Annotated in this window: 48 protein-coding genes (1 of these 48 running past the window's edge); 26 read left to right on the top strand and 22 right to left on the bottom strand. The window is 60.9% G+C overall.

All coding sequences use genetic code 11. The features are described 5' to 3' along the window. The 4 genes from AC09SL_RS26010 to AC09SL_RS25995 all read right to left on the bottom strand — a co-directional run. On the bottom strand, window positions 1-650 hold the 5' end (the start) of the coding sequence (locus AC09SL_RS26010) for a valine--tRNA ligase (RefSeq protein ID WP_058544105.1). Its footprint begins 2,197 nt before the window's first position; the window shows 650 of its 2,847 coding nt (coding positions 1-650); it begins with the start codon at window positions 648-650; the stop codon falls past the left edge of the window. A gap of 300 nt (window positions 651-950) precedes the next feature. After that, window positions 951-1,316, bottom strand: a complete 366-nt coding sequence (locus tag AC09SL_RS26005) for a hypothetical protein (protein ID WP_058544104.1) — start codon at window positions 1,314-1,316, stop codon at window positions 951-953. A gap of 8 nt (window positions 1,317-1,324) precedes the next feature. Next, a complete protein-coding gene (locus AC09SL_RS26000) occupies window positions 1,325-1,753 on the bottom strand; it encodes a DNA polymerase III subunit chi (RefSeq protein WP_058544103.1) in 429 nt (142 codons plus the stop codon). Window positions 1,754-1,813: 60 nt separating this feature from the next. Then, on the bottom strand, window positions 1,814-3,304 hold the full coding sequence (locus tag AC09SL_RS25995) for a leucyl aminopeptidase (protein WP_058544102.1): 1,491 nt from the start codon (window positions 3,302-3,304) through the stop codon (window positions 1,814-1,816). A 315-nt stretch (window positions 3,305-3,619) separates the two neighbouring features. On the opposite strand from AC09SL_RS25995, the gene lptF reads away from it, so the two are divergent. From lptF to pdxJ, 8 genes are all read left to right on the top strand, one after another. Beyond that, window positions 3,620-4,741 carry an LPS export ABC transporter permease LptF gene (gene lptF, locus AC09SL_RS25990; protein ID WP_058544101.1) on the top strand — a complete coding sequence of 374 codons (1,122 nt, stop codon included), beginning with the start codon at window positions 3,620-3,622 and terminating at the stop codon, window positions 4,739-4,741. Continuing rightward, window positions 4,734-5,795 (top strand): LPS export ABC transporter permease LptG, encoded by a 1,062-nt coding sequence (gene lptG / locus AC09SL_RS25985; RefSeq protein ID WP_058544100.1) that lies wholly within the window; start codon window positions 4,734-4,736, stop codon window positions 5,793-5,795. The genes lptF and lptG overlap by 8 nt, the downstream gene beginning before the upstream one ends. A 136-nt stretch (window positions 5,796-5,931) precedes the next feature. Then, window positions 5,932-7,731 (top strand): translation elongation factor 4, encoded by a 1,800-nt coding sequence (lepA, locus tag AC09SL_RS25980; protein ID WP_058544099.1) that lies wholly within the window; start codon window positions 5,932-5,934, stop codon window positions 7,729-7,731. A gap of 5 nt (window positions 7,732-7,736) precedes the next feature. Then, window positions 7,737-8,591 (top strand): signal peptidase I, encoded by an 855-nt coding sequence (gene lepB / locus AC09SL_RS25975; protein ID WP_058544098.1) that lies wholly within the window; start codon window positions 7,737-7,739, stop codon window positions 8,589-8,591. 184 nt (window positions 8,592-8,775) lie between these two features. After that, window positions 8,776-9,465 (top strand): ribonuclease III, encoded by a 690-nt coding sequence (gene rnc / locus AC09SL_RS25970; protein WP_057448995.1) that lies wholly within the window; start codon window positions 8,776-8,778, stop codon window positions 9,463-9,465. Then, a complete protein-coding gene (era, locus tag AC09SL_RS25965) occupies window positions 9,458-10,360 on the top strand; it encodes a GTPase Era (RefSeq protein ID WP_058544097.1) in 903 nt (300 codons plus the stop codon). Before rnc ends, era begins: the two co-directional genes overlap by 8 nt. Before the next feature lie 171 nt (window positions 10,361-10,531). Continuing rightward, window positions 10,532-11,221, top strand: coding sequence for a DNA repair protein RecO (gene recO / locus AC09SL_RS25960; protein WP_058544096.1), 690 nt, complete (start codon window positions 10,532-10,534; stop codon window positions 11,219-11,221). A 49-nt stretch (window positions 11,222-11,270) separates the two neighbouring features. After that, window positions 11,271-12,014 carry a pyridoxine 5'-phosphate synthase gene (gene pdxJ / locus AC09SL_RS25955; RefSeq protein ID WP_058544095.1) on the top strand — a complete coding sequence of 248 codons (744 nt, stop codon included), beginning with the start codon at window positions 11,271-11,273 and terminating at the stop codon, window positions 12,012-12,014. A 135-nt stretch (window positions 12,015-12,149) separates the two neighbouring features. Here pdxJ and mltF read toward each other — a convergent pair whose 3' ends face one another. Beyond that, on the bottom strand, window positions 12,150-13,610 hold the full coding sequence (mltF, locus tag AC09SL_RS25950) for a membrane-bound lytic murein transglycosylase MltF (RefSeq protein WP_081264466.1): 1,461 nt from the start codon (window positions 13,608-13,610) through the stop codon (window positions 12,150-12,152). Between the two features lie 289 nt (window positions 13,611-13,899). On the opposite strand from mltF, the gene purL reads away from it, so the two are divergent. The 3 genes from purL (at window position 13,900) to AC09SL_RS25935 (ending at window position 19,710) form a co-directional block, all read left to right on the top strand. Then, window positions 13,900-17,796, top strand: a complete 3,897-nt coding sequence (gene purL, locus AC09SL_RS25945) for a phosphoribosylformylglycinamidine synthase (protein ID WP_058544094.1) — start codon at window positions 13,900-13,902, stop codon at window positions 17,794-17,796. 4 nt (window positions 17,797-17,800) lie between these two features. Next, window positions 17,801-18,112, top strand: a complete 312-nt coding sequence (locus AC09SL_RS25940; protein WP_058544093.1) for a YqfO family protein — start codon at window positions 17,801-17,803, stop codon at window positions 18,110-18,112. Between the two features lie 1,238 nt (window positions 18,113-19,350). Then, window positions 19,351-19,710, top strand: a complete 360-nt coding sequence (locus AC09SL_RS25935; protein ID WP_058546718.1) for a DUF6124 family protein — start codon at window positions 19,351-19,353, stop codon at window positions 19,708-19,710. 201 nt (window positions 19,711-19,911) lie between these two features. Here AC09SL_RS25935 and AC09SL_RS25930 read toward each other — a convergent pair whose 3' ends face one another. Both AC09SL_RS25930 and AC09SL_RS25925 read right to left on the bottom strand, forming a co-directional pair. Then, on the bottom strand, window positions 19,912-20,418 hold the full coding sequence (locus AC09SL_RS25930; protein ID WP_058546719.1) for a L,D-transpeptidase family protein: 507 nt from the start codon (window positions 20,416-20,418) through the stop codon (window positions 19,912-19,914). 41 nt (window positions 20,419-20,459) lie between these two features. Beyond that, a complete protein-coding gene (locus AC09SL_RS25925) occupies window positions 20,460-21,011 on the bottom strand; it encodes an NUDIX hydrolase (protein WP_058546720.1) in 552 nt (183 codons plus the stop codon). Window positions 21,012-21,156: 145 nt separating this feature from the next. Here AC09SL_RS25925 and AC09SL_RS25920 point away from each other — a divergent pair, with 145 nt between their 5' ends. Genes AC09SL_RS25920 through AC09SL_RS25910 form a run of 3 tightly spaced genes read left to right on the top strand, consistent with a single transcriptional unit; the run spans window position 21,157 to window position 22,503 of the window. Continuing rightward, complete coding sequence (locus AC09SL_RS25920) at window positions 21,157-21,756, top strand: CoA pyrophosphatase (RefSeq protein WP_058546721.1); 600 nt, start codon at window positions 21,157-21,159, stop codon at window positions 21,754-21,756. A 16-nt stretch (window positions 21,757-21,772) separates the two neighbouring features. Then, entirely contained in the window at window positions 21,773-22,297 is a 525-nt protein-coding gene (locus tag AC09SL_RS25915; RefSeq protein WP_058546722.1) for a gamma carbonic anhydrase family protein, read from the top strand. Continuing rightward, the gene (locus tag AC09SL_RS25910) at window positions 22,294-22,503 is read left to right on the top strand and encodes a DUF1289 domain-containing protein (RefSeq protein ID WP_058546723.1); all 210 of its coding nucleotides are present in this window, start codon (window positions 22,294-22,296) and stop codon (window positions 22,501-22,503) included. The genes AC09SL_RS25915 and AC09SL_RS25910 overlap by 4 nt, the downstream gene beginning before the upstream one ends. Window positions 22,504-22,683: 180 nt before the next feature. Here AC09SL_RS25910 and AC09SL_RS25905 read toward each other — a convergent pair whose 3' ends face one another. Both AC09SL_RS25905 and AC09SL_RS25900 read right to left on the bottom strand, forming a co-directional pair. After that, on the bottom strand, window positions 22,684-23,322 hold the full coding sequence (locus AC09SL_RS25905) for a Pr6Pr family membrane protein (protein ID WP_058546724.1): 639 nt from the start codon (window positions 23,320-23,322) through the stop codon (window positions 22,684-22,686). 3 nt (window positions 23,323-23,325) lie between these two features. Continuing rightward, the gene (locus AC09SL_RS25900) at window positions 23,326-23,556 is read right to left on the bottom strand and encodes a VF530 family protein (RefSeq protein ID WP_003205228.1); all 231 of its coding nucleotides are present in this window, start codon (window positions 23,554-23,556) and stop codon (window positions 23,326-23,328) included. A 510-nt stretch (window positions 23,557-24,066) separates the two neighbouring features. Here AC09SL_RS25900 and AC09SL_RS25895 point away from each other — a divergent pair. After that, a complete protein-coding gene (locus AC09SL_RS25895) occupies window positions 24,067-26,481 on the top strand; it encodes a glucose/quinate/shikimate family membrane-bound PQQ-dependent dehydrogenase (RefSeq protein WP_058546725.1) in 2,415 nt (804 codons plus the stop codon). A 207-nt stretch (window positions 26,482-26,688) separates the two neighbouring features. Here the strand turns inward: AC09SL_RS25895 and purT are convergent, their stop codons facing one another. The 4 genes from purT to AC09SL_RS25875 all read right to left on the bottom strand — a co-directional run bounded on the left by purT (window position 26,689) and on the right by AC09SL_RS25875 (window position 29,982). Then, entirely contained in the window at window positions 26,689-27,870 is a 1,182-nt protein-coding gene (gene purT, locus AC09SL_RS25890; RefSeq protein ID WP_063324546.1) for a formate-dependent phosphoribosylglycinamide formyltransferase, read from the bottom strand. Between the two features lie 91 nt (window positions 27,871-27,961). Next, window positions 27,962-28,429 (bottom strand): preQ0 transporter, encoded by a 468-nt coding sequence (locus tag AC09SL_RS25885; protein ID WP_058545606.1) that lies wholly within the window; start codon window positions 28,427-28,429, stop codon window positions 27,962-27,964. A gap of 210 nt (window positions 28,430-28,639) precedes the next feature. Beyond that, window positions 28,640-29,425, bottom strand: coding sequence for a siderophore-interacting protein (locus AC09SL_RS25880; RefSeq protein ID WP_058545605.1), 786 nt, complete (start codon window positions 29,423-29,425; stop codon window positions 28,640-28,642). Then, window positions 29,422-29,982 (bottom strand): PadR family transcriptional regulator, encoded by a 561-nt coding sequence (locus tag AC09SL_RS25875; RefSeq protein WP_058545604.1) that lies wholly within the window; start codon window positions 29,980-29,982, stop codon window positions 29,422-29,424. The genes AC09SL_RS25880 and AC09SL_RS25875 overlap by 4 nt, the downstream gene beginning before the upstream one ends. Before the next feature lie 415 nt (window positions 29,983-30,397). On the opposite strand from AC09SL_RS25875, the gene AC09SL_RS25870 reads away from it, so the two are divergent. The 8 genes from AC09SL_RS25870 (at window position 30,398) to AC09SL_RS25835 (ending at window position 39,451) form a co-directional block, all read left to right on the top strand. Continuing rightward, window positions 30,398-30,883, top strand: coding sequence for a CS1 type fimbrial major subunit (locus AC09SL_RS25870; protein WP_058545603.1), 486 nt, complete (start codon window positions 30,398-30,400; stop codon window positions 30,881-30,883). Between the two features lie 126 nt (window positions 30,884-31,009). Beyond that, window positions 31,010-33,544, top strand: a complete 2,535-nt coding sequence (locus tag AC09SL_RS25865) for a CS1-pili formation C-terminal domain-containing protein (RefSeq protein ID WP_058545602.1) — start codon at window positions 31,010-31,012, stop codon at window positions 33,542-33,544. 149 nt (window positions 33,545-33,693) lie between these two features. Beyond that, entirely contained in the window at window positions 33,694-34,950 is a 1,257-nt protein-coding gene (locus tag AC09SL_RS25860; protein ID WP_058545601.1) for a hypothetical protein, read from the top strand. Between the two features lie 46 nt (window positions 34,951-34,996). Next, window positions 34,997-36,244, top strand: a complete 1,248-nt coding sequence (locus AC09SL_RS25855; protein WP_058545608.1) for a hypothetical protein — start codon at window positions 34,997-34,999, stop codon at window positions 36,242-36,244. 46 nt (window positions 36,245-36,290) lie between these two features. Beyond that, complete coding sequence (locus tag AC09SL_RS25850) at window positions 36,291-37,538, top strand: hypothetical protein (protein ID WP_058545600.1); 1,248 nt, start codon at window positions 36,291-36,293, stop codon at window positions 37,536-37,538. 59 nt (window positions 37,539-37,597) lie between these two features. Then, window positions 37,598-38,341 (top strand): hypothetical protein, encoded by a 744-nt coding sequence (locus AC09SL_RS25845; protein ID WP_058545599.1) that lies wholly within the window; start codon window positions 37,598-37,600, stop codon window positions 38,339-38,341. Window positions 38,342-38,385: 44 nt separating this feature from the next. Beyond that, window positions 38,386-38,868: a CS1 type fimbrial major subunit gene (locus AC09SL_RS25840; protein ID WP_058545607.1), complete on the top strand. Its 483-nt coding sequence runs from the start codon at window positions 38,386-38,388 to the stop codon at window positions 38,866-38,868. Window positions 38,869-38,962: 94 nt separating this feature from the next. Beyond that, a complete protein-coding gene (locus AC09SL_RS25835; protein WP_058545598.1) occupies window positions 38,963-39,451 on the top strand; it encodes a CS1 type fimbrial major subunit in 489 nt (162 codons plus the stop codon). Between the two features lie 21 nt (window positions 39,452-39,472). Here AC09SL_RS25835 and AC09SL_RS25830 read toward each other — a convergent pair whose 3' ends face one another. After that, the gene (locus AC09SL_RS25830; RefSeq protein WP_058545597.1) at window positions 39,473-42,580 is read right to left on the bottom strand and encodes a transglycosylase domain-containing protein; all 3,108 of its coding nucleotides are present in this window, start codon (window positions 42,578-42,580) and stop codon (window positions 39,473-39,475) included. 350 nt (window positions 42,581-42,930) lie between these two features. On the opposite strand from AC09SL_RS25830, the gene AC09SL_RS25825 reads away from it, so the two are divergent. Then, window positions 42,931-43,389: an REP-associated tyrosine transposase gene (locus tag AC09SL_RS25825; RefSeq protein ID WP_081264468.1), complete on the top strand. Its 459-nt coding sequence runs from the start codon at window positions 42,931-42,933 to the stop codon at window positions 43,387-43,389. Window positions 43,390-43,651: 262 nt separating this feature from the next. Here the strand turns inward: AC09SL_RS25825 and AC09SL_RS25820 are convergent, their stop codons facing one another. Further along, window positions 43,652-43,795, bottom strand: a complete 144-nt coding sequence (locus AC09SL_RS25820) for a hypothetical protein (RefSeq protein ID WP_153388842.1) — start codon at window positions 43,793-43,795, stop codon at window positions 43,652-43,654. A gap of 141 nt (window positions 43,796-43,936) precedes the next feature. On the opposite strand from AC09SL_RS25820, the gene AC09SL_RS25815 reads away from it, so the two are divergent. Then, window positions 43,937-45,358 (top strand): amino acid permease, encoded by a 1,422-nt coding sequence (locus AC09SL_RS25815; RefSeq protein ID WP_058545595.1) that lies wholly within the window; start codon window positions 43,937-43,939, stop codon window positions 45,356-45,358. On the opposite strand, the gene AC09SL_RS25810 is transcribed toward AC09SL_RS25815, so the two are convergent. The 7 genes from AC09SL_RS25810 to AC09SL_RS25780 form a co-directional block, all read right to left on the bottom strand. Beyond that, window positions 45,306-45,617 carry a fibronectin type III-like domain-contianing protein gene (locus AC09SL_RS25810; RefSeq protein WP_081264469.1) on the bottom strand — a complete coding sequence of 104 codons (312 nt, stop codon included), beginning with the start codon at window positions 45,615-45,617 and terminating at the stop codon, window positions 45,306-45,308. The two genes, AC09SL_RS25815 and AC09SL_RS25810, sit on opposite strands and share 53 nt — an antisense overlap. Further along, on the bottom strand, window positions 45,541-47,160 hold the full coding sequence (locus tag AC09SL_RS25805) for an FMN-binding glutamate synthase family protein (RefSeq protein ID WP_058545594.1): 1,620 nt from the start codon (window positions 47,158-47,160) through the stop codon (window positions 45,541-45,543). Before AC09SL_RS25805 ends, AC09SL_RS25810 begins: the two co-directional genes overlap by 77 nt. Before the next feature lie 330 nt (window positions 47,161-47,490). Further along, window positions 47,491-48,897 carry an ATP-binding protein gene (locus tag AC09SL_RS25800; RefSeq protein ID WP_058545593.1) on the bottom strand — a complete coding sequence of 469 codons (1,407 nt, stop codon included), beginning with the start codon at window positions 48,895-48,897 and terminating at the stop codon, window positions 47,491-47,493. After that, the gene (locus AC09SL_RS25795; protein ID WP_058545592.1) at window positions 48,894-50,696 is read right to left on the bottom strand and encodes a DAHL domain-containing protein; all 1,803 of its coding nucleotides are present in this window, start codon (window positions 50,694-50,696) and stop codon (window positions 48,894-48,896) included. Before AC09SL_RS25795 ends, AC09SL_RS25800 begins: the two co-directional genes overlap by 4 nt. After that, on the bottom strand, window positions 50,693-51,652 hold the full coding sequence (locus AC09SL_RS25790) for a cytochrome-c peroxidase (RefSeq protein ID WP_058545591.1): 960 nt from the start codon (window positions 51,650-51,652) through the stop codon (window positions 50,693-50,695). The genes AC09SL_RS25795 and AC09SL_RS25790 overlap by 4 nt, the downstream gene beginning before the upstream one ends. Window positions 51,653-51,694: 42 nt before the next feature. Next, window positions 51,695-53,569 carry an EAL domain-containing response regulator gene (locus AC09SL_RS25785; protein ID WP_058545590.1) on the bottom strand — a complete coding sequence of 625 codons (1,875 nt, stop codon included), beginning with the start codon at window positions 53,567-53,569 and terminating at the stop codon, window positions 51,695-51,697. Next, window positions 53,566-55,857, bottom strand: coding sequence for a GGDEF/EAL domain-containing response regulator (locus AC09SL_RS25780; protein WP_058545589.1), 2,292 nt, complete (start codon window positions 55,855-55,857; stop codon window positions 53,566-53,568). Before AC09SL_RS25780 ends, AC09SL_RS25785 begins: the two co-directional genes overlap by 4 nt. Before the next feature lie 227 nt (window positions 55,858-56,084). On the opposite strand from AC09SL_RS25780, the gene nosR reads away from it, so the two are divergent. Continuing rightward, complete coding sequence (nosR, locus tag AC09SL_RS25775; RefSeq protein WP_058545588.1) at window positions 56,085-57,452, top strand: response regulator c-di-GMP phosphodiesterase, NosR family; 1,368 nt, start codon at window positions 56,085-56,087, stop codon at window positions 57,450-57,452. The last annotated feature ends 219 nt before the right edge of the window (window positions 57,453-57,671 follow it).

The following is a 57,671-nucleotide window of genomic DNA, read 5'->3' as shown; positions in this document are numbered from 1 at the left end:
GCGACGATCAGGTAATCCTTGCCTTCGGCGGTCTTGGCGCCGTCGGCCAGCGGGTACTTCAGGTTCCACAGGAAACCTTTCTCGTCGTGGTTCTCCACTTCGAGGTCGGAAATGGCCGTGTGCAACTTGGTGTCCCAGTTGACCAGGCGCTTGCCGCGATAGATCAGCCCGTCTTCATGCAGGCGCACGAAGGCTTCCTTCACCGCTTCCGAAAGACCGTCGTCCATGGTGAAGCGCTCGCGACTCCAGTCCACGGACGAGCCGAGGCGACGGATCTGGCGGCTGATGTTGCCCCCGGACTCGTCTTTCCATTCCCAGACTTTCTCGAGGAATTTCTCGCGGCCCAGGTCATGGCGACTCTGGCCCTGGGCTTCGAGGCGGCGCTCCACCAGCATCTGCGTGGCGATACCGGCGTGGTCGGTGCCCGGCTGCCACAAGGTGTTGCGACCTTGCATGCGCCGGAAGCGGATCAGGGCATCCATGATCGCGTTGTTGAAACCGTGGCCCATGTGCAGGCTGCCGGTGACGTTCGGCGGCGGGATCATGATGGTGTAGGAATCGCCCGCGCCTTGCGGAGCGAAATAATTCTCGGACTCCCAGGTGTTGTACCAGGAAGTTTCAATGGCGTGCGGCTGGTAGGTCTTATCCATGCGCGGCGGGACCCTATTGGCATTTATTCAGGAAAAGCCGGGAAGTATAGCGGGGCGAAGGACGCAGGGCGAGCCGCAACAAGTCCCTGTGGCGAGGGCGCTTGCTCGCGCCAGGCACTGTAGGAGCTGCCGAAGGCTGCGATCTTTTGATCTTGATCTTGATCTTGATCTTGATCTTTTCGGTTTTCGCTTAGGACTCAATTGTCCGGGACAAGATCGCAGCCTCGTTGCACTCGACAGCTCCTACATCGTGTCCGGCGGGAGCAGGCGCCCGAGCCACTAAAACATATATGAACCGGGTTATTCGTACTGACTGAGCAGCCGCTCCATCCGCGCATCCAGCCGGCGTTTGATCTCGGTCTCGATGTGGGGGGCGAAGTCGTCGATGACGTCTTGCATGATCAACTGTGCGGCAGCGCGTAGTTCGCGGTCCAGGTGCAGCAGGGCGTCGGGGCCCTTGGCTTCGGTATTGGCGGCAGGCTTGGGTTCGGGCTGGCCGTTGATCGGCTCGAACAGCAGGGGGATCTGTTCGTCATGCACCGGCTCGTGCACGACCGTGTCGGTCAGCAGCGGCGGTTGCAGGTTGTCGTCGCCGAGCAGTTGGCGGATCGACTCGAGGTCGTCCAACAGGTGCGCGGGCTTTTGTGGCGGTTTTGGAGTGTCCATCGTAGGGCTCAGAGTCGCTGTAAACGGTGGTCTTGCAGAGGATAGCCCTGTTCGCGGTAGAAACGGAAACTCTCCCGCGCGGCTTGTCGGATGACCGGGTCTTCGACCACCACTTCCGCCACACGGGCGAAGCGCGGGGCAAAGGCCGGTACTTTCAGGTCGAGGTTGACCAGCAGATCCTGGTGCTGGCCGCAGTCGTCCCCCAGCCCCAGCACGATCAACCCTTCGGGTTCGTTTTCGGCCGGGCCGTGGGGCACGAAGCTCTCGCCCTTGAAAGCCCACAGGCGTGCGTCCAGGTCTTCACGCTGGGCGGCATCGCTGCAATGCAGGTAGATGCGGTGCCCCATGCGCCAGGCCTTTTCGACGAGCTTGCAGGCGAAATCCAGCCGCGCCGACGGATCGGCGCTGGGCAGGATATAGAAATCGACTTTGGTCATTGCGGTTCCTGAGCCGCCGATGACGCCACCCGAAGGCAACGCCAGCGACGGTCATTGGTGTCAGGCCTTGGCGCGGTCCAGCAGGTACTGGGTCAGCAGGGGCACCGGACGACCGGTGGCGCCCTTGTCCTTGCCGCCGCTGGTCCACGCCGTGCCGGCGATGTCCAGGTGCGCCCAGTTCAGGTTCTTGGTAAAGCGCGACAGGAAGCAGGCCGCGGTGATGGTCCCGGCTTTCGGGCCGCCGATGTTGGCGATGTCGGCGAACGGGCTGTCCAGTTGTTCCTGGTACTCGTCGAACAGTGGCAGCTGCCAGGCGCGGTCGTCGGCTTGCTGGCCGGCGCTGAGCAGTTGGCCGATCAGTTCGTCGTTGTTGCCCAGCAGGCCCGAGGTGTGGGAGCCGAGGGCGACGATGCAGGCACCGGTCAGGGTTGCGATGTCGATCACCGCTTGGGGCTTGAAACGCTCGGAGTAGGTGAGGGCATCACACAGCACCAGGCGGCCTTCGGCGTCGGTGTTGAGGATTTCCACGGTCTGGCCGCTCATGGTGGTGACGATGTCACCCGGCCGCGAGGCGTTACCGCTGGGCATGTTCTCGGCGCAGGCCAGGATGCACACCAGGTTGATCGGCAGTTGCAGTTCGAGCACGGCGCGCAGGGTGCCGAACACGCTCGCGGCGCCGCCCATGTCGTACTTCATCTCATCCATGCCGGCACCCGGCTTGAGGCTGATGCCGCCGGTGTCGAAGGTGATGCCCTTGCCGACCAGTGCGTACGGCTTCTCGGATTTCTTGCCTCCGTTGTACTGCATCACGATCAGGCGTGGTGGCTGGGCGCTGCCCTGGCCGACGGCATAGAACGAACCCATGCCCAGGTCCTTGATCTTCTTCTCGTCGAAGACTTCGACCTTCAGGCCCTTGAACTCCTTGCCCAATGCCTTGGCTTGTTCGCCGAGGAACGTCGGGTGGCAGATGTTCGGCGGCAGGTTGCCCAGGTTGCGTGTGAACGCCATGCCGTTGGCAATCGCGGTGGCGTGGGTCACGGCACGCTGGACTTCAGCCTGGGCGGCCTTGATGGTCAGCAGGGTGATTTTTTTCAGGGCGCGGGGCTCGGCTTTCTGGCTCTTGAACTGGTCGAACTGGTATTCGCCGTCCACCAGGGTTTCGGCCAGCAGGCGGTTCTTGCCGTAGCTGTCGCGGCCCTTGATCACCAACTCGTCCAACGCCAGGGCGGCATCAGCGCCGCCAAGGCCCTTGAGGGTGCCCAGCACGCCGGCAATGATTTTACGCAACGGACGGTCGCCCAGCTCAGCGTCCTTGCCCACGCCCACCAGCAGCACGCGCTCGGCCTTGAGGTTGGGCAGGTTGTGCAGCAACAGGCTCTGGCCGACTTTGCCGGCCAGGTCGCCGCGCTTGAGCACGGCACTGATGGCCCCACCGCTCAGGGTATCGAGCTGGGTGGCGACCACGCCGAGCTTGCGGTCTTCACCGACGGCAACTACCAGTGTGGCGGTTTTCAACGTTTCTGGGCTGACGCTTTTTACAACCAGTTCCATGTCCGGATCCCTGAGTCAATGGTCAAGAGGCCAGGCGCCGAGACAGTGGCGCGCTGAGCAGCTGTCTTCTATATAAGAGAAGCGCCGGTACGTGCCGACGACAAAGGCCGCAGTTTGAACCCCGGCGGCCGAGCCTGACAACCCTGGTAGCCGTTAACTTTTTGACCTTGTGAAGCGTGTGCTTAAAGCGTGCGCAGTGACAGGCGCCTCCAATCACAGGATAATGCGGCTCTTTTTTTGGCGGCTCGTTGCATGAGCTGGCTCGATACGTTTCTTGTTTGGCCGCCTTAGCCTGACAATCCTGGAGTGTCTGGTTTGATCGTCTTCCGTTATTTATCCCGTGAAGTCCTGCTGACCCTGAGCGCCGTCAGCGCCGTGCTGCTGGTCATCATCATGAGCGGGCGCTTCATCAAATACCTCGCCCAGGCGGCCTCCGGCGCCCTGGACCCGGGCTCGCTGTTCCTGATCATGGGGTTCCGCCTGCCGGGCTTCTTGCAATTGATCCTGCCGCTGGGGTTGTTCCTCGGCATCCTGCTGGCTTACGGGCGCTTGTACCTGGACAGCGAAATGACCGTGCTGTCGGCCACTGGCATGAGCCAGCAGCGCCTGTTTCGCATGACGCTGTTCCCGGCCACGTTGGTGGCACTGGTGGTGGCCTGGCTGAGCCTGAGCCTGGCACCCCAGGGCGCCACCCAGTTCCAACTGCTGATCAACCAGCAGGACGCCATGACCGAGTTCGACACCCTGGTGCCAGGGCGCTTCCAGGCCCTGCGCGACGGTACGCGCGTGACCTACACCGAACGGCTCTCGGACGATCGGATCGACCTGGGCGGCGTCTTCATTACACAAAAGAACCTGTCTTCGGATACCAAGAAAGACCGTGGCATTTCCGTGCTGGTGGCCGAGAAGGGCCGGCAGGAAATCAACCCCGACGGCAATCGCTACCTGATCCTGGAAAACGGCTATCGCTATGACGGCAAGCCGGGGCAGGCCGATTACCGGGCCATCAAGTACGACACCTATGGCGTGCTGTTGCCCAAGCCCGAGGTCAGCGACGAAGTCACTGACCGTGACGCGATGTCCACCGCCAGCCTGCTGGGCAACAAGGACATTCGTGCCCGTACCGAGCTGCAATGGCGCCTGTCCTTGCCGCTGCTGGTGTTCATCGTGACCCTCATGGCGGTCCCGCTGTCGCGGGTCAACCCGCGCCAGGGGCGTTTCCTCAAACTGCTGCCGGCGATTCTTCTGTATATGGCTTACCTGACCATCCTGATTTCCGCCCGCAGTGCGTTGGAGAAAGGCAAGATCCCGCCAGCCCTGGGCCTGTGGTGGGTGCACTCGATCTTCCTGGCCATCGGCCTGGGGCTGCTCTATTGGGAGCCGCTACGCCTGAAGCTGGCCAGTCGCCGCAGCGCGCTGGAGGTGGCCCGTGGTTAAGCTCGATCGCTACATCGGCAGCAGCGTGTTCATGGCGATCCTTGCGGTGCTGGGGATCATTCTCGGCCTGGCGACCCTGTTTGCCTTCATCGATGAAATGAGCGACGTCAGCGACACCTATACCTTGATGGACGTGGCGAGCTACGTGCTGCTGACCGCCCCCCGGCGTCTGTACGACATGCTGCCAATGGCCGCGTTGATCGGCTGCCTGATCGGCCTGGGCAGCCTGGCCAGCAACAGCGAACTGACCATCATGCGCGCCGCCGGCGTGTCCATTGGTCGGATCGTCTGGGCGGTGATGAAGCCCATGTTGGTGCTGATGCTGGTGGGTGTGTTGATCGGCGAATACATTGCCCCTGCCACCGAAAATACTGCCCAGGCCAACCGTTCCCTGGCCCAGGGCGGTGGCGATGCGCAAAGCGCCAAGCACGGCCTGTGGCACCGCCAGGGCGATGAATTCATCCATATCAACTCGGTCCAGCCCAACGGCATTCTCTACGGCGTGACCCGTTATCGCTTCGACGACCAGCGGCACATGCTCTCGTCGAGCTTCGCCAAGCGCGCCAAATTCGCCGAGGATCACTGGCAACTCAATGACGTCACCACCACTGTGTTCCATGACAAGCGTACCGAGGTGGTCGCCGCGCCACAGGAACGCTGGGATGTGTCGATCAGCCCGCAGCTGCTCAGCACTGTGGTGATGGCACCTGAATCCCTGTCGATTACCGGCTTGTGGGGGTATATCCACTACCTGGCGGACCAGGGCTTGAATAACGGCCGCTACTGGCTGGCGTTTTGGGTCAAGGTGTTGCAACCGTTGGTCACCGCCGCCTTGGTGTTGATGGCCATTTCCTTCATTTTCGGTCCGCTGCGTTCGGTGACCCTTGGCCAGCGGGTGTTTACCGGCGTGCTGGTGGGCTTCACTTTCCGCATTGCCCAGGATCTGCTGGGGCCGTCGAGCCTGGTGTTCGGCTTCTCGCCGCTGTTTGCGGTGCTGGTGCCGGCCGGTGTCTGCGCGTTGGCCGGGCTCTGGCTGTTGCGTCGGGCGGGTTGATCGCACCTGTCGCAAGGGGGCTGTGGGAGCAAGGCTGTGGGGGAGCAAGCTTTGCTCCCACTCGCGCGGTGTATCAGGTACAATTCCCGGCTATTTTTCGGCGGGCTATGCCTGCAGCCTTTTTGAGTGTTGATCCGTGAGTGATTTGAGTCATATCCGCAATTTCTCCATCATCGCCCACATTGACCATGGCAAGTCGACGCTGGCCGATCGCTTCATCCAGATGTGCGGCGGCCTGGCCGAGCGTGAAATGGAAGCCCAGGTACTGGACTCCATGGACCTGGAGCGTGAACGCGGGATCACCATCAAGGCCCACAGCGTTACCCTCTACTACAAGGCCCGCGACGGCATCACCTACCAGCTGAACTTCATCGATACCCCAGGGCACGTCGACTTCACCTATGAAGTCAGCCGGTCGCTGGCGGCCTGTGAAGGTGCGCTGCTGGTGGTCGACGCCGGCCAGGGTGTCGAAGCCCAGTCGGTTGCCAACTGCTACACGGCCATCGAGCAGGGCCTGGAAGTCATGCCGGTGCTGAACAAGATCGACCTGCCCCAGGCCGATCCGGACCGCGTGAAGGAAGAAATCGAGAAAATCATCGGCATTGACGCCACCGACGCGGTCACCTGCAGTGCCAAGACCGGCCTGGGCGTGGATGAAGTGCTCGAACGCCTGGTCACGACCATTCCCGCGCCGACCGGCAACATCGAAGATCCGCTGCAAGCGTTGATCATCGACTCCTGGTTCGACAACTACCTGGGCGTGGTGTCCCTGGTTCGCGTGCGCCATGGCCGCGTGAAGAAGGGCGACAAGATCCTGGTCAAGTCCACCGGCAAGATCCACCTGGTGGACAGCGTCGGTGTATTCAACCCGAAACACACCGCTACCGTAGACCTGAAGGCCGGTGAAGTGGGCTTCATCATCGCCGGCATCAAGGACATCCACGGGGCGCCGGTCGGCGACACCCTGACCTTGAGCTCCACCCCCGACGTCGATGTGCTGCCAGGTTTCAAACGTATCCAGCCGCAAGTCTATGCCGGCCTGTTCCCGGTCAGCTCGGACGACTTCGAGGATTTCCGCGAAGCCCTGCAAAAGCTGACCCTGAACGACTCGTCCCTGCAGTACACCCCGGAAAGCTCCGATGCCCTGGGCTTCGGCTTCCGTTGCGGGTTCCTGGGCATGTTGCACATGGAAATCATCCAGGAGCGCCTGGAGCGCGAGTACGACCTGGACCTGATCACCACGGCGCCGACGGTTATTTTCGAGCTGCTGCTCAAGAACGGCGAGACCCTCTACGTCGACAACCCGTCCAAGCTGCCGGACCTGTCGGCCATCGAGGATATGCGCGAACCGATCGTGCGGGCCAACATCCTTGTGCCTCAGGAGCACCTGGGTAACGTCATTACCCTGTGTATCGAGAAACGCGGTGTGCAGCACGACATGCTGTTCCTCGGCACGCAGGTCCAGGTGACCTACGACCTGCCGATGAACGAAGTGGTGCTGGACTTCTTCGACCGCCTTAAATCCACCAGTCGCGGCTATGCTTCGCTGGACTATCATTTCGATCGTTACCAATCGGCTAATCTGGTGAAGCTGGATGTGCTGATCAACGGTGAGAAAGTCGATGCCCTGGCCTTGATCGTGCACCGTGACAACGCGCACTACAAAGGTCGTGCATTGACCGAGAAGATGAAGGAACTGATTCCGCGGCAGATGTTCGATGTGGCAATCCAGGCCGCCATTGGCGGGCAGATTGTGGCGCGTACAACCGTCAAGGCGCTCAGAAAGAACGTATTGGCCAAATGCTACGGCGGCGACGTCAGCCGTAAGCGCAAGCTGTTGGAAAAGCAGAAGGCCGGTAAAAAACGCATGAAGCAGGTTGGTAACGTGGAAATTCCACAGGAAGCCTTCCTTGCGGTGCTCAGGTTGGATAGTTAGGTCCTATGTCGCTAAATTTCCCGCTGTTGCTGGTTATCGCCGTGTTTGTCTGCGGCCTGTTGGCGTTGCTTGATCTGTTGTTCCTGGCGCCTCGGCGCCGGGCGGCCATCGCCTCTTATCAGGGCAGCGTCAGCCAGCCTGATGGTGTGGTGGTCGAAAAGCTCAACAAGGAACCGCTGCTGGTCGAATACGGCAAGTCGTTCTTCCCGGTGCTGTTCATCGTGCTGGTACTGCGCTCGTTCCTGGTGGAGCCGTTCCAGATCCCGTCCGGCTCGATGAAGCCGACCCTGGACGTGGGCGATTTCATCCTGGTGAACAAGTTCTCCTACGGGATCCGCCTGCCGGTGATCGACAAGAAGGTCATCGAGGTGGGTGACCCGCAACGCGGCGATGTCATGGTGTTCCGCTTCCCGAGCGACCCGAGCGTCAACTACATCAAGCGTGTCGTTGGCCTGCCGGGCGACACGATCCGCTACTCCGCCGACAAGCGCCTGTTCGTCAATGGCGAATCGGTGGCCGAACAGCTGATCGGCTCCGAGCCGGGCACACTGGGCAGCGCCGAGCTCTACCAGGAAAAACTCGGCAAGGCCGAGCACCTGATCCGCAAGGAAATGAGCCGCTACCGCGCAGCACCGGACCATTCGTGGACCGTGCCGGCGGGCCACTACTTCATGATGGGCGACAACCGCGACAACTCCAACGACAGCCGGTACTGGGATGATCCGAACATTCCCAAGAACCTGCTGGGCATGGTCCCGGACCGCAACATCGTCGGCAAGGCCTTTGCGGTCTGGATGAGCTGGCCGGAACCCAAACTCAGTCACCTGCCGAATTTCTCGCGGGTTGGCCTGATCAAGTAATCACACACGGCGCTGTTGAACACAGCGCCGAATGCTTTTCTGGAGCCCGCACAAGGTTGCCCGAAGGCATGAAGCCAACGATAGTCAGGACGTCATTTTTGAACACAGCGTTAATTGTCCCAAGCCAACGGCGCCTTGCCGCCGTGGCGGTGGAATCCAGCCACGAACTCAGCGTGGGTAAACCGTGAGCGTTTCTCTAAGCCGTCTCGAGCGTCAGCTCGGCTACACCTTCAAGGACCAGGATCTGATGCTCCTGGCCCTCACTCACCGCAGTTTTGCCGGGCGCAACAACGAACGCCTCGAATTCCTCGGTGATGCCATCCTCAACTTCGTGGCCGGTGAGGCGCTTTTCGAGCGTTTCCCGTTGGCCCGCGAAGGCCAGTTGTCGCGTTTACGCGCGCGTTTGGTAAAAGGTGAGACCCTGGCCGTACTGGCCCGTGGTTTCGACCTGGGCGACTACCTGCGCCTGGGCTCCGGTGAGTTGAAAAGCGGTGGTTTCCGTCGCGAGTCGATCCTGGCCGATGCCCTGGAAGCGCTGATTGGCGCGATCTACCTGGATTCAGGCATGGAAATGGCGCGCGAACGCGTGCTGGCCTGGCTGACGTCCGAGATCGACAGCCTGACGCTGGTGGACACCAACAAAGACCCGAAGACCCGTTTGCAGGAATTCCTGCAATCGCGCAGTTGCGAGCTACCGCGCTACGAAGTCGTGGATATCCAGGGTGAGCCGCATTGCCGTACCTTCTTCGTCGAATGCGAAGTTGTCCTATTGAATGAAAAAAGCCGGGGTCAGGGTGTGAGCCGTCGCATTGCCGAACAGGTAGCGGCCGCCGCAGCACTGATTGCCCTGGGTGTGGAGAATGGCAATGACTGATACAACCGTCACCCGCTGCGGCTATGTCGCCATTGTCGGTCGGCCGAACGTGGGCAAGTCCACGCTGCTGAACCACATCCTGGGTCAAAAGCTGGCGATCACCTCGCGCAAGCCCCAGACCACCCGCCACAACATGCTGGGCATCAAGACCGAAGGCGCCGTGCAGGCGATCTACGTTGACACCCCAGGCATGCACAAGGGCGGCGAAAAGGCCCTGAATCGCTACATGAACAAGACCGCCTCGGCGGCGTTGAAAGACGTCGACGTGGTGATCTTCGTGGTCGACCGCACCAAGTGGACCGAAGAAGACCAGATGGTCCTCGAACGCGTCCAGTACGTGACAGGTCCCTTGATCGTGGCGCTGAACAAGACTGATCGCATCGAAGACAAGGCTGAACTGATGCCGCACCTGACCTGGTTGCAGGAACAGTTGCCGAATGCCCAGATCATCCCGATCTCTGCCCAGCACGGCCACAACCTCGAGGCGCTTGAGCGAGTGATTGCCGAACACCTGCCGGAAAACGATCATTTCTTCCCCGAAGACCAGATCACCGACCGCAGCAGCCGTTTCCTCGCCGCCGAGCTGGTGCGTGAAAAAATCATGCGTCAGATGGGCGCCGAGCTGCCTTACCAGATCACGGTCGAAATCGAAGAGTTCAAGCAACAGGGGAAGACCCTGCACATTCATGCATTGATCCTCGTCGAACGTGACGGCCAGAAGAAAATCATCATTGGCGACAAGGGCGAGCGCATCAAGCGCATCGGCACCGAGGCGCGCAAGGACATGGAGCTGCTGTTCGACTCCAAGATCATGCTCAACCTGTGGGTCAAGGTGAAGGGCGGCTGGTCCGACGACGAGCGGGCGTTGCGTTCGTTGGGCTACGGCGACCTCTGATTACCTGACTGGATGTACCAAGAAACATTGTGGGAGCGAGCTTGCTCGCGATGAGGGCCTGATATTCAACATGGATGTTGACTGACAGTCCGCCATCGCGAGCAAGCTCGCTCCCACATTGGTTTGGGGCTGTTTAAAAACTCTGCTCGTCCATTGAGAACTTTGATTTCCATGTCCCCCACCCAACCCATCGGCCAACCCGCCTACGTCCTCCACAGCCGCGCCTACCGCGAAAGCAGCGCCCTGGTGGACTTCCTCACGCCGCAAGGGCGGCTGCGGGCGGTGTTGCGTGGGGCGCGGGGCAAGGCAGGGACGCTGGCGCGGCCATTCGTGCCGCTGGAAGTCGAGTTCCGTGGCCGAGGCGAGTTGAAAAATGTCGGGCGCATGGAAAGCAATGGCGTCGCGGCGTGGCTCAACGGTGAGGCGCTGTTCAGCGGCTTGTACCTCAATGAACTGCTGATCCGCCTGCTGCCCGCCGAAGATCCCCACCCGGCTGTATTCGACCACTACGCCGCCACGCTGCTGGCCCTGGCTGAAGGCCGTCCGCTGGAGCCGCTGCTGCGCTCCTTCGAATGGCGGCTGCTGGATGACCTGGGCTATGGCTTCGCGCTGAACACCGATCTGCATGGCGAACCCATCGCGGCGGACGGTCTTTACCGCTTGCAGGTGGATGCCGGCCTGGAGCAGGTCTACCTGTTGCAACCAGGGTTGTTCAACGGTGCCGAGCTGCTGGCCATGGCCGAGGCCGACTGGAGTGCGCCAGGTGCCTTGTCGGCAGCCAAGCGGTTGATGCGCCAGGCCCTGGCTGTGCATCTGGGCGGGCGGCCACTGGTCAGTCGCGAGCTGTTTCGCAAGCCCTGATCAACCCGTATGCTGTGGGCCGACTATTCGTCCATTCAGGAGCCTTTTCGTGAGCACCAGCAATCGCATTCTTCTCGGCGTGAACATCGACCATGTCGCCACCCTGCGCCAGGCCCGCGGTACGCGTTACCCGGATCCGGTCAAGGCCGCACTGGACGCGGAGGAGGCGGGCGCCGACGGCATCACTGTGCACTTGCGTGAAGACCGTCGTCACATCCAGGAGCGCGACGTGCTGCTGCTCAAGGACGTGCTGCAAACCCGCATGAACTTCGAAATGGGCGTGACCGAAGAAATGATGGCGTTCGCCGAGCTCATCCGCCCGGCGCACATCTGCCTGGTGCCGGAGACGCGTCAGGAACTGACCACCGAAGGCGGCCTCGACGTAGCGGGGCAGGAGGCGCGGATCAGCTTGGCAGTGGAGCGCCTGTCGAAGATCGGCGCCGAGGTGTCGCTGTTCATTGATGCCGACGAACGGCAGATCGAGGCGTCCAAGCGGGTCGGCGCGCCCGCCATCGAACTGCACACGGGCCGTTACGCCGATGCCGAGACCCCCACGGATGTGGCCGATGAGCTGCAGCGCGTAGCTGACGGCGTTGCCTTCGGCCTGGCCAAGGGCCTGATCGTCAACGCCGGCCATGGCTTGCACTACCATAACGTCGAGGCTGTCGCGGCGATCAAGGGCATCAACGAACTGAACATCGGTCACGCGCTGGTGGCCCATGCGTTGTTCGTCGGGTTCAAGTCGGCTGTGGCGGAAATGAAAGCGCTGATCCTGGCTGCCGCTAAATCCTGACCCTACCACCACATCCTGCGGGAGCTAGCCTGTGGGAGCAAAGCTTGCTCGCGATAGCGGACTGACAGTCAAACCGTTATCGCGAGCAAGCTTTGCTCCCACAGACCCGTCCACATTAAGGGTTGTGTCTGGCTGTCAGAGCTGCGGGGACTCCTGGCTCGGCTTGCTCTTGTCGACACCCGGTACGTGCAGGTTGCCCTCGGCCACTTGGTTGCCTTCGAGCTGCGGCTGCGTCACCCAGGTCAGGATGTCGTAGTAGCGACGGATGTTCGCCACGAAATGCACCGGCTCGCCGCCCCGGGCGTAGCCATAGCGGGTCTTGCTGTACCACCGTTTCTGGGACAGGCGCGGCAGGATTTTCTTCACATCCAGCCACTTGTTCGGGTTCAGCCCTTCCTTGGCCGCCAGTTTGCGGGCGTCGTCCAGGTGGCCGCCGCCCACGTTATAGGCGGCAAGGGCGAACCAGGTGCGGTCGGGTTCCTCGATGCTTTCGTCCAACTGCTCCTTTACGTAGGCCAGGTACTTGGCACCGCCCATGATGCTTTGCTTGGGGTCCAGGCGGTTGGACACACCCATGGCCTGGGCGGTGTTCTGGGTCAGCATCATCAGGCCGCGCACGCCGGTCTTGGACGTGACCGTCGGTTGCCACAGCGATTCCTGATAGCCGATCGCGGCCAGCAGGCGCCAGTCGACTTTCTCTTTCTTGGCGTAGGCCTTGAAATGGTGTTCGTATTTGGGCAGTCGTTGCTGCAAGTGTTGGGCGAACGTGGTGGCGCCCATGTAGCCAAGGACGTCGACGTGCCCGTAATAACGGTCTTTGAGGCGCTGCAGGGTGCCGTTCTTCTGCACCTTGTCCAGGTAGCTGTTGATCTCGTTGAGCAGGCTGTTGTCTTCACCGGGGCCGACTGCCCAACTCTGGCTACGGGCATCGCCCAGGTCGAACGCCACGCGCACGTTGGGGAAGTACACCTGGTTCATCGCCACTTCGTTGGAGTCCACCAGCGTCAGGTCGATCTGGCCCTCGTCCACCATGCGCAGCAGGTCGACAACCTCGACTGCGTCGGACTCTTCGTATTCGATGCCCGGATACTGCTGTTTCAACTGTGCCAGTTGTTCCGCGTGAGTGCTGCCCTTGAGCACCATGATCTTCTTGCCCGCCAGGGCCGCCGCGTCGGTGGGGCGTGATTGGCCGTTGCGGTAGATGATTTGCGGGGTGACTTCCAGGTAGGAGCGGGAAAACCGCACTTGCTTCTTGCGCTGTTCGCTGCTGACCAGGCCCGCCGCCGCCAATACCGGACCATTGGGCTTGCCGATCTGGTTGAACAGATCGTCGAGGTTGTCGGCGGTCTCGATCTTCAGCTCCACGCCCAAATCGTCGGCGAAGCGCTTCACCAGCTCGTATTCGAAGCCGGTTTCACCATTGCGATCCTGAAAGTAGGTGGCGGGGCTGTTTCGGGTAACCACCCGCAGCACGCCATCCTCCTTTACGCGCTCCAGTGTGTTGGGTTTCTCAACACAACCACCGAGCACCAGGAAGAGTCCGGTTGCGATCAGCCATCTGGCATACCGCGGACGCAAAGCCGTTGGGGAAAACATCTGCGCAGTATACGCAAACGGCCCCTACCGCCATATCTCGACAGCAAAAGGCCAGTCTGCTAGCCATTGCAAAACATGTCCGCAACACCGGCCGGCCGGGGGGGCGCAGGGCTTTGCGTCGCTGAAAAATATCTCTTCGGGAGCATTGGCGCGGGTGTCCAATACCGCCGTGGGCGCAAAGACCGACATTCGGCCAGCACTGCGCGTACCGTTTCGGGTGCCGTTGCCGGCGGTTTAGGCTAGAATGCACGGCCTCAAAGCACACCCCCTTCCCGAGGCTGTCCCGAAGATGTTGATCCTGCGCGGCGCTCCTGCCCTTTCTGCCTTTCGCCACAGCAAACTCCTTGAGCAACTGAGCCAAAAGGTTCCGGCTGTCAGTGGCTTGTATGCTGAATTCGCTCACTTCGCCGAAGTCACCGGCGGTTTGACCGGCGACGAACAGCAGGTGCTCGCGCGCCTTCTGAAGTACGGTCCCAGTGTTCCTGTCCAGGAGCCGGCCGGTCGCCTGTTCCTGGTACTGCCGCGTTTCGGCACCATTTCGCCGTGGTCGAGCAAGGCCAGCGACATTGCCCGCAACTGTGGCCTGGCGAAAATCCAGCGCCTGGAGCGCGGTATTGCCTTTTATGTCGCCGGTGAGTTCAGCGAGGCCGAGGCCCAACTGATCGCTGACGGCCTGCATGACCGCATGACCCAGGTCGTGCTGGGCAACCTGGAGCAGGCCGCCGGCCTCTTCAGCCATGCCGAACCCAAGCCACTGACCGCCATCGACGTACTGGGCGGCGGCCGTGCCGCGCTGGAACAAGCCAACACCGAACTGGGCCTGGCCCTGGCCGAAGACGAGATCGACTACCTGGTCAACGCCTTCCAGGGCTTGAAGCGCAACCCCCACGACATCGAATTGATGATGTTCGCCCAGGCCAACTCCGAGCACTGCCGCCACAAGATCTTCAACGCCAGTTGGGACATTGATGGCCAGAGCCAGGAAAAAAGCCTGTTCGGCATGATCAAGAACACCTACCAGATGCACAACGAAGGTGTGTTGTCGGCCTACAAGGACAACGCGGCGGTGATCGTCGGCAACGTTGCCGGGCGTTTCTACCCGAACCCTGAGACCCGCCAGTACGGTGCGGTCCAGGAACCGGTGCACATCCTCATGAAGGTCGAGACCCACAACCACCCGACCGCGATTGCACCGTTCCCGGGCGCCTCCACCGGTTCCGGTGGCGAGATCCGCGACGAAGGCGCCACCGGCCGCGGTGCCAAGCCCAAGGCCGGCCTGACCGGCTTCACCGTGTCGAACCTGCAGATCCCGGGCTTCGAACAGCCGTGGGAAAAGCCTTACGGCAAGCCTGAGCGCATCGTCAACGCCCTGGACATCATGATCGAAGGTCCCCTGGGGGGCGCGGCGTTCAACAACGAATTCGGCCGTCCGGCCCTGACCGGCTACTTCCGTACCTTCGAACAGTCCATCACCACCCCGCGTGGTGAAGAAGTCCGTGGTTACCACAAGCCGATCATGCTCGCGGGCGGTATGGGCAACATCCGCGCCGAACACGTGCAGAAAGGCGAGATCCTGGTCGGCTCCAAGCTGATCGTCCTCGGTGGCCCGGCCATGCTGATCGGCCTGGGCGGCGGTGCCGCTTCCTCCATGGCCACCGGCACCAGCTCGGCGGACCTGGACTTTGCTTCGGTCCAGCGGGAAAACCCGGAAATGGAACGCCGTTGCCAGGAAGTCATCGACCGTTGCTGGCAGTTGGGTGAACACAACCCCATCAGCTTCATCCACGACGTCGGCGCGGGCGGCCTGTCCAACGCCTTCCCGGAACTGGTCAACGACGGTGGCCGCGGTGGCCGCTTCGAACTGCGCAACATTCCGAACGACGAGCCGGGCATGGCCCCGCACGAAATCTGGAGCAACGAATCCCAGGAGCGTTACGTCCTGGCGGTCGGACCGGCGGACTTCGAGCGCTTCAAGGCCATTTGCGAGCGCGAGCGTTGCCCGTTCGCCGTGGTGGGTGAAGCCACCGCCGAGCCGCAACTGACCGTCACCGACAGCCACTTCGGCAACAGCCCGGTGGACATGCCGCTGGAAGTGCTGCTGGGCAAGGCCCCGCGCATGCACCGCTCGGCCGTTCGCGAAGCGGAGCTGGGCGACGATTTCGATCCGTCGACCCTCGACCTCGCCGAGTCCATCGAGCGCGTGCTGCATCACCCGGCCGTGGCGAGCAAGAGCTTTCTGATCACCATCGGCGACCGCACCATCACCGGCCTTGTGGCCCGTGACCAGATGGTCGGCCCGTGGCAAGTGCCGGTGGCTGACGTGGCCGTGACCGCCACCAGCTTCGACGTCTACACCGGTGAAGCCATGGCGATGGGCGAGCGCACGCCGCTGGCACTGCTGGACGCCCCGGCGTCGGGCCGCATGGCGATCGGCGAGACCCTGACCAACATCGCGGCCTCGCGCATTGGCAAGATTTCCGACATCAAGCTGTCGGCCAACTGGATGTCCGCCGCCGGTCACCCGGGCGAAGACGCCCGTTTGTACGACACCGTCAAGGCTGTCGGCATGGAGTTGTGCCCTGAGCTGGGTATCACCATTCCGGTGGGCAAGGACTCCATGTCCATGGCCACGCGCTGGAACGACGAAGGCGTGGACAAGAGCGTGACCTCGCCACTGTCGCTGATCGTGACAGGCTTCGCCCCGGTCACCGACATCCGCCAGACCCTGACCCCGCAACTGCGCATGGACAAGGGCACCACCGACTTGATCCTGATCGACCTGGGCCGTGGCCAGAACCGCATGGGCGCCTCGATCCTGGCCCAGGTGCACGGCAAGCTCGGCTCGCAAGCACCAGACGTCGACGATGCCGAAGACCTGAAAGCGTTCTTCGCCGTCATCCAAGGCCTCAACGCCGACGGTCACCTGCTGGCCTACCACGACCGTTCCGACGGCGGTTTGCTGACCACCGTGATGGAAATGGCCTTCGCCGGCCACTGCGGCCTGAGCCTGACCCTCGACAGCGTTGCCGAGTCCAAGGCTGAAATCCCGGCCATCCTGTTCAACGAAGAGTTGGGTGCGGTGATCCAGGTTCGCCAGGACGCTACCCCGGATATCCTCGCCCAGTTCAGCGCCGCCGGCCTGGCTGACTGCGTCTCGGTGATCGGCCAGCCGATCAACAACGCCCACATCAACATCACCTTCAACGGCGACACCGTCTTCGAAGGCCAGCGCAGCCTGTTGCAGCGCCAGTGGGCGGAAACCAGCTACCAGATCCAGCGCCTGCGCGACAACGCCGACTGCGCCGAGCAGGAATTCGACGCGCTGCTGGAAGAAGACAACCCGGGCCTGAGCGCCAAGCTCAGCTACGACGTCAACCACGATGTCGCCGCGCCCTACATCAAGAAAGGCATTCGCCCACAAGTGGCGGTGCTGCGCGAGCAGGGCGTCAACGGCCAGGTGGAAATGGCGGCGGCGTTTGATCGCGCCGGTTTCAACGCGATCGACGTGCACATGAGCGATATTCTCGCCGGCCGTGTCGACCTGAACGACTTCAAGGGCATGGTCGCTTGTGGCGGTTTCTCCTACGGCGACGTACTCGGGGCCGGTGAAGGCTGGGCCAAGTCGGCGCTGTTCAACAGCCGTGCTCGCGATGCGTTCCAGGGTTTCTTCGAACGCACCGACAGCTTCACCCTCGGCGTGTGCAACGGTTGCCAGATGATGTCCAACCTGCACGAACTGATCCCGGGCAGCGAGTTCTGGCCGCACTTCGTGCGTAACCGTTCCGAGCAGTTCGAAGCGCGCGTGGCAATGGTCCAGGTCCAGGAGTCGAACTCGATCTTCCTGCAGGGCATGGCCGGTTCGCGCATGCCGATCGCCATCGCCCACGGCGAAGGCCATGCCGAATTCGAAAGCGAAGAAGCCTTGCTCGAAGCCGACTTGTCCGGTTGTGTGTCGCTGCGTTTCGTCGACAACCATGGCAAGGTCACCGAAACCTACCCGGCCAACCCGAACGGCTCGCCGCGCGGGATCACCGGCCTGACCAGCCGCGACGGTCGCGTCACGATCATGATGCCGCACCCGGAGCGTGTATTCCGCGCGGTGCAGAACTCGTGGCGTTCGGACGACTGGAACGAAGACGCGCCTTGGATGCGCATGTTCCGCAACGCGCGCGTCTGGGTGAACTAAGGCGGTGTACAAGCTCTGCTTCTTCGTTCCGGCCAGCCATCTGGACGTGGTCAAAAGCGCCGTATTCGCTGCCGGTGGCGGGCGAATCGGTGACTATGACCATTGCGCCTGGCAGGTGTTGGGCCTGGGCCAGTTTCGCCCTTTGGACGGCAGCCAGCCGTTCATTGGCGAGGCGGGGCAGGTCGAGCAGGTCGAGGAATGGAAGGTTGAGCTTGTTGTGGCCGATGAGTTGATGCGTGCGGTGGTGGTGGCTTTGAAACGCAGCCATCCCTATGAGACGCCGGCTTATGAGGTGTGGCGGTTGGAGGATTTTTGATCTTCCTGCGCTTGAATCGCTTAAATGAAAAACCCGCTGAGTGGATTGGCGGGTTTTTTATTGGGGGCGAGTTTTGGGTGTATATCCGTTTTTTGCGTAACGGCGGCTTATGGTTCCGCCCTTACGGCGGGTCACTTTTGAGAAGCCCGGAAGCCGGCCCAGTCAAAAGTAACCATACCCACTCCACAATGCCAGCGTTCGGCCAGCGTGGTTAACGGGGCGCCGAGATCAACGTCCACCGCGAGGCGGCCTAACAGCCGACCTGGCTCTCCTGGTCGTACACCCATCAGATCTGTGGGAGCAAAGCTTGCTCGCGATGGCAGTATTGCTGTCGACGAGGATATTGAATGTGCTGGCCTCTTCGCGGGCAAGCCCGCTCCCACAGTGGTTCTGTGTTGGACATGAATTTTGTGTTCACTGGAGATTGAGTGTGGGAGCAAAGCTTGCTCGCGATGGCGGTATTGCTGTCGACGAGGATATTGAATGTGCTGGCCTCTTCGCGGGCAAGCCCGCTCCCACAGTGGTTCTGTGTTGGACATGAATTTTGTGTTCACTGGAGATTGAGCGTGGGAGCAAAGCTTGCTCGCGATGGCGGTATTGCTGTCGACGAGGATATTGAATGTGCCGGCCTCATCGCGAGCAAGCTTTGCTCCCACGGGGAAACGCGGTTCCACCAAGAACCAGGTCGGCTGTTAGGCCGCCTCAATGCCGGAGTGAGGGCACACCGAGCCTAGGCGAGGTGCCGAGTGGTGGGGCATGAGCGTTTTGCTTACTTTTGACTGGGCCGGCTTCCGGGCTTCTCAAAAGTGAGCCGCCGTCAGGGCGGAACCCTAAGTCGCCGTTACCGCAGCAATGGATATGTACCCAATTCAATCAAAAAAAGCCTATCTGGAATTTTGTCTGAAACATCCATGATCAAGTGGACGGTCTGTCAGACGCACCGAAATTTCCGACATGTTTTTAAGGTTGTGCCTCGGAAGCGAGGGCTCTAGCCTTTGGATGTCGCTGCCAATTCAGCGACCGGATTTGACCGTCCGAGAAATCTAGACGCGCCAGAGTTTCCAAGACCTAGTTCAGGCGTTTTTCTTTCGTCTGAGGTATCGTGTCGCGGCAGCTGTGCGTGGGACGTCTTCGGACGTGCCGGTTTTGCCTTGATTCCCGGTCGGTCAACCCGCGTACAGCTGCCCTTTTTTGTTTGACCGCGAAGAATGGTGGCTCCATTGAATCAGGAGCTCTAAATGATCAAAGAAACCCCCAACCCGCCAAAACCCGCCTCCACCTTCCCCTACGGCGACTACGCCCCCGACATGCTGAAAGAAGCCGCCGACCGCGCGATGGACCATTACCTCAAACCCGACGGCAGCGAACCAGACCCCCAACCCTCGGTGCAGTTGTTCAGCGTATCGGACAACGTTGACACCGAAACCTTACTAGCCAACCTCAGCGAAACCCTGGCCTCGGCCAATGCGGTGCTTAGCGACCTCCTGTTTGACTTGGACGGTTCGCGGCGGCATGTGGCGTTGGGCGTGGCGCAGATGATCGAGCTGGGAACGTTGTTGGCAAACAAGGCCTTGGACCGGGTAGAGCTTCGGACTTGATGCCACGTAACCTGTGGTGAGGGAGCAATCTCGCGCGGGGCTCTGTAGGAGCTGGCGAAGCCTGCGATCTTTTGATCTTTCGCTTGAGACTCAAGTGCCTGGGGCAAGATCGCAGCCTCGTTGCACTCGACAGCTCCTACAGGCGCAGCCCAGCGGGGACTCCCTCGCCACAAGAAGCTCCTGCCGCAGGAGGGGGAGGCGCTACGGCCGGATTTCGATCATCGTGCCATCCGGCACCAGGTTCCAGACTTCACGCATGTCCACATTGCGCATGGCGATGCAGCCGTCGGTCCAATCCAGCGTATGGAACAGCTGCTCAGGGTTCTCCTGCGAGTCCGGCGTGCCGTGGATCATGATCATGCCCCCCGGCTCAACGCCTTCGCGGCGGGCGCGGGCGGCATCGCTGATGTTGGGGTAGGAAATGTGCATCGACAGGTAGAACCGGTCGCTGGTCTTGCGCCAGTCGATCCAGTAGAAACCTTCGGGGGTGCGCTTGTCGCCCTCGATCAGCTTGGGGCCTTTTCTGGCACCCCTGCCCAGGGAGATGCGATAGGTCTTGAGCGGCTTGCCGTCGTTGACCAATTGCAATTGATGGGCGGACTTGAGCACCAGCACTTTTTCGATGACCTTGCCGTTGTAGGTTCCCACCGCAGAGGCCTGGGACACAGCAGTGAACGACAAGCAGAACAGGACAAGCAACCAGCGCATTGAAACGATATCCCTAGAGGTGTCGCAGCTATATTGGATTTTCAAGTATTGGCTGGCTGGGCCAGCGGTGGGATCGACTCGGATCGCACGGGGTAATCTTCGGCCCGGCGGTCCGCGTAGAAATATTCCAGGGTGCGGCCCACCGTGCGGAAAGCCAGTTCGTCCCAGGGAATGTCCGCTTCTTCGAACAATTTCACCTCCAGGCTCTCGGGCCCGGCGGCAAAATCCTCATCCACCAGTTCGGCGCGAAAGAATACATGTACCTGGCTGATATGCGGTACGTCAATCAGCGTATAGATGCTCAAATTTCGCACCCGGGCGCAGGCTTCTTCGGCGGTTTCGCGCTCGGCGGCCTGTTCAATGGTTTCGCCGTTTTCCATGAAGCCTGCCGGCAGCGTCCAGTAACCGCGCCGCGGCTCGATGGCGCGCCGGCACAACAGGACTTTGCTGCCCCAGGTCGGTACGCAACCGGCCACGATGTTGGGGTTCTGATAATGGATGGTGTGGCAGGTGTCGCAAACGAAGCGCAGGCGCGAGTCGCCTTCGGGTATGCGCTGGGTCACCGGGTTACCGCACTGGCTGCAGAATTTCATGCTTGGGTTCCTGAATGCTGTGCCTATCTTGGCGGCGCGGGCCGGTGTCGGCAAGTTGTCGTTTCGCGACACGACGTGGTGCGGGGGTTGGGCCGCTTGAACGATTGGTGCATGATGCAAGGTAGCGAATAAATCGAGAAGTCTCATGCTGGACGAGCTACTGCATCGAGTAAGCAACCACACCCCGCACGATCTGCAGGCCGACCGACGTTTCCCTGAAGCCGCGGTGCTGGTGCCGATTACCCGCAGCGATGAACCGGAGCTGGTACTGACGCTGCGCGCCAGCGGGCTCTCGACCCATGGCGGCGAGGTGGCGTTCCCCGGCGGGCGTCGTGACCCGGAAGACCCGGACCTGATTTTCACCGCGCTGCGCGAAGCCGAGGAAGAAATCGGCCTGCCGCCCGGCCTGGTGGAAGTGATCGGCCCTCTCAGCCCGTTGATCTCGCTGCATGGCATCAAGGTCACGCCTTACGTCGGGGTAATTCCGGATTTTGTCGAATACCAGGCCAACGACGCCGAGATCGCCGCGGTGTTCAGCGTGCCGCTGGAGTTTTTCCGCAAGGATCCGCGTGAACACACGCACCGGATCGATTACCAGGGCCGCAGTTGGTACGTGCCCAGCTATCGGTTTGGCGAATTCAAGATATGGGGCCTGACGGCGATCATGGTCGTGGAGTTGGTCAACCTGCTGTACGACGCCGAAATCGACCTGCATAAACCGCCCAAGAGTTTCATCAATACCTGACGCCCCGAGGACTCTCATGAAATATCGTTTGGGCGATGCCCGTGTCGAAACCCACCCACAGAGCTGGGTCGCGCCCAACGCCACGCTGGTGGGCAAGGTCCGCCTCGAAGAAGGCGCCAATGTCTGGTTCAACGCCGTACTGCGTGGCGACAACGAACTGATCCTGATCGGCAAGAACAGCAATGTGCAGGACGGCACCGTGATGCACACCGACATGGGCTATCCGCTGACCATCGGCACCGGTGTGACCATCGGCCACAACGCCATGCTCCATGGCTGTACGGTGGGCGACTACAGCCTCATCGGCATCAACGCGGTGATCCTCAACGGCGCGAAGATTGGCAAGAATTGCATCATCGGCGCCAACTCGTTGATTGGCGAAGGCAAGGAAATTCCCGACGGTTCCCTGGTAATGGGTTCGCCTGGCAAAGTGGTGCGGGAGTTGACCGAGGCCCAGAAGAAAATGCTCGAAGCCAGCGCGGCCCACTACGTCCACAATTCACAGCGCTACGCCCGCGACCTGGCCGAGCAAGAGCAATGAACGCCCCCGAACGCCCGGTGCCGTCACCCTGCGTGAACATCTGTGCGCTGGACGATGACGACGTCTGCACCGGCTGCCAGCGCACCGTGGCGGAGATCACCCGTTGGAGCCGGATGGACAACGACGAGCGGCGCAGTGTGTTGGCGCTTTGTCATGAACGGGCCAAGGCCAGTGGGGTGGTGTGGATGTTGCCGGCAAGGGGCTGATGCACACCTGTGAACACAAAATCCCTATGGGACACAATCTGTGGAACACCTATCTGTGGGGGCAAAGCTTGCTCGCGATGCAGGCGCCCTGGCCTTCAGGTAAACCGCGTGATCGTTCATCGCGGGCAAGCCTTGCTCCCACAGGTTTGGCTTACACCGCTACGTGCTCTGCGCAGGCCTCTATTTCAACGATGCCCACCGATCCAACCCCACCACTCCCAACGCAATCGCGATAAACCCCAGCAATATCCCCCCGGCATTGATGAGCACTTGTGGATAACCCAGGTTCGCCACATCAATAAAAGGGTAGGGGTAGGCCGCCAGTAAATCCCCGCGCAGCAGCACATAGGCGAAATAGACCAGGGGGTAAATCATCCATAGCCCGATGTGGCCCAGGCGCAAGATGCCTTTGGGCACGTACAGCCACCAATAGGCGATGTACAGCAGCGGCATCACGTCGTGCAGCAATTCATCGGCCACGAACTGCCAGCCTTCGGGTTGCCAGAGATGGCGCAGCAGCAGGTTGTAGGCCAGGCCGACCAGGGCAATGCTCACGGCGATGCCGCTGCGCACGCTGGGCAGCAGGAACCAGTGCCGGGCCGCCGATCCGCGAGGGGTCAGTTCCCACGTCAGCACCACGGCCACCAGGGTGTTGGTCAACACCGTGAAGAAACTGAAGAAGTTCACCAATCCGCCCAGCAGGCTCGCGTCCAGTTCCCAGCGGCCCAACAGGATCAGGTACAACTGGACGCTCAAGCCCACCCAGCCCAGCAGTGCCGTCACCGACACGAAGCGCTGACGACCCTTATCGATCCCCATGTCTCAGACAGGCCGCTTGGTGCGCATCAACTTGATGTACAGGCGCTCGACTTTCTCCCGCGCCCAGGGCGTCTTGCGCAGGAAGGTCAGGCTCGACTTGATGCTCGGGTCGCTCTTGAAGCAACGGATATCGATGCGCTCGGCCAGGCCTGACCATTCGTAATGCTGCACGAGGGCGTTGAGGATCTGCTCCAGCGTCACACCGTGCAGCGGGTTGTTGTTGGGTTCGGTCATGGGAGGCCTTCGCACGAAAAAGATGTAAAGCCGCGCACCTTAGCCGAGGTGCCCTTGCGGTGGAAGCATAGCCTTCATCCTGGCCGTCAGCGCCAGGCGCACTGTTACCGAATCCGAGATGATTCATGTCAACAAAAGCCCTTTCTCTATTGAGAACAGGACATTATCCTTGCGCCACCTGCTGAAACGCTTCTTCTGTTGTTGCGAATGTTGTGCCGAAGCCTCTGCGTCCAGCTTGATCCTGCAGAAAGATCAAAGAATGCCCGTCTTCGAATTCTGAAAGACAGCGCTGTCTCAGTGAATTCCTGTGGGAGCGAGCTTGCTCGCGATAACGATTGCACATTCAACATTGAAGCCGCCTGACACGCCGCTTTCGCGAGCAAGCCCGCTCCCACAATGGTGCGCGGCAACCGAATTTGCCTTTTTTCAACTGAACCATGCCCCGTCAGGATCGTCATCTACAGTGACTACTTGCGCGGGACTCTTTAAAACGTCACGGAGAATCACACTATGAGCACTGAGGGTGCTTTGAGTCGAAGCCGTCTGCTACCGAGTTTGCTCGGCATTCTGCTTCTATTGATGGGGCTGGCCCTGTTGGCCGGTGGAGTCAAGCTGAGCATGCTTGGCGGCTCGCTGTATTACCTGCTGGCCGGTATCGGCCTGGCGTTGACCGGCGTATTGCTGATCATGGCTCGTCGCGCGGCCCTGGGCCTGTACGCGCTGGTGCTGTTCACCAGCACCGTGTGGGCGTTGTGGGAAGTGGGCCTGGACTGGTGGCAACTGGTGCCGCGCCTGGCGATGCTGTTTGCCCTGGGCATCGTCATGTTGCTGCCATGGTTCCGCCGCCCGCTGTTGACCGTCGATGCCCCGGCCACGGGAACTCGCGCATTGGGCGCCGCCGTGGTCATCGCCGGTATCGCCGCGCTCGCCAGCCAGTTCACCAACCCGGGTGAAATCAAGGGCCAACTGGACCGCGACAGTGTGCCGGGCATGACCAACACCGCACCGGCCATGCCCGACGGCGACTGGAACTCCTACGGCCGCAGTGCCCATGGCGACCGCTATTCGCCGCTGGCACAGATCACCCCCGAGAACGTCAGCAAACTGGTGCCGGCCTGGACCTATCGCACCGGCGACCTGCCAGGGCCGAACGACCCGGGTGAAACCACGGCCGAGAACACCCCGCTCAAGGTCAACGGCATGCTCTACGTGTGCACGCCTCACAGCCAGGTGATTGCTCTGGAGCCTGAAACCGGCAAGGAAATCTGGCGTTTCGATCCGAAGCTTTCCACGCAAAAAGCGGAAAACTTCAAGGGTTGGGCCCACATGACCTGTCGTGGCGTGACCTATCACGATGACGCGGTGTACGCCTCCGCCGAGCAAAGCCCCACTGGCACTGCCAGCACCACGCCGGCCAGCACCGTCTGCCCACGGCGGATCTTCCTGCCGACCGCCGATACCCGTCTGATCGCCCTCAACGCCGACACCGGCAAGATGTGCGAAGACTTCGGCGACAAGGGCCAGGTCGACCTGACCGCCAACATCGGCGGCTTCACGGCCGGCGGTTACTACTCCACGTCGCCACCGGCGGTCACCCAGAACCTGGTGGTGATCGGCGGCCACGTCACCGATAACGTCTCCACCGACGAGCCAAGCGGCGTCATCCGTGCCTACGACGTGCACACCGGCAAGCTGGTGTGGAACTGGGACAGCGGCAATCCGGACGACACCACGCCGATTGCCGAAGGCCAGACCTACACGCGTAATTCGCCGAACATGTGGTCCATGTTCAGTGTCGATGAAAAACTCGGCATGCTCTACCTGCCGATGGGCAACCAGACCCCCGACCAGTTCGGTGGCATGCGCACCCCGGAATCGGAAAAATACGCCGCCGGCCTGACTGCGCTGGATATCGCCACCGGCAAGGTGCGCTGGTACTTCCAGTTCACTCACCATGACCTGTGGGACATGGACGTCGGTGGTCAACCGACCCTGATGGACCTCAAGACCGCCGATGGCGTGAAACCGGCCGTCCTGGCGTCGACCAAGCAAGGCAGCATCTACGTGCTGGACCGCAGCAATGGCCAGCCGATCGTGCCGATCAAGGAGATCCCGGTGCCCCAGGGCGCGGTGGAAGGCGACCACACCTCGCCGACCCAACCGATGTCCGACCTGAACTTCGTGCCGCCGGTCCTCAAGGAAAGCGACATGTGGGGCGTGACCCCGTTCGACCAGATGCTCTGCCGGATCGACTTCAAGTCGCTGCGTTATGACGGCATGTTCACGCCGCCGTCGTTGCAAGGCTCGATCGTCTACCCGGGTAACTTCGGCGTGTTCGACTGGGGCGGCATTTCGGTGGACCCGGTGCGCCAGATCGCCTTCGTCAACCCGAGCTACATGGCGTTCAAGTCGAAACTGGTGCCCGCGGCCGAAGTGGCCGGTGGCCCAGGGCGCAAGAGCGAAACCGAAGGCGTACAGCCGAACAAAGGCGCGCCGTATGGCGTGATCCTCGAAGCGCTGCTTTCGCCGATGGGCCTGCCTTGCCAGGCGCCTGCGTGGGGTTATGTGGCGGCCGTGGACCTGACCAACAACAAAACCCTGTGGAAGCACAAGAACGGCACCGTGCGTGACAGCTCGCCGGTACCGATCCCGCTGAGCATGGGCGTTCCGAGCCTGGGCGGCACGTTCACCACCGCCAGCGGCCTGGCGTTCCTGAGCGGCACCCTCGACCAGTACCTGCGTGCCTATGACGTGAAAAACGGCAAGCAACTGTGGGAAGGCCGCCTGCCCGCCGGCGCCCAGACCACGCCGATGACCTACACCGGCAAGGACGGCAAGCAATATGTGCTGGTCGTTGCCGGTGGTCATGGCTCCCTGGGCACCAAGCAGGGCGATTATGTGATCGCCTACAAACTGCCGGATTAAGCCCGACCTGCGCCCATGAAAAAGGCGACACCCTTGCGGGTGTCGCCTTTTTCTTTAGCCCTGGACTTTTTTGAGCTGTCGAGCGAAGCGAGGCTGCGATCTTTTGATCTTTCGCTTGAGATTCAAGCGTCTTTGGAAAGATCGCAGCCTCGTTGCACTCGACAGCTCCTACAGGGCGCAACCCAGCGGGAGCAAGCTACTCAGGTTTTACAACTCGATCTTGACCGCCTGGGAAGCCCGGGTCGCCTTGGCGCGGGCGGCTTCGATGGATTCGTCGCGGGCCAGGGCCACGCCCAGGCGGCGCTGGCCGTTGACTTCCGGTTTGCCGAACAGGCGCAGGGCGGTGTCCGGTTCGCTCAGGGCCGCGCCCAGGTTGGCGAAAGCAGTCTGGGTCGACTGACCTTCCACCAGGATCACCGCCGAGGCCGAAGGGCCGAACTGACGGATCAGCGGGATCGGCAGGCCGAGAATGGCGCGAGCATGCAGGGCGAACTGCGACAGGTCCTGGGAGATCAGCGTTACCAGGCCGGTGTCGTGTGGGCGCGGCGAGACTTCGCTGAACCACACCTGGTCACCCTTGATGAACAGCTCGACGCCAAACAGGCCGCGGCCGCCCAGGGCCTCGGTCACTGCCTTGGCCACGCGCTCGGATTCGGCCAGGGCCACCGGGCTCATGGCTTGTGGCTGCCAGGATTCCTGGTAGTCGCCCTTTTCCTGACGGTGGCCGACCGGCGCGCAGAAGGTGGTGCCGCCGACGTGACGCACGGTGAGCAGGGTGATTTCGTAGTCGAAATCGATGAACCCTTCGATGATCACCCGACCCTTGCCGGCACGGCCGCCTTCCTGGGCGTAGTCCCAGGCTTTTTGCACGTCATCGGCACTGCGCAGCAGGCTCTGGCCCTTGCCCGAGGAACTCATCACCGGCTTGACCACGCAGGGGAAACCCAGGGTTTCCACGGCCTTGCGGTAGTCTTCCACGGTGTCGGCGAAGAAGTATGGCGATGTGGGCAGGCCCAGCTCTTCGGCGGCCAGGCGACGAATGCCTTCACGGTTCATGGTCAACTGCGCGGCGCGGGCGGTGGGGATCACGGTGAAGCCTTCGGCCTCCAGTTCCACCAGGGTGGCGGTGGCGATGGCTTCGATTTCCGGCACGATGAAGTGCGGCTTCTCGGCCTCGATCACCGCACGCAGGGCAGCGCCGTCGAGCATGTTGATCACATGGCTGCGGTGGGCCACTTGCATGGCCGGCGCGTTGGCGTAGCGATCCACGGCGATCACCTCGACGCCCAGGCGCTGCAGTTCGATTACCACTTCCTTGCCCAGCTCACCGCTGCCACACAACAAAACGCGGGTCGCGGTGGGCGACAATGGGGTTCCGATACGGGTCATCTGAAGGTCCTCAAACAGGAGCGGATCATCGCGGGTTGCGCGCCGGGCGAGCTTCCCATGGGAGAAAGCGCGGCATTTTACATGAACAGCGTCAGCCCGTGACGGGCTGTTTGCGTAGACGCCAGGCCATGATCAGCCAGACGGCCGTGACCCCGGCGAATTTCGAGAGCAGGGCGGTGATCACCACGGCGGGCGTCAGGGCGTCGATCAGGCCGAAGAAGATGAACGTGTCCAGGGGAATGCTCAAGGCCGAACTGATCCACAACCGGTCATGCAGTGGGCGCCGGGTGACGGTGAACACCAGCCAGTCGATGCACTCGGACACGGCAAACGCCGTGGCGCTGGCCAGGGCGATGGTCGGGTCGGAGGTGACATAGGACAACACCAGCGCCACCAGCATCGCCACGATGGCGCCGTGGCCGAAGCGGGTCTGCACCATGTCCCGCAGGATGAACACCAGCCCGCCCCAGGCCGACCAGATGATGTCCAGGTGCGGTGCGGCGGAAAACGCGAAGTTGATCAGCACGACGCTGCTGATGTAAGCGAGCAGGAAAAGCATGGGGCGTGGTACCTGGTGATGACGGATAAGGTATTAGAGGACAGCGATAATCCCTGTGGCGAGGAAGCTTACACCCGCTGGGCTCTGTAGGAGCTGGCGAAGGCTCGGGCCGCGTTCGGAGGATCTTTTGATCCTGAGCTTTTGCTTGCGACTCAACTGTCTGGGACAAGATCGCAGCCTCGTTGCGCTCGACAGCTCAGCCCCAGCACCTCAATCTTCGTCGCTGGCATCCGCTTTCCAATACCCTACCGCCTTCACGAAATCCTGGTGCAGGCCTTTCTCCTCCAGCAACACCTTGCGAATCTGCCGCGACACCTTGCTTTCGGTGGCGACCCAGGCATACAGCTTGCCGCGGGGCATTTCCAGCTGTTGCACGGTGCGCAGCAGGTTGTCCTGGCGGCCTTCGCGCAGCACCCAGATCACGTGCACCTGCGCCGGGCTTTGGAGCACTTGCTGCTCGGCGCCGTTTTCCACTTCCACCACCACCAGGGCACGTCGGTTGGGCGTCAGGCCTTCAAGGCGGCGGGCGATGGCGGGCAGGGCGGTTTCGTCGCCGATCAGCAAGTAACTGTCGAAGATGTCCGGCACGATCATCGAGCCCCGTGGCCCGGCGATGTGCAGGTACTGCCCGGGCGTTGCCTGGGCCGCCCAGGTCGCGGCAGGGCCGTCGCCGTGGAGCACGAAATCGATGTCCAGCTCCAGGGTGTCCAGGTCGTAGCGGCGCGGGGTGTAGTCGCGCATCTCGGGCATCGGGCCCTGTGCCTTGCCGGCACCGGGGTTGAAGTTTTCAAGGGCCGCGTGTTCCTCGGCGTTCTGCGGGAACAGCAGCTTCACGTGATCGTCGGTGCCCAGGCTGACGAACCCGGCCAGTTCCGGCCCGCCGACGGTGATACGGCGCATGCGTGGGGTCAGGTCCTGCACCCGCAACACTTGCAGGCGACGGCGTTTGATCTCGTGGGTGACGCGGTGAATGGTGTTTGGATCGACTTCGGTCATTGGCTTGACTCCGAGGCTGGGGGACGGTCGGGGCCGTCGATGATGGCTTTGGCGGTGTCGTTGAGCAGGTCGCGCACCCGCCGGATTTCTTCCGGGCTCCAGCGGCCAGGGTGCTTTTGCAGCGCATGGCGCAGGTTATACACCGCTTCATGGATTTCCGGGGGCCGATCGTGGCCGCGCAATGTGCGCTTGCTGATCTCAATGCGCGTGCGCACCTCATTCAGTGCTTCGGCCTGGTCCTCAAGTGATAGACGTCCGGCATCGGTCACGCTGTAGCATTTTTTTCCGTCTTCGACGCCACAGGTGACCATTGCGCTCATTTCCAGGAAGGACAGGGTCGGGTAGATCACCCCGGGGCTGGGGCTGTAGGCGCCGTCGAACATGCCCTCGATCCGGCGGATCAGGTCATAGCCGTGGCAGGGCTGTTCGGCAATCAGTGCCAACAACAGCAACTTCAGGTCACCGGCGGCGAAGACGCGTGGGGTTCGCCCGCCGCGTGTACGAGTGGCTGGGCGTTCGAAGTCATCGTAATGGATGGGGGGTATCGGGCCTGTCATCTATCTGCTCTCCGTTCTGCATAAGATAGAGCCGAGATATATCTTTGTGCTGAGATATATCTTTTCTTGCAGATCTATCTTTTTAAGATATATCTTTATTCTCGGTGGCTAAGTTTTCGCAATGAAACCTTACCTGAAGCCCTATATAGACGGGGCGCCTGGGCCGGGCGTCGATCTGTTTAATTGCTAAATAATTTCAATGTGGGCTGTTTCTTACAGCTGAACTTCTGTTTTTCAAAAAGTTGAGTCTTTTTCTTAGTTTCGTATGCTGGATTTACTACACGTCTATGGGAAAGTGCCTGCTTATTTTTAATTAAAGAGAGCCGATCATGCTCGGCGTTGAGGGACACGCCGGTTGTTAGTGACTTGCTGCCTCAATCTTTCTCTCTTTATTGCTACGAACAGGTGTAAAAACATGCTCAAACAATTCGTAACCGCTGCTTCCCTGACTGCAGCTGCCCTGGGTACTTCGCAGGTATTCGCGCTCGATGATGCGCGCTCCGCTATCCACATCACCGCGAACATCCCGACCCAGCAGTTCCACGTGCAGCCACGTGACCCGAACTTCGGTAAGGATGAAGTCATGAGCTACAACACGGTCAGCGGCACCTTGACTTCGTTGCGCCAGACCTTCGACGTGAAGAACACCGAGGGTTCGGTCCACGCCTACATCGAGGGTGGCCCGGCGGCGCTGTACAACGGCCGTGACTCCATTGCCCTGACCACTGCGTTCAATGGCATCACACTGACCGCCACGCCTCAGGAAGTGGTGGACGACGCAGCGTCGACTCCAGGTACCCAAGCCGACATGAGCATCGTCGCGGCCCGTCCTCTGGATACCCAGAATGGCCTGTACACCGCCGACATGACCGTGATCTTCGACGCCGTGCCGCGCCCGTGATCCGGTTCGATGCCCGGTGAGCTTCAGCTCATTGCACGGGCATCGCCGCAGGCCGTCCGGCGCTCCCCAGCCGGGCGGCCCGCACCTGAAACGCCCTGATCGCTCGCAGATTATGAGAATCCGTTGATGTTTCCGATGACACCCATCGCGGGTGCGCTCGCGCTATTGTTGTGCGCGAACGCATTGGCCGCGCCGACTGCCCCCGGTACCACACCGAGAAGCCTGCTGTCCCAGGCCAAGGGACTGCCGGCGGAGTTTGAATCGCACTTCTTCGATGTGCCTCTGGCGGTTCGTATTGAACTCAATCAACAGTACCTCGGTGAAGCCATGGTGGTCTTGTCGCGGGATGATCGTATAACCCTGCTCGAGTTCACCGACACGCAGGACAGCCCGATGACAACTGTCGAGCGCGAGCAATGGGAGCAGCATCTCAAACAGGGACAAGTGCTGGGCGCCTGTGAAGGTAGCTGTCCGTCAGGGCTGCTGGCCGTGCACTACAGTCTCGAAAATTCATTGGTATCGATCCTGACCCGGGATGTGGAACGATCGACCGAAACCAAGCGTTATTACGATCAACCGGAAGTTGGCAGCTTCGGCCTGATTTTCAACAACCAATTGAATCTCAACGGTGGCCAGGAACAGGACACGGGTGGCCGTTATGGGCTCAACGCCATTTCCAGCGTGGGCAACTGGAGCCAGTCGCTGGACCTTCAGCTTTCGCGTCTTGGCGGGCCGGACGACAAGCTCTACCACGCTGTCCATGAGCTCTACACCCAGCGGGAAATGGAAGGGACTTTTTTTCGCCTGGGTTATTTCACGCCCAGCTCCGATGGCTTGAACCGCCAGATCCGTTCGTTCGGTGCCAATCCGGACACCGCGCTCGGGGTGATGTACGGCAGTTCCGACAGCCTGGCGATCGACAATCCCAAACCCAGCGTCTACCCCATTTATGTCACCGCGAGCCGCCAGGCTTCGGTGGAGATTTATCGCAACGGCCTGCTGATCAACACCCAGGCAGTCAGCGCCGGTTTGCAGAGCCTGGATACCCGACCCTTGCCGGGGGGGATCTATGAAGTGGAAGTCCGGCTGGTCGAGGACGGACAAACCACCGCCACCAGCCAGGAGCTGGTCTACAAGCCCAACAATTGGAACAGTCCCGAAGACCGCTGGCGCTACAACGTGTTCGCCGGACGCGAAACCCGGCTGTGGAGCAATTGGGAAGACCAGCCTTCGGGTTTCACGACGGCGGGGCTCGGCCTCAACTACCTGCTGCATCCGCGGGTGATCCTGGGCGGCTCAGCACGCCAGGTGCAGGACAAGCTGCAAGTCGGCACTTCAGTGGACTGGACGCTGGGGACCAACACCAGCCTGTACGCCAACGTCTATCAGACCCAGCAATACGGCACCGGCATGGACCTGCAAGGCCTGTACAGCTACGGCCATGGCAGCGTGGTGGCCAGTCACAACCGCAGTTGGCTGGACACCCGCAACACCTATGAAACCCTGTCGGACGGCACCCGTGTTCGCCGGCGCAACGTATTCATTGGCCACACCAGCAACTCCTCGCTGTCGGTCAATCATCGCTTGAGCAACAAGGCCTCCATCAACGCCCGGCTGGCCTACAGCGAAGGCAATGTCCAGGGCACCGGCCTGGACCTGGGCTGGACCCAGCGCGGCAAGGTGCGTGGCAGCGATGCCAACTGGCGGTTGTCGGTATTCGACCGCCCCGGCACTTCCAGTACCGCCGAGCGGCGCAATCGCGGTATTGACCTGACCCTCAACGTCGCCCTGGGTGGGCCCGGCGAGTACTGGTCGGGCAGCATCGGCACCCGCACCTCGCGGGACGGTGATCGGGACCACAATGGCTCGCTGACCTATCGCCGGACCCTGGAAGATCATGTGCTGCAAAGCGTCTCCGCCACGGCGCTGGCCGACACCTATGGCGTGGGCCTGTCGGGTCTTGCCAGTTTCCAGACCGATTCACTGTATGGCGACGGTTTCGTCCAGCGTTCTTCCTACAACGACAACCTCACCGGCGGCCTGAACTTGAGCAGCACCGTGGCCGTGGGCGGCCAGAAAGCCGCCTTTACCGGCCAGCCCCATGGGCGCGGCGCGGGCATGATCGTCGATGTAGAGACCGACCTGGACATGGTCGCCCTGCGTGCCGACGACTTGACCGGCGGCAGCACCCTGTTGCATCCGGGCCGTAACTTCGTGCCGATCACCGCCTATAAAAACAGCATGGTGACGTTCGACTTCGACGGTGTGCACCCGCCGGCGGCGAACATCGAGCCTTCGCGCAGCCGTTATCACTTGAACAAGGGCGGGGTGGACTATCGCAAGGTGCGTGTGATGAGAACCGTGACCGTGCTCGGTCGCCTGCTCGATGAGCAGGGGCAACCGCTCAGGGGGCATCACGTAATCAACCACGCCAGTCGCGGTGTCAGCGAGGCGGACGGGTTCTTCTCCATGGAAATGAACGCCGGCTCACCGACCCTGGAAGTGCGCTATGGCAGCGAGTTGTATTGCCGGTTCCGCCTCGACCCGGACAACGCCGACCGCGAAGGCGACGTGTTGTTGATCGGTGATTTGAGCTGCACGCCGGACACCCTGGCCGATACGACGATTGTCGAGGCTGGTAGTGCGAAACAACGCTCGTGACGCCGTGGGAGCAAAGCTTGCTCGCGATGAACGATAACGCAATTCGCCTGAAGAGCGGGGCGCCTGCATCGCGGGCAAGCCTTGCTCCCACAGGTGGATTTCTCACCATCTATTTGCAGTGATCTGTCTTGATGCATGAGGTTGTATAAATGAAACCCTTATCGGTTGCAGTGCGCAGCGTGGTCTCGGTGTTGTTGTTTGCGTGCGTGCCTGCGGCCAATGCCTTGACGCAGGATATCAATGCTGTATTCAGGCCTACCCCTTCGAGTCCCATGAACAACAAGTTCATCAATATCACACCCGTCTGGGGATATTGTCGAGACGACCCAGGGCAGTGTGCCAATTTGGGTGTTTACAGTCATTTGGCGCGCATCAAATTTACGTCATCCCGGCCTATTCAGCCGAATCACTCAGATGTCCGACAAGGCGCTATGTTCTCGCTACCCGTTGATTGGCGTACGGTACAGATTGTCGACTCGGCCACGGGTAAAAGCGAAGAGGTTTCGATACGAATCGCCGGTGTGGGAGGGGTGTATCTGCTTAACGTACACCCCGCCGAATTGGTGGGGGAAGATGTAGACCTCTTCTCAGCGCATCGAATGCTCTGGGGTAGTCATTGGGGCCGTCCTCCTCAACCGTGTAGAAACGGTGGGGTGCCCGGAGGCAATTATTACGGAAACACGGGTTTCGGTTTTTTTTGGCACACGCCGCAACAGGACTTTACCTGTGCCAAAGGTGCGAGATACCTGATACCTGAGCTTCGCTATCAGTATCTTACTTACACCTATGAGCTGCGCACCCCCGACCCTTTGAAGATGTTGTCCGGCCGGTATACAGGATCATTGACCTATTCGGTTGGGCCGCGGCAAGACTTTGATCTGGGCGATGTCATGCTTCCTGATGACTCGACACTTACGCTCAATTTCAATTTTGAGGTCGACCACGCCTTCCGGGTAGAGGTCCCTCCCGGTGGAAACCGTGTCGAACTAGTCCCCCAGGAAGGCTGGCAGTCATGGCTTACGACCGGTAGTAAACCGACGCGATTGTTCCGTGACCAGACATTCCATATTTCGGCCTCTTCCTATTTCAAGATGAGGCTTGAATGCCAGTACATCAGCGGTAATACCTGTGCGATTGCAGAGGCCGGCTCGGGTCATGCTGTGCCCGTGGATGTCAGCGTGAGCTTGCCCGAGGGACTGACGGACGCCACCGGGCAGCCGGTCAGCCGCCGTCGATTGTTACTCGATGGCAGCGGCACCGAATTGTTCAAGCCAAGTTTTTTTGTCAATCGACAACAGGGGATCTTGCACTTTGAGGTGGACGGTAGAGGGGTTGGAGAAATGCTCGACAGCGGCGCCAAGGCCTACACCGGCAATGTCACGGTGATCTGGGATTCGGAAGTTTGAATGGTTTTGGTCCGCTCGGACTTATTTGATGTACGAGGTTGTATTGATGAAACACTTGACGGCGGCAATGTGCAGAGTGGCTTCGGTGTTATTGCTTACCTGCGCATCTGAGGCCAATGCCTTCACTCGGGAAATTACCGCAGTATTCAGGCCCGACTCCTCGAAACCCAACGAGAATACCTTTCTCAATACCACGCCTGTTAGCGGTTACTGCGCACAATATCCGTCGGAATGCAGGGCAACAAAGATGTTCAGCATTCGGTTGCCCTTTATTTTCAGTTCGACCAGTCCTATTCAAGCCAATCATGGGGATGCTCGACAGGGTGCGATGTTTAAACTCCCTACCACTTGGCGCACGACACAGGTGACCCATTCAGTGACGGGTGAAACTGAAGTCGTTGAAGTGCGCTGGTCCGGTATAGGTTCGACATACCGACTCTCTGGTGACGCCATCGACTTGGTCGGTGGGGGCGTGTCGCTCTTGATCGCCCATCAACGGTTATGGCGCGGCCTTAGTTGGGTATATGCCCCCTCGCCTTGTAGATACAGCGGTATAGGGGCGTATACCAATACCGAATACATCTTCTTCTGGAAAACCCCGGTAGAGGGCGTGTGTGCAAAAGGGGCCAATTATTTGATCCCTGGCTTTTCTTACCGCTATCTGGACTTTGCCTACGAACTGCGCACCCCCAACCCACTGAAAATGTCGTCCGGCCAATACACCGGGTCGCTGACTTATAGCGTCGGGCCGGGGCAGGACATTGACATGGGTGACGTCATGCTTCCCAACGATTCGGCACTCACCCTCGACTTCAAACTCGACGTCGAGCACGCACTCAGGGTCGAAGTCCCCCCCGGTGGCAACCGGGTAGAGCTGGTGCCCCAGGAGGGCTGGCAGTCCTGGTTGAACAGTGGCCGCAAACCGACGCGGTTGTTTCGTGACCAGCGCTTCCATATCTCCGCTTCCTCACGTTTCAAGATGGCGCTCGAATGCCAAACCATCAGCGGCAATACCTGCGCGATCTCCGAAGCCGGCACCGGTCATGCCGTTCCGGTGGACGTCAGCGTCAGCCTGCCCGATGGCTTGACCGACGCCGCCGGGCAACCGGTCAACCGTCGCCGGGTATGGCGTGACGGCAGCGGTACCGAACTGTTCCAGCCGGGTCTTTATGTCGATCGCCGGTCGGGAACCCTGCACTTTGAAGTGGCCCGCAGCAACGTCGAAGAGATGCTCGACAGCGGCGCCAAGGGTTATGCCGGCAATGTCACGGTGATCTGGGATTCGGAAGTTTAAAAAGGAGTGACTTGGGCAGTCTGAGTCGATCAAGGGAGAGGTAAAGATGAAGCGGTTACCAGTGGCAGTGCAAGGCATGGTATCGGTGGTGGTGTTGACCTGTGCATCGACGGCCAATGCCGTGAGCAATGATATCAACGCTATCTTCAGGCCCGATCCCTCGAGGCCCAACGAAAATACCTTTCGCAACACCACCCCGGTCTCGGGTTTTTGCGCAATGTATCCGGCGGTATGCGAGGCGGAAAAAATGTCCAGCATCCAACTGCCCATTACCTTTGAGTCGACCGGCCCCATCCAGGCCGATCATGGGGATGTCCGGCAGGGGGCAATGTTCGATGTGCCCACCACTTGGCGTCCGGCACAGGTGACCCATACCGGTACGGGTGAAAATGAAATCGTTCACGTCCGCATATCCGGCATAGGTTCTGGCTACCAACTTCCTGTCAGCGTAATCGACCTGGTGGGCGGAGAGGTAAATCTAGCGACCGCCCATAGCAAGTTATGGGGCGGCTCCAGCTGGATGCATGCGCCGTCGCCTTGTCGATCCACTACTTTTGGGACCATGAACGAGCGTATCTATAATTTTTTCTGGAAGACGCCGACCGAGGGGGTGTGTGCCAAACAGTCCAGGTTCCTGATCCCCAGCATGTCTTACCGGCCCATGGAATTTGCCTACGAACTGCGTACACCCAACCCATTGAGGATGTCGTCTGGCCGATACACAGGTTCAGTGAGCTATGGGGTTGGACCGGGGCAGGACTTCGATATGGGCGACGTCATGCTTCCCAGTGACTCGGTAATCACCCTCAATCTGAAACTCGATGTCGAGCACACCCTAAAGGTCGAAGTGCCCCCCGGCGGCAACCGCGTCGAACTGGTGCCCCCGGAAGGCTGGCAAGCGTGGCTGAACAGCGGGTCAAAACCGACGCGGCTGTTTCGTGACCAACGCTTCCATATCTCGGCCTCGACACGTTTCAAGATGGCGCTCGAATGCCAGACCGTCAGCGGCAATACCTGCGCGATTGCCGAAACCGGTAGCGGTCATGCCGTACCGGTGGACGTCAGCGTGACCCTGCCCAACGGGCTGGCCGACGCCGCTGGGCAACCGATCAATCGCCGCCGCTTATTGCGTGATGGCAGCGGCACCGAGCTGTTCCAGCCGGGTTTTTACGTCGATCGCCGGCCGGGCACCCTGCACTTTGAAGTGGCCCGCGCCAGCGTCGAAGAAATGTTGGGCAGCGGCGCCAAGGCCTATGCCGGCAACGTCACGGTGATCTGGGATTCGGAAGTCTGAGGGCCCTCGAGGCCCGCCATATTCAGTATTTACGTTTAATGCATGAGGTTAAAGAAGCGATGAAACATCTATGGGCATGGATTGGGTTCTATCTGTTTTGCGGCATGGCCCAGGCCGGACCGCAAATCGGTGTCGGGGTGGTCTACGACTACCTGGACGGCGACAAAAGCACCTACATGAAACGGGTGTTCAACGGCGGTACCTCCACGGCATTCGTCAAGGTCAACATCCTGGAAATTGTCTACAACGAGGACGGCACCTATCAGGAAGTGCCGCTGCAGAACCAGGCCAGTGCCATGGCCAAGGACGGCCTGATGGCCAGCCCGGCGCGGCTGATCGTGCCGGCCAACGGCATGCAGGGCACGCGCTTGCTGTTCATGGGCAACCGCGACAAGGAGCGTTACTTCCGGGTGCGTTTCGTGCCGGTGGTGCCCGAAGCTGAGGACGAGTTTGCCATCAGTGCGCAGGAGCGCGAAGAGTACAAGAAGGAACGCGTGGCGGCGGGGCTCAAGGTTCTTGCGGGCTACGGCACGGTGTTTTTCGTGCGACCCAAGGCCACCCGTTTCGAGACGGTGATCGATGACAGCGCCGCACGTTACCTGATGCGTAACAACGGCAACAGCGTGGTGATCATCGATGAGTTCAAGGACTGTGCAGCGAAGGCGGAACACGACTGCCGGCCAACCACCAAGCACCACGTCATGGCCGGTCGCACATTTTCCTTCGACAAGGAGCAGGGGCGTGAGTATCGCTTCACGCTGATCGAGGGCGGCCAGAGCAAAGCCGTCGAGATCAAGGGTTGACGGTTGCCGTCGCCGAACCGTCGTTGAAGCCACAGGTAATCAAAATGTCCAAGACACTGCTAAGCCCCCTCGCATTGACCGCTCTGATGTTGCCCTGGAGCCCGGCCTGGGGCGCGGTTGAACGGGAAACCTTCGAACTCTACGTGACTATCCCCACGCTCGATTTCTATGTGCTGCCCCTCGACCCGCAGTTGGTGCAGCGTGAACAACGCTTGCCCTTCAGCAGCTTCACCAACGACCTGCGCCCGTTGCGGGCGACCTACGAGGTGAAGAACAGCAATGGTGCCATCGGCGCGCGCCTGGCTGAAGAGGCGTACTTGTCCAACGGTCGTGATCGTATCGACTTGCGGGTGAGGTTCAACAACGTCGAGTTGACCCTCGATTCGAACCACGTGGTGTCAGCCATCGAGGCCCGGCCCGGACGCCAGGTGCCGCTGGAAATCGCCGCGATCAAGCCCGCTGGCGACTACAAGCCCGGCGATTACTACGGCACGGTGCACATGGTGTTCGATGCCATTGCGCCGTGAGCAGCAAAGGTGTGGGTTGGACCCCAGCGGTAGCAAGCGCCCTCGCCACTAGGTGGATTCCACTTCGTTTTATTAATCTGAAAAGGTATCAAGCATGTTTAGAAAAGTGATGTTCATGACGATCCTTGCGGCCCTGAGCCCTTCACTGGTGCTGGCGGCTGATGATGCTCGCACTGCCATCCATATCACCGCGAACGTTCCCAACAAGCAGTTCCATGTGCAGCCGCGTAATCCGGACTTCGGCAAGGATGAGGTTATGCACTTCGACCCAGTGAACAGCCAACTGAGCCCGCTGCGCCAGACTTTCGATGTGAAGCACACCGATGGCTCGGTCCACGCCTCCCTCGAGGGTGATCGGGTGTCGTTGACCAACGGCAGAGACGCCATTCCCCTGCTTGTCAGGTTCAACAATATCCGCCTGACCGGTGTGCCCCAGGAAGTGGTGGATGACGCAACGTCCACGCCTGGCACCCAGGCGGACTTGCACATCATGGCCTCGGACAAGGTCTACGATGGTCAGCACGGCCTGTACACCGCCGACTTGACCGTGATCTTCGACGCGGTGCCTCGCGTAAACCCTTGACCCACACCGCGTCGCTGACCATCAGTGGCTTGCCACCAAGGGCTTGCATTGGGTGTGACTGCCCGGCTGCAAGTAGGGCGAAAGGAACGGTGCCATGCCCTTGAGCACCTGCACCGGCAAGGCCGAGGTGAATTTGAAGTTCTGCGCCGACGCACCTGGCACGTAGGCGGTCAGGGTGCCGAAATGGCTGTCGCCGATGTAGAACACGAAGGTGGCGGTGCGGTTGATCGACTTGGAGCTGATCACCCGCCCGCCGGAACCGACGGCTTCGATGCGGTTGTCACCGGTGCCGGTCTTGCCGCCCATGGCCAGCGGAGTGCCGTCGGCCAGCGTGAAACTGCCGGCTACGCGTTTCGCGGTGCCGGCATCCACCACTTGGGACAGCGCACTGCGCAAGGCCCGGGCCACGTCCATCGGCATCACACGCTTGCCTTTATCTGGATCGCTCACCAGCCGTGTCTCGTAAGGTGTACCGACGGCAAAGTCCAGGCTGTCGACCCGCAACGCGGGTTGGCGGATGCCATCGTTGAGGATGGTGCCCACCAGTTCCGCCAGCGCGGCGGGGCGGTCGCCGGAGCTGCCGATGGCAGTGGCCAGCGACGGCACCAGATGGTCGAAGGGGTAGCCGACTTGCTGCCAGCGCTGGTGGATATCCAGAAAGGCTTCGATTTCCAGCATGGTCCGGATGCGGCTGTCACGGGCGCTCTTGTGCCGGCTCTTGAACAGCCAGCTGTAGACTTCCTGGCGCTCGAACTGGCTGGCCTTGACGATCTGGCTGAACTTGGCGTCGGGGTTGTTCAGCAGATAGCCCACCAACCACAGGTCCAGCGGGTGGACTTTGGCGATGAAGCCCTGGTCCGGCAGGTCATAGGCGCCGGGACCATAGCTCTGGTAGAGCCGTTCCAGGCGTTCATCGGTGAGTTTTCCGGCGCTCTTGGCCGACTTCAAGTGCGCCCGCACGAAGCGGTTGAAGTTCTCCTGGCTGTCGTTGGGAAAGAAATACCGGTGCACGGCGGCCAGGCGGATCGCCGTGGGACGCATGCCGTCGAGGAAGGTTTCGAGGCGTTGGGGGGTATCCTTGCCTCGGTACTTCTTCCAGAACCTGAGCAGGAACGCGGTGCCTTCGTGGTCGGCGAACTGGGCCAGGTATTCCTGGCGGCGCGGGTCCTTATCATCCTTGAGCAATTGGGAACTGTTATTGGAGCCTGCGTAGGTGGCGTAGCGCACCAGGTCGCGCATCAGGCGGATGAATGGCAGGTTGATCGATTCACGCAGGGCGTCGCGCAGGGTGGGGTTGCGGCCGTTGTCTTCCTTGCGGAAGTTGTGGAAGGTGTGCAGCCCGCCACCGGTAAAGAACGCCTCGCCAGGGCTGGCTGAATACGTACGGTCCAGCGCGGCCTCGAGCATTTTCGGCAGGCTGCGGTCGGTGTTCTGGATCAGGTAGTCGACCGCCCAGCGGGAGAGACGGTCCTGCTCGGCGATGTCGACTTTCTTCAATGCCGCGGGGGTTTGCTGGGCATAGCGATCGTGCAGTTCGGCGATGATCTGCAGATACGTGGTGAGCACCCGCAACTTGGCGGTGGAGCCCAATTCCAGTTTGCTGCCTTCGTTGATATCGAAGGGCTGGTCGGTGCTGTCGGTCTGCACCCGCACGCGCGAGCCATCGGGGGTCAGTTCCAGCAGGGTGAAGCTGTAGCGCACCTGGGCGGTGCTGGTGGGGGTCAGCAGGCGTTCGCCCATCAGGCCGATCTGGGTCGCGAAAGCCGGGTCGGCCAAGCGCTTGAGGTACTCGGTGGCTTGGGCCTGCAAGTCGCTTTGCAAGGTGCTGGTGGCGGACAGGTCGAGGCGATCGAGGTCATACAGCGGACGATTGAGCAGGGCGGCGAGGCGACTGCGGGCGGCGCTGATGCCTTTGTTGGTTTCGTTGGGCTGGACGGTCGGGTCCTGGACCCAGTCGCGATAACTGACCTTGCTCGCCAGGGCCGCCTCGGCCAGCGCCGCATCGATCACGCCGTTCTGCGTCAACAGTCGGATGTGGCTGTCGGTCAGGCGCGCCAGTTCATCGTGGCCCTTGGACAGGAAATGGGAGGGGCGGCGCTGGGCGATCATCAACGACAGGACTTCGCGCAGGGCCAGGCCTTTTTCCGCCAGGCTCCTGGGGTCGGTGGCGGTACTGAACAGGCGTTCATTGGCCCGCTTGAAATCGGCGCCGTACCAGACCCGCAGGCCCTCAGCCATGCCATGGACTTCACCATGCCCGGGCACGGCGGAGAGCGGCACGCTGTTGAGGTAGTCACGGATGATCCGCTGCCGCGCCTCGAGGGTTTGCGGGCCAGCCTGATAGGCGCGCACGCTGGCGGAGATCATCTGGCGGATTTTCTCCCCGCCCGACACGGTGAGGCCCTCGGGGGAGTGCCGGTATTTTTCCAGTTGTGTCGCCAGTGTGCTGCCCCCGGCGGACTGCCCTGGCAGGCTCAACAGCTTGGCGACTTGCGACCAGACCGCCATGCCGAAACGCGGCCAGTCCACTGCCGGGTTGGCCAGAGGTTGCTTGGGGTCGAGCAGGAAGCGGTTCTCGATAAACAACAGGCTCTGCACCACCACGGGCGGGATCGCTTCGAAGTTCGCATACAGTTGCTGCGGGTACTTGAACTGATAGACCGGCGCGGCGCGGCAGTCGGTGATGGTCAGGCCGGCCTGGATCTTTTCCGTATAGGGCACGAACAGGCCTTTCTCGATGTAGCCCATCAAGGCCGGCGAGAACCGCGCCTGGGCCTGGATCACGTAGTCGCGCTTGAGCAGGCGTGGCAGGAATTCCCCCAGCGCGCTGTAGCCCAAGCGCCGGTCGAACGGACCGGCACCGGGATAGACGATGGCATCGCTGGGCCCCGGCTGCACCGAATAGCTCAGGGACGCGGCGTACTTGCTGATCTCCCGGGCTTGAAACCGCGAGGTGCGCATTTCCTTGGCCACCGCCAAGCCGACCACCACCACGATAATCAGCAGCAACAACCAGAATGCCCGCCAGCCATGCCGTGCGCGGCGTTTTTTTTGAGGTAAAGGCGCTTCTTCCATACGTTCAGTCGGGACCATAGGTTCATTCGAATCGGTTTGCCACAAAGCGCCCATAGTCGACTGATCCATTCACGCAGATTGATCGGACTTGCTTGAAGCTTAGACGGTGGTTGGCGTGGGGGCAGGGGAAATTGTGGATACTGGTCTGTCATGGCTAACGGCGCACCTTTGTGGCGAGGGGATTTATCCCCGCTGGGCTGCGCAGCAGCCCCAATGCAGACAGCTCAATTGTCCAGACATACCGGGTTGCGGTTTTTTGGGGGGGCTGCTACGCAGCCCAGCGGGGATAAATCCCCTCGCCACAGGTACTACGCAAGATTCGGAATATTCGCTCGACCTTTGCAGCGTCGATAAAACAGCGGCGTGGCTAGGCTGCATTCAAACCCTTTCAAAGGAAGCAAGGAATGCATTCACGCCCCAATTCCCATCGCTTGCGTCGAGGTCGTTATTCCGAGCCGGGACGAGCTTATCTGGTGACTGCTGTTGTTTATCAGTGGCGGCCGGTTTTTTCCGACTGGAAGGTTGGCCGGTTATTGGTCGCCGAATTCAAACGCGCTCATGATCTGGGCCATGTGGAGTCCTTGGCCTGGGTGGTGATGCCAGATCATTTCCACTGGTTGCTGCAAATTCACGATTGCCATCTGAGTCGTGTCATCGGCGCCACCAAAGCTCGATGCACCCATCGTGTCAACAACATAACCGGAGCCTCTGGCCCGCTTTGGCAAAGCGGTTTCCATGACCGCGCTATTCGTGACAACGAAGAGCTGCGGCCCAGCGTCGACTACATCATTGCCAATCCGCTTCGGGCGGGGCTGGTGGAATGTATCGGCGATTACCCTCTCTGGGACGTCGCATGGCTTTGAAACCATCATGTTCCTTGTGGCCAGGGGATCTATCTGTGGCAGGGGGGCTGTGGCGAGGGGATTTATCCCCGCTGGGCTGCGCAGCAGCCCTAATACAGGCAACTCAGTTACCCAGACATACCGGGTTGCAGTTGGGGGCTGCTACGCAGCCCAGCGGGGATAAATCCCCTCGCCACGGGTTACGCCTCTCACCACAAGGGGAGGGAGCTTAAAAGCCTTGTGCTAGAGCCCTCGCCCCATGCCCAAACATGACGCTGCACCATCACTGTGCAATACTCGGCGCCGTTTTAAAAAAGACCTTTAATCCAGAGAGCGCCTCTCCAAAAGCCACTTTTGGCACAGGCTTATCCCTGAATTTCCAAGGTTTTACAGTGAAACTCTCTATCCCTGGCTTTTTATACTGCATGGCCCGCTGATCCTGAGATTGTCGTTCCACAGGACGGTCTGCCCACAAGACAGACCCGGCTTCGGCAAGGTGGCAGGCCTATCGGCCTGTGGCTTTGGACGCTCGGGGGCTAATCCAATAACAAGACGAGGTTGTATCCCTATGCCTGTCGGCAATCATCTGCCCCATGGCGAGACCACCCAGGGTGGTCCGCTCAAACGTGAACTCGGTGAGCGGCATATCCGCCTGATGGCGCTCGGCGCTTGCATCGGTGTCGGGCTGTTCCTCGGCTCGGCCAAGGCCATTGAAATGGCCGGTCCGGCGATCATGCTGTCCTACATCATTGGTGGCCTGGCGATCCTGGTGATCATGCGCGCCCTCGGTGAAATGGCCGTGCATAACCCGGTGGCCGGTTCGTTCAGCCGTTATGCCCAGGACTACCTCGGCCCATTGGCAGGCTTCCTGACCGGCTGGAACTACTGGTTCCTGTGGCTGGTGACCTGCGTGGCGGAAATCACCGCCGTGGCCGTATACATGGGCATCTGGTTCCCCGATGTGCCCCGCTGGATCTGGGCCCTGGCCGCGCTGCTCAGCATGGGTTCGATCAACCTGATCGCGGTCAAGGCCTTCGGTGAATTCGAATTCTGGTTCGCCCTGATCAAGATCGTGACCATCATCGCCATGGTCATCGGCGGCGTCGGCATCATCGCCTTCGGCTTCGGTAACGACGGCGTGGCCCTGGGTCTTTCCAATCTCTGGACCCACGGCGGTTTCATGCCCAACGGCGTGCAAGGCGTGTTGATGTCGCTGCAAATGGTGATGTTCGCCTACCTGGGCGTGGAGATGATCGGCCTGACCGCCGGTGAGGCGAAGAACCCACAGAAAACCATCCCCAACGCCATCGGCTCGGTGTTCTGGCGGATCCTGCTGTTCTACGTTGGCGCGCTGTTCGTGATCCTGTCGATCTACCCGTGGAACGAGATCGGCACCCAGGGCAGCCCATTCGTGATGACCTTCGAGCGCCTGGGCATCAAGACCGCCGCCGGCATCATCAACTTCGTGGTGATCACCGCCGCGCTGTCGTCCTGCAACGGTGGGATCTTCAGCACCGGGCGAATGCTCTACAGCCTGGCGCAGAACGGCCAGGCCCCGGCCGGTTTTGCCAAGACTTCCAGCAACGGCGTGCCACGTCGCGCATTGCTACTGTCCATCGGCGCATTGCTGCTGGGCGTGCTGCTCAACTACCTGGTGCCGGAGAAAGTCTTCATCTGGGTGACCTCCATTGCCACGTTCGGCGCGATCTGGACCTGGGTGATGATCCTGCTGGCCCAGCTCAAGTTCCGCAAAGGCCTCAGCGTTTCAGAGCGCGCGGCCCTGAAATACCGCATGTGGCTGTACCCGGTCAGCTCGTACCTGGCGCTGGCGTTCCTGGTGCTGGTGGTGGGCCTGATGGCGTACTTCCCGGATACACGGGTGGCGTTGTACGTGGGCCCGGCGTTTCTGGTGCTGCTGACGGCGTTGTTCTACACCTTCAAGTTGCAGCCGACGGGGGATGTGCGCAGCGCCGTGCGTTCGGTTTCGTAAATTGATAGCGAGCGAGCCGGACCTTGGAAAAACCACGCAACACGCGCACCGGGCGCGTGATGCTCGCAACGGTTTGCCGTAGGTATAACTGCACGGTTTCTTCTCCCGCGCTTAAGGTGAACGACGAACCTGTGGCGAGGGGATTTATCCCCTTGCCACAAGAGCGGGTGTGTACTCGCAAGCTACGCTGCCGCTGTTTCTTGCGCCTCAAAACTGTCCGCCCGCGCCATCTGCCACATCCGCGAATAAAACGCCCCATTGACCTCTCCGGTCAGCAATTCCCCCGGCTTCAAGAACACATGCAACTGTGAAAACAGTTTGATCTCAGTGGCCGACATACGCCGTACCAGATGCTTGGGCTGCAATTGCGACGGATGTTCAAGCCCGGCGGCGGCGAGCATTTCGGCCAGGGCCTTGAGGGTGTTGCGGTGGAAGTTGTAGACCCGCTGGGCCTTGTCCGGGACGACCAGGGCGCGCTGGCGCAAGGTGTCCTGGGTGGCGACGCCGGTGGGGCATTTGTTGGTGTGGCAGCTTTGCGACTGGATGCAGCCGATGGCGAACATGAAGCCGCGCGCGGCATTGGCCCAGTCGGCGCCGATGGCCAGGACGCTGGCGATGTCGAAGGCGCTGACGATCTTGCCGCTGGCCCCGAGCTTGATCTTGTCCCGCAGGTTCAGGCCCACCAGGGTGTTGTGCACGAACAACAGACCTTCGCGCAATGGCACGCCGATGTGGTCGGTGAATTCCACTGGCGCCGCGCCTGTGCCGCCTTCCTTGCCGTCGACCACGATGAAGTCGGGCAGGATCCCGGTTTCCAGCATGGCCTTGGCGATGCCCATGAATTCCCACGGGTGACCCAGGCAGAACTTGAAGCCCACCGGTTTGCCGCCGGACAGTTCGCGCAGTTGCTGAACGAACCGCATCAGTTCGATCGGTGTGGAAAACGCGCTGTGGCGGGACGGCGACACACAATCCTCGCCCATGAGGATGCCTCGTGTCTCGGCGATTTCCCGGGTGACTTTGTGTTTGGGCAGGATCCCGCCGTGGCCGGGCTTGGCGCCTTGCGACATCTTGATTTCAATCATCCGCACCTGCGGGTTCTGCGCCTGGGCGGCGAAACGCTCCGGGTCGAAGCGACCGTCAGGCGTGCGACAGCCAAAATAACCGCTGCCCAGTTCCCAGGTCAGGTCGCCACCGTTCTCGCGGTGGTAGGGGCTGATGCTGCCTTCACCGGTGTCGTGGGCGAAGTTGCCCAACTTGGCCCCTTGGTTCAACGCGCGGATGGCGTTGGCGCTCAGGGAGCCGAAACTCATGGCCGAAATGTTGAACACCGACGCCGAGTACGGCTGGGTGCACTGCGGGCCGCCGACCGTCACGCGAAAACCGCTGGGATCGCTCAACGGGGCCGGGCGCATGGAATGGCCGATGAATTCGAAACCGCTCTGGTAGACGTCGATCAGGGTGCCGAACGGTTTGTCGGCGCTTTCGTTCTTGGCCCGGGAGTACACCAACGAGCGTTGGGCCCGGGAGAAGGGCAGGGCGTCGCTGTCGGATTCGAGCAGGTACTGGCGGATCTCCGGGCGGATGCCTTCGACCAGGTAGCGGATGTTGCCCAGGATCGGGTAATTGCGACGTACGGCGTGGCGGCTTTGCAGCAGGTCGAACAGCCCCAGCAGGCTCAACAACCCGGTCACCAGTGTGATCGGCCAGAGCCAGTCGTGTTGCAGGAACGGCAGGCTGGCGAGGGTGAAGATGACACAGCCGGCAAAGAAGGCGTAACGACTCAGCAGAGACAGGCTCATACGGTTTCCTTGGGGGGAGCGATGGGTGGGGCGGTGCAGGCATTCTGCGCTGTCGGCGAAACGGCGGGCAACCCTGTGGCGAGGGGATTGTTGTGGGAGCAAGGGTATGTGGGATTAAAGCTGTGGGAGCAAGGCTTGCTCGCGATACAGGCGCCTCGGTTTCTGCAATACCGAGTCGCCCCCATCGCGGGCAAGCCTTGCTCCCACAGATTCACAGATTCACAGATTCACAGATTCACAGATTCACAGATTCACAGATTCACAGATTCACAGATTCACAGATTCACAGATTCACAGATTCACAGATTCACAGATTCACAGAGGTGTCGCTCAGCTCGCCTGCTTCATCTGCCGCACGGGCAATTCCACGCGGAAGGTAGTGCCGACGCCGACTTCACTGCTAACCGTGATCTCGCCGTTGTGTTTTTTCACGATGCCGTAGGACAACGACAGCCCAAGCCCTGTGCCCTGGCCGATGGGTTTGGTGGTGAAGAACGGGTCGAAGATTTTCTGCAGGGTATCGGGGGGAATGCCCGAGCCGTTGTCGGCGACTTCGATCCATACGGTTTCGTCACCGACACCGTTGCGCAGGGTGATGGTGCCGCGCTCGGGGCCGATGGCCTGGGCGGCGTTGACGATCAGGTTCATGATCACCTGGTTGATCTGCGACGGCAGGCATTCCACCTCCGGCAACGGTGTGTACTCCTTGACCACGTCGGCCTTGTACTTGATTTCATTGGCGACGATGTTCAACGTCGAATCCAAGCCCTGCTGCAAATTGGCCATCTGCCATTCCTGGCTGGAATCGACGCGAGAGAAGTCCTTCAGGTCCTTGACGATCTGCCCGACCCGGCCAATGCCATCCTTGGATTCCTTGATCAGCAACGGGATGTCTTCGACGAGAAAGTCCAGCTCCACCTGTTCGCGCAGCTTGCGCAAGTGCACCACCAGTTCCGGCGAGGCGATGGCCCCCTCGGCGCTGCCGTAGGCGCTGAGCATTTCCTGGAGTTTGCCAAAGTAGCCGTCCAATGCCCCCAGGTTGGAAGAAATGAAGCCGATCGGGTTGTTGATTTCGTGGGCCACCCCGGCCGCCAACTGGCCCAGCGAGGCGAGCTTTTCCGATTGCACCAGCTGAGTTTCCAGCAACTTGCGCTCGTCGATTTCCATTTGCAGCAGCTCGCTGGCCTGTTTGAACGCCTGGGTGCGTTGTTCCACCAAGTCTTCGAGCTTGTTCATTTTCAGTTGCGCACGGGAGGTCATTTCCCACTTCGTGGTCAGGGTGTTGGCCATCTGCTGGACTTCGATGTTGTCGAACGGCTTTTTCAGGATCAGCAAGCGGTCGTGGCCGTTCAGGCGGTCGAGCAGTTCATCCCAGGAATAATCCGAATAGGCGGTGCAGACCACCACTTGCAATTGCGGGTCGCGCTTCCAGAGTTCTTCGATGGTCTTGGCGCCATCCCAGCCTTCGGGCATGCGCATGTCGACAAAGGCCAGGGCATAGGGTCGCCCTTTTGCTGTCGCCTCCAGCAATTTGTTCAGGCCTTCCTGCCCGCCGTAGGCCGAGTCGAGTTCGAACACGGTGGTGGCAGGTTTTGGCGCATCGCCGAACAGCGCGCTTTCCATGTCCTGCAAGTCCGTGCTGCTGTCATCCTCCGGGATGAGGATCTTGCGGAAATCTTCATGAATGGCGGGTGTATCGTCGATCAACAGGATGCGGCGGTTACTCAGGCTATTCATGGCTCACCTTCTGCAAGTTTCAGGGGCAGTTGCAGTTGGAACGTTGCCCCCGTGCCTGGCCCCTCACTGTGGGCGGTGAGGCGGCCTTCCATTTCAATGGCCGCCAATGCGCAGCTGTGCAGGCCAAAGCCATGGCCTTCCTTACGCGTGGTAAAACCGTGGGCGAAGATGCGCGTCATGTTTTCCTCCGGGATGCCTTCGCCTTCATCCTTGACGCTGATTTGCAGGGTTTGGCCATCGATGACGGCGGCCTTCAGGGTCATGTTTCGCGCATGATTGGAAACCCCCGCCATGGCGTATTTGGCATTACTGATCAGGTTGATCAGGATCAACAGCAAGCGATGCTTGTCGCCCATGATCCGCGGCACATCGCCGTATTCCCTGATCACCGTAACATGGTGACGGGTCAGGGCGCCCGAGTTCATGCGCAGGGCATCTTCGAGCAGTTCGCTGACCACCAACGGTTCCAGCAGGCTATTGGCTCCGGCATAGGATTGCTGCGTGGACACGATGTCCTTGATGTGGTCCACGCTTTTGCTCAACTGGGCCAGTTCGTCGGTAAGCCCCTGCTGCTCAACGGCGATGGCTTCGACCAGTTGGTTGAGGTAGCCAGGCAGCAGTTTGCCTTTGGCGTCTTCGGTGAGGAAGTGCCCGAGGTCATCGGCGTGTTCGTTGATCAGTTGCATCGCCTTGCCCAGCCCCAGGGCCTTGCTGCTGCGCAGTTTGCGGCTGACCAGGTCGGCGGAGATGTTCACGCTGTTGAGCACGTTGCCAACGTTGTGCAGCACGTTGGTAGCGATTTCCGCCATGCCGGCCTGGCGAGCGGTGTCCATCAACTCGCTCTGGGTGTCCTTGAGCTCGCGGGTCCGCTCTTCAACCCTCTGCTCCAGTTCATCGTTGGCGCTTTGCAGGGCGTTGTTGACCCTTTTGATCTCGGCGAAGCTGCGCACCAGCCGGATCGCCAGCCAGATCAGGATCAAGACCAGGATCGTGGCGAATACCAGCAGGTAGATGTGGTTGCGTTGGTATTTGGCCGCGGCTTTGCCCTGGTCTTTCTCCAGCAGGTCGGTAATGGTGTCCAGGCGACTGGCAACGGGGACCGCTTCGATGCCCTGCAACAGCTCATTGACCCGCGGTTGTTCGCGCAGGATCAGCGCGATGTGCCTGCTCAGGATGTCAACGGGACCTTGAAGCCCCTGGGGCATGCGCTCCTTGTTGACGTCCAGCCGGTTCAGGCCCAGCAGCACTTCGGCGGCTACTTCGCTGGTGCTGAGCTGGGCGAACTCCATGCTGCTGAGCAACAGGTCGTAGGTGTCGATGGCGACATTTTGCAGTTCCAGCCGGTCTGCGTCGGGCAGTCGGGCGAACTGGGCCTGGATGTCGTCCTCGGCGGCGGGCAGGAAGGCCATGGAGTTGCGCAGCACCGCGTTGTGGGATTTGAACTGTTCCACCAGGCGGGTTTTTTCCTTGATCGCCTTGAGGTACTCCTCGCGCTGGGCTTGCCAGAGTGACGGCTGGTGGCGCCCGGGCTCCGACTCGATGGCGTCGAGACGCTGCCACAGGCCCGACATTTCCAGCAAGGGGGTGACCAGGGGGTCGTAGTTGTGGGTCAGGGCGATCCGCGACTTGAGTACTTCGTTGTCCCAGATGGCGTCTTGCTGCTTGAGCAGGCGGATCAGGTCCCGGGACTCAATGTACGAGGCGGCCTGCTGGGCCCCTGAATTGATGTACATGAACAACAGCACGGAAGTCAGCAACAGGCCGATGAACGCAAGACCGAGGCGCCGGAGAATGGTCATAGGGGCTTGCCCTCCGATTCGCCGGTCAGGGTCTTGAGGAACTCGACGATCAGGGCCGTATCGTTCTTGAGCGGCTCACGACCCAGTTGGTACTTGAACATGACCTCCACCGCGCGTTCCAGGGTCGGTGCCGATCCATCATGGAAATACGGTGCGGTGACGGCCACGTTGCGCAGGCTGGGCACCTTGAAAACCTGGCGGTCGGCTTCATCTCCGGTAAGGTTGAAACGCCCTTCGTCGGCTCGGGTGGGGTTGCCCCGGTCGCCGAAATAGTCACCCATGACCCCGAACTTCTGGAACATGTTGCCGCCGATGTTCACGCCTTGATGGCAAGCGATGCAGCCGTATTCCTTGAAACGCTGGTAACCGAATTTCTCCCGGGGCGTGAGGATGTCGGTATCGCCCAGCAGGTACTGGTCGAAGCGCGAATTGGGTGTCTGCAAGGTGCGCTCATAATCAGCCAGTGCGCCCTGGATGTTGGGTTTGGTCACGCCGTCGGGGTACGCGTCCTCGAAGTCCCTGGCATAGCCAGGGTCATCGGCGATGCGCTTGACCACGGCTTCCCAGGTATTGCCCATTTCCGTGGGACTGGTCACCACGATATGCACCTGCTCTTCCAGCGTATCGGCGCGGCCATCCCAGAACTGGTGGAAGTTCAGGCCGGTATTGAACACGGTGGGCGTATTGACCTCCACCGGCTTGCCGTCGAACCCCAAGGAAAACGGCTTGTCGTCGGCGCCGCCCTTGTCCAGGCGATGGCAACTGGCGCAGGACAGGGTGTTGTTGACCGACAACCGCGGGTCATTGAACAGCCGCAGCCCCAGCTGGACGCGCTTGGGGGCCAGGGTCGGAATCGGGGGCAGGGGTTTGAGGGGTTCGTCCAGTGGCTCGGCGTGAGCGGTCACGCTTGATCCCACGAGCAGGCCGAGAGCCAGAATCAGTCCATGTAACGCCATGGGATGCTTTCCTTGAAACTTTGGTTGATAACACTCAGGTGTTCACGAAAACGGGTTCTGGCGTTTTTCCCACTCGGTCATCCAGTCGGCGAAGGCCTGCGGTTCGACGGCCTTGCTGAAGTAATAGCCCTGGACCTCCTCGCATTGGTGCTTCTTGAGAAATTCCAACTGCTCGAGGGTTTCCACACCTTCGGCAATGATGTGCAGGTTCAGGCTCTTGCCCAGGCTGATGATGGTGCTCACCAGCTTGGCGTCGTTGCTGTCGATGCTCAGGTCCCCGACGAACGACTGGTCGATCTTCAACACATCCACCGGAAATTTCTGCAGGTAGCTCAGGCTCGAATAGCCGGTGCCGAAGTCGTCGATGGCCAGGCGTATCCCCAGTTGCTTGATGGCCTTGAGGATGGCGACCGTGGTATCGACGTTCTGCATCAATACGCTTTCGGTGATCTCCAGTTCTAACTGTGTCGGGTCCAGGCCGGTTTCCTTGAGGGTGCGGGCGATGCCTTCGACGAAGCCGCGCTGGCGAAAATCGATGGCCGAGACGTTCACCGACAGGTACAGCGGCCGCATGCCCTGGGCTTGCCAACGGCAGGCCTGCTGGCAGGCTTCCTGAAGCACCCATTGGCTCAGCGGAACGATCAGGCCGCTGTCCTCGGCCACCGGAATGAAATCCGAGGGATAGACCAGGCCATGATCCGGCCTGTCCCAGCGCACCAGCGCCTCGACCCCGACCACCTTGCCGCTCTTGAGGTCGAGCTTGGGCTGGTAATGCAGCACGAATTCCTTGCGTTGCAGGCCCAGGCGCAGGCCGGATTCGATGGTCTGCTGCTGCCGGGCCCGGCGGTTCATGTCTTCGGTGAAAAACCGGTAGTCGTTGGGGCCGGTTTCCTTGACGTTGCGCATCGCTGTCTCGGCTTTCTTGATCAGCGCCACGGCGTCGAAACCGTCGGTGGGGTACACGCTGATGCCCAGGCTCGCGGTGACGCTCAGGTCATGGCCGTCGATGGGTTGCGGGGAACTGATGGCCGCCAGCAGTTTGTCGGCCACGCCTTTGGTCTGTTGCGGGTCGACGACGTCTCCCAGCACCACCACGAATTCATCGGAACCGTAGCGGAACACCGAATCGGATTCACGCACCACGGCGGCCAGTGCCCGAGCCACGCGCTTGAGCATTTCATCGCCCACCGGATGACCCAGCGCGTTGTTGATGCGCTTGAAGCGGTCCAGGCCGATGAACATCACCGCCAGTTGCCGGTCGTGCCGGCGACACTGGGCCATGGCCTGGGTCAGCCGATCGCCGAGCAACATGCTGTTGGGCAACTCGGTGAGCACGTCGTATTGCAGCAGGTGGGACACCTTGAGCAATTCCTGGACGCGCTCCTCGATCGTGCGTTCCAGGCTGCGCATTTTCCTCGCCGCATCCTGGGCCAGCTGCCATTTCCAGGTCATGGCGCTGGCCATCTGGCGGATTTCCAGGGTGTCGAAGGGTTTCTTGAGGATCAGCAACTGATCGTCGAACTCGATCCGTTCGGACATGGTTTCCCAGGAGTAATCCGAGAACGCCGTGCACAGGGCGATTTGCAGGCGCGGGTCGGCCTCCCACAGCCGCTCGATGGTTTGCAGGCCGTCCCAACCCGGTGGCATGCGCATGTCAGCGAACACCAGTGCATAGGGCTGGCCTTCGGCCTGGGCGCGCTTGACCAGTTCCAGCGCCTCCTCGCCCTGGTAGGCCGAGTCGATCTGAAATTGCAGCCGATTGACCTGCGGGGTGCCGAACAGCAGGCTTTCGGTGTCGTCCAGCGAGTCATCGCTGCCGGCGCTGGGGCTGAGGATCTTGCGAAAGTCCTGGTGGATCGCCGGCGTGTCGTCCACCACCAGGATTCGCCGGTTGGCAGGTACCGACATGGGGTTCATCGATTGCTCTCCGATAGCTGGCTGGCCGGTCGGGTCCAATGGTCTGTCGCCGGAACGATGGTGCCGGCCTTGAGCAGCTCGGCGGCCTGGCCGCTGTCGACCACGGTGCTGAAGTAATGCCCCTGGGCCTGCATCTCCCCGCCGCTGGACATCAACGTGGTGCGTTGCTCCTGGGTCTCGACGCCCTCGGCGATGATCCCGATGCCCACGTCCCGGGCGAAGTTGATGATCGCCCGCAACGTCGTGGCGTTCTCGGGGTCGGCGTTGGCGCTGTCGAGGAAACGCTGGGCGAGCTTGAGGTGATTGACCCGGTAGGTCTTGAGGTAATCGAACGAGGAGTACTCGGTGCCGAAGTCATCGATGGCGATCTGCACGCCCAATTCGCAAAGGCGCGGCAGCACGTCGTTGTGCGTCCACTTGGTCTGGGCCAGGGTGGCTTCGGTGACGTCGAAACGCAGGTCCCAGGGCGCCAGTTCCCAGCGTGCGGTGGTGCGCAGCACATCGTAGATCAGTTCCGGCCCGGTCTTGAGCTGGGTCAGGGACAGGTCGATGGCGATCACCGGCGGCGCCATGCCCTGGTCGCGCCACTGGCGCATTTGTTGGCAGGCCTGGTCCAGCACCCAATGACCCAGGCCAATGATGATCCCGGTTTTCTCGGCGGCAGGCATGAAGGCCGCCGGCTCCAGCCAGCCACGTTGGGGGTGGTTCCAGCGAACTTGCACGCCCATGCCGAGGATCTTGCCGGTGCCGAGGTCGACCTCCGGCAGGTAGTGCAGGTGCAGTTCGTTGTTCTCGATGGCTTGGCGCAGGTCGTTGGTCAGAGCAACCCGATCCGTCACTTCCTGGTTAATTTCTTCATTGTGGAAATGGTACTGGTTGCGGCCCTTTTCCTTGGAGCGGTACAGGGCCATGTCGGACTGCGCCATCAGGCTGTCGGCACTCAGGCTCTGCGGGGTGTACAGGGCAATGCCGATGCTCACCGAGATCCGCACGTCGTTGCCGTCCAGGGAATACGGCGCCACGAGCGTATCGCGGATCTTGGTCGCCAGCGCGGCGCAATGGGTCGCTTCATGGACGTCCAGTTGCAGGATCGCGAACTCGTCGCCCCCCAGGCGTGCCACCACGTCGTTTTCCCGGGTGCACCCCTTGATGCGCGCAGCGACTTGCTGCAACAGCAGGTCGCCGATGGGGTGGCCCAAGGTGTCGTTGATCCGTTTGAAGTGGTCCAGGTCCAGGTAGAACATCGCAAACGGAGCCGCACCTCGACGAGCGGCGGCGAAGGCCTGGTGCAGGCGCTCGATCATGGTGGCGCGGTTGGCCAGCCCGGTCAGACCGTCGGTGCGGGCCAGCAGGGCGATTTTTTCTTCGGCCAGCTTGCGCTCGGTGATGTCGAGGATGATGCCTTCTATTTCCAGTAACAGGCCCTGCTCGTTGCGCACCGGGATGTAGCGGTTCTCTACCCAGCGGTACGTGTCGTCGCCGGTACGCATGCGGAACTCGATGGACGCCCCTGCGGTGTCGCGGCCGAGGACGCGGACCATGGCACCACGGACTTTCTCCTGGTCGTCGGGGTGGATCAGGGTTTGCGCCCAGTCCGGCGAGCTGGTCAGTTGCGCTGCGCAGTGGCCGAACTTGGTGATGTTGTGGGAGATGTACATCAATGCGAACGGCGGCTCGCCTCGCAGGCGATAGAGAATGGTCGGGCTGTTCTGCACGATGATGTTGGCGTCGGCCAGTTCCCGGGTGCGTTCCTCGACCGCGCGTTCGAGCATGTCCATTTTCAGCGCCGCGTCTTCGGTCATCTGCCATTTGACGGTCAGGGTGCTGGCCATCTGGCGGATCTCGATGGCGTCGAAGGGTTTTTTCAGGATCAACAGCCGGTCGCCCAGGTCCAGGCGCTCGGCGATGTCTTCCCAGGAATAGTCCGAGTAGGCGGTGCACAGGGCCACTTGCAGCTTGGGGTCGGCGCGCCACAGCCGCTCGATGGTTTCCAGGCCGTCCCAGCCCGGCGGCATGCGCATGTCGATGAACGCCATGGCGAAGGGTTGCCCCTGGGCCAGCGCCGTTTCGACCTTGTTCAGAGCTTCCATGCCCTGGAACGCCGAATCGAGCACGAAATTCATGCCGGAAACCGCCACAGGCGAGCCGAACAAGGCCTCTTCAGCGCTGCTCAGGCTGTCATTGGCGGTCGCCTGGGGGCTGAGGATCTTGCGAAAATCCTCATGGATGGTTGGCGTGTCGTCGACGATCAGGATCCGCCGATTGGTTTTATCCAAGGGCAGGCTCATGGCCGTGCACCGTTTTGATGCTGACTATAGAACCCTGGAAACATCTGATATCCCTGTCGCTGGCATGAGTCTTCGGCCGTTACTTGGCCCTTCATGGGATACAGCATAGTCGTCTGATCGGGATGCGCTCGGCCCGTGATGGCAAATGTGTCTAAATGTTCGCAATCTACTAGCCTGTATTTCGGGGGTAGGGTAGAACGGTTGTCGTGAATAGGAGGGGGTTTCAAATGGAAGATCAATCGCCGGATGTTTTGGTAAGAAAGCCAGCGGTGCTGTTGGTCGATGACGAAGAGTCGATCCTCAATAGCCTGCGTCGGCTATTGCGCAGCCAGCCGTACGAGATCCTGCTGGCCGACAGTGGCGCCAGGGCCCTGGAAATTCTCAAGGAGCGGCCGGTCGACCTGGTGATGACCGACGCGCGCATGCCCAACATGGACGGCGCCACGCTGCTGGCCGAGATCCGCAAACTGTACCCATCGACCTTGCGCATCCTGCTCACCGGTTATGCCGATGTGGACATGATGACCAAGGCCATCAACGAGGGGCAGCTCTATCGCTACCTCAGCAAGCCCTGGAACGATGAGGAATTGGTCCAGGCCTTGCGCCAAGCCCTGGCTCACCAGCATTCCGAAAGCGAACGCCAGCGCCTCGAAGCGCTGAACCGCGAGCAGAACCTGCAACTCAAGACCCTTAACGCCACCCTGGAAAAACGCGTGGCGTCGCGCACCTCCGAGCTGCAGCAGACCGCCGACATGCTCGATTTGGCGTATGACGAGCTCAAGCACAGTTATGTGACCAGCACCGAAGTGTTTTCGCTGATTGCCAACCTGCGCCTGCCCAAAGCCAAGCAGACCAATCGGCAGATCATCGAGTTGATCAGGGTCTACAGCCGGCTGCATTCGCTCGATGAATCCACCGACCGCGACCTGACCATGGCCGCGGCGCTCTACAACATCGGCAAGCTGAGCTGGACCGACAACATGATGGTCACGCCCGCCGACTTGCTGCACCACAATGAACTCGATCTGTACCGGGCCTATCCGAAGCAGAGCGAATCGCTGTTGATGACCCTGGACCCGATGAAGGACGCGGCGCGCATCATTCTTCATCACCAGGAGCGTTGGGACGGCAGCGGCTTCCCCGATCACCTCAGGGGCGAGGCGATTCCGTTCGGCTCGCGGTTGTTGAAACTGGCGGTGGACTTCATCGAGCTGCAGCGTGGGTTGATCCTGGAGCGGCAGATGAACAGCGACGAAGCGCTGGTCTACATCCGCAAGTACGCCGGCAAGCTGTACGACCCGGAGATGATCGAGGACTTCATCAAGGCGTGTGCCGAATACCTGGAAGACGTGACGCTGTCGGACCCGACGGTACAAGTCTCCACCACGCGCGATTTGGCCGCGGGGATGATCCTGGCGCGCAACCTCAATGCCGACAACGGCATGTTGCTGCTCAATGCCGGCAAGGTCCTGAGCGGGCCATTGATCGAAAAGCTCATTGCCTTTGAAGAGATGGAAGGCGCGCGGTATAGCGTGTTCGTCAAGATCCCCGAGGAGGAGGCCGACCCTTCGGTGCCGAAGCCGATTTTGGGGTGACTGGGTTCTGGGTTGGGTTGGGTTGGATTGGATTGGATTGGGTACATATCCGTTGCAGCGGTCACGGCCACTGGCGGTTCCGCTCTTACAGCGGGTCACTTTTGGAAGAGCGCCAAAAGTAACCAAAAACGCTTTGCCCCACCACTCGGTGCCTCGCTTAGGCTCGGCATGCCCGAACGCAGGCATTGCTCCGTGGGCCCGCCGCGAAGGGCCATCCAT

It is taken from the genome of Pseudomonas sp. PF05, from assembly GCF_056521845.1.
The sequence above is the reverse complement of the archived record's forward strand: the minus strand, read 5'-3'. Positions and strand labels throughout refer to the sequence as shown.

Excerpts from the sequence above, each read along its gene's own strand:
- AC09SL_RS26005 (WP_058544104.1), bottom strand. The coding sequence starts at position 1,316 with ATGGACACTCCAAAACCGCCACAAAAGCCCGCGCACCTGTTGGACGAC.
- AC09SL_RS26000 (WP_058544103.1), bottom strand. The coding sequence starts at position 1,753 with ATGACCAAAGTCGATTTCTATATCCTGCCCAGCGCCGATCCGTCGGCG.
- AC09SL_RS25995 (WP_058544102.1), bottom strand. The coding sequence starts at position 3,304 with ATGGAACTGGTTGTAAAAAGCGTCAGCCCAGAAACGTTGAAAACCGCC.
- lepB (WP_058544098.1), top strand. The coding sequence starts at position 7,737 with ATGTCGCTAAATTTCCCGCTGTTGCTGGTTATCGCCGTGTTTGTCTGC.
- era (WP_058544097.1), top strand. The coding sequence starts at position 9,458 with ATGACTGATACAACCGTCACCCGCTGCGGCTATGTCGCCATTGTCGGT.
- recO (WP_058544096.1), top strand. The coding sequence starts at position 10,532 with ATGTCCCCCACCCAACCCATCGGCCAACCCGCCTACGTCCTCCACAGC.
- mltF (WP_081264466.1), bottom strand. The coding sequence starts at position 13,610 with ATGTTTTCCCCAACGGCTTTGCGTCCGCGGTATGCCAGATGGCTGATC.
- purL (WP_058544094.1), top strand. The coding sequence starts at position 13,900 with ATGTTGATCCTGCGCGGCGCTCCTGCCCTTTCTGCCTTTCGCCACAGC.
- AC09SL_RS25935 (WP_058546718.1), top strand. The coding sequence starts at position 19,351 with ATGATCAAAGAAACCCCCAACCCGCCAAAACCCGCCTCCACCTTCCCC.
- AC09SL_RS25930 (WP_058546719.1), bottom strand. The coding sequence starts at position 20,418 with ATGCGCTGGTTGCTTGTCCTGTTCTGCTTGTCGTTCACTGCTGTGTCC.
- AC09SL_RS25925 (WP_058546720.1), bottom strand. The coding sequence starts at position 21,011 with ATGAAATTCTGCAGCCAGTGCGGTAACCCGGTGACCCAGCGCATACCC.
- AC09SL_RS25920 (WP_058546721.1), top strand. The coding sequence starts at position 21,157 with ATGCTGGACGAGCTACTGCATCGAGTAAGCAACCACACCCCGCACGAT.
- AC09SL_RS25915 (WP_058546722.1), top strand. The coding sequence starts at position 21,773 with ATGAAATATCGTTTGGGCGATGCCCGTGTCGAAACCCACCCACAGAGC.
- AC09SL_RS25910 (WP_058546723.1), top strand. The coding sequence starts at position 22,294 with ATGAACGCCCCCGAACGCCCGGTGCCGTCACCCTGCGTGAACATCTGT.
- AC09SL_RS25905 (WP_058546724.1), bottom strand. The coding sequence starts at position 23,322 with ATGGGGATCGATAAGGGTCGTCAGCGCTTCGTGTCGGTGACGGCACTG.
- AC09SL_RS25900 (WP_003205228.1), bottom strand. The coding sequence starts at position 23,556 with ATGACCGAACCCAACAACAACCCGCTGCACGGTGTGACGCTGGAGCAG.
- AC09SL_RS25895 (WP_058546725.1), top strand. The coding sequence starts at position 24,067 with ATGAGCACTGAGGGTGCTTTGAGTCGAAGCCGTCTGCTACCGAGTTTG.
- purT (WP_063324546.1), bottom strand. The coding sequence starts at position 27,870 with ATGACCCGTATCGGAACCCCATTGTCGCCCACCGCGACCCGCGTTTTG.
- AC09SL_RS25885 (WP_058545606.1), bottom strand. The coding sequence starts at position 28,429 with ATGCTTTTCCTGCTCGCTTACATCAGCAGCGTCGTGCTGATCAACTTC.
- AC09SL_RS25880 (WP_058545605.1), bottom strand. The coding sequence starts at position 29,425 with ATGACCGAAGTCGATCCAAACACCATTCACCGCGTCACCCACGAGATC.
- AC09SL_RS25875 (WP_058545604.1), bottom strand. The coding sequence starts at position 29,982 with ATGACAGGCCCGATACCCCCCATCCATTACGATGACTTCGAACGCCCA.
- AC09SL_RS25870 (WP_058545603.1), top strand. The coding sequence starts at position 30,398 with ATGCTCAAACAATTCGTAACCGCTGCTTCCCTGACTGCAGCTGCCCTG.
- AC09SL_RS25865 (WP_058545602.1), top strand. The coding sequence starts at position 31,010 with ATGTTTCCGATGACACCCATCGCGGGTGCGCTCGCGCTATTGTTGTGC.
- AC09SL_RS25860 (WP_058545601.1), top strand. The coding sequence starts at position 33,694 with ATGAAACCCTTATCGGTTGCAGTGCGCAGCGTGGTCTCGGTGTTGTTG.
- AC09SL_RS25855 (WP_058545608.1), top strand. The coding sequence starts at position 34,997 with ATGAAACACTTGACGGCGGCAATGTGCAGAGTGGCTTCGGTGTTATTG.
- AC09SL_RS25850 (WP_058545600.1), top strand. The coding sequence starts at position 36,291 with ATGAAGCGGTTACCAGTGGCAGTGCAAGGCATGGTATCGGTGGTGGTG.
- AC09SL_RS25845 (WP_058545599.1), top strand. The coding sequence starts at position 37,598 with ATGAAACATCTATGGGCATGGATTGGGTTCTATCTGTTTTGCGGCATG.
- AC09SL_RS25840 (WP_058545607.1), top strand. The coding sequence starts at position 38,386 with ATGTCCAAGACACTGCTAAGCCCCCTCGCATTGACCGCTCTGATGTTG.
- AC09SL_RS25835 (WP_058545598.1), top strand. The coding sequence starts at position 38,963 with ATGTTTAGAAAAGTGATGTTCATGACGATCCTTGCGGCCCTGAGCCCT.
- AC09SL_RS25830 (WP_058545597.1), bottom strand. The coding sequence starts at position 42,580 with ATGGGCGCTTTGTGGCAAACCGATTCGAATGAACCTATGGTCCCGACT.
- AC09SL_RS25825 (WP_081264468.1), top strand. The coding sequence starts at position 42,931 with ATGCATTCACGCCCCAATTCCCATCGCTTGCGTCGAGGTCGTTATTCC.
- AC09SL_RS25820 (WP_153388842.1), bottom strand. The coding sequence starts at position 43,795 with ATGCAGTATAAAAAGCCAGGGATAGAGAGTTTCACTGTAAAACCTTGG.
- AC09SL_RS25815 (WP_058545595.1), top strand. The coding sequence starts at position 43,937 with ATGCCTGTCGGCAATCATCTGCCCCATGGCGAGACCACCCAGGGTGGT.
- AC09SL_RS25810 (WP_081264469.1), bottom strand. The coding sequence starts at position 45,617 with ATGGGGCGTTTTATTCGCGGATGTGGCAGATGGCGCGGGCGGACAGTT.
- AC09SL_RS25805 (WP_058545594.1), bottom strand. The coding sequence starts at position 47,160 with ATGAGCCTGTCTCTGCTGAGTCGTTACGCCTTCTTTGCCGGCTGTGTC.
- AC09SL_RS25800 (WP_058545593.1), bottom strand. The coding sequence starts at position 48,897 with ATGAATAGCCTGAGTAACCGCCGCATCCTGTTGATCGACGATACACCC.
- AC09SL_RS25795 (WP_058545592.1), bottom strand. The coding sequence starts at position 50,696 with ATGACCATTCTCCGGCGCCTCGGTCTTGCGTTCATCGGCCTGTTGCTG.
- AC09SL_RS25790 (WP_058545591.1), bottom strand. The coding sequence starts at position 51,652 with ATGGCGTTACATGGACTGATTCTGGCTCTCGGCCTGCTCGTGGGATCA.
- AC09SL_RS25785 (WP_058545590.1), bottom strand. The coding sequence starts at position 53,569 with ATGAACCCCATGTCGGTACCTGCCAACCGGCGAATCCTGGTGGTGGAC.
- AC09SL_RS25780 (WP_058545589.1), bottom strand. The coding sequence starts at position 55,857 with ATGAGCCTGCCCTTGGATAAAACCAATCGGCGGATCCTGATCGTCGAC.
- nosR (WP_058545588.1), top strand. The coding sequence starts at position 56,085 with ATGGAAGATCAATCGCCGGATGTTTTGGTAAGAAAGCCAGCGGTGCTG.